Source organism: Anaerococcus porci (genome assembly GCF_034090325.1).
In the GTDB taxonomy this organism is placed as follows: Bacteria; Bacillota; Clostridia; order Tissierellales; family Peptoniphilaceae; genus Anaerococcus; species Anaerococcus porci.
In genome coordinates, this window is sequence record NZ_JAXDSU010000008.1 from 1 (window position 1) to 57,671 (window position 57,671).

At 29.8% G+C, this 57,671-nt stretch carries 57 protein-coding genes, 1 tRNA gene and 2 pseudogenes (1 of these 60 running past the window's edge); 44 read left to right on the plus strand and 16 right to left on the minus strand.

The annotated features are described in order from the left end of the window. Positions 1-364: 364 nt before the first annotated feature. Both SOR60_RS01075 and SOR60_RS01080 read right to left on the minus strand, forming a co-directional pair. Positions 365-441, minus strand: a tRNA-Pro gene (locus SOR60_RS01075). Positions 442-545: 104 nt separating this feature from the next. Further along, the gene (locus tag SOR60_RS01080) at positions 546-1,007 is read right to left on the minus strand and encodes a 2-thiouracil desulfurase family protein (protein ID WP_320594983.1); all 462 of its coding nucleotides are present in this window, start codon (positions 1,005-1,007) and stop codon (positions 546-548) included. A gap of 44 nt (positions 1,008-1,051) precedes the next feature. Here SOR60_RS01080 and SOR60_RS01085 point away from each other — a divergent pair, with 44 nt between their 5' ends. From SOR60_RS01085 to SOR60_RS01135, 11 genes are all read left to right on the plus strand, one after another. Continuing rightward, complete coding sequence (locus SOR60_RS01085) at positions 1,052-1,492, plus strand: ribonuclease domain-containing protein (RefSeq protein ID WP_320594984.1); 441 nt, start codon at positions 1,052-1,054, stop codon at positions 1,490-1,492. Further along, positions 1,493-1,753 carry a barstar family protein gene (locus tag SOR60_RS01090; protein ID WP_154540969.1) on the plus strand — a complete coding sequence of 87 codons (261 nt, stop codon included), beginning with the start codon at positions 1,493-1,495 and terminating at the stop codon, positions 1,751-1,753. It abuts the gene before it with no gap. An 8-nt stretch (positions 1,754-1,761) separates the two neighbouring features. Continuing rightward, positions 1,762-2,112: a GntR family transcriptional regulator gene (locus tag SOR60_RS01095; RefSeq protein ID WP_154540971.1), complete on the plus strand. Its 351-nt coding sequence runs from the start codon at positions 1,762-1,764 to the stop codon at positions 2,110-2,112. Then, entirely contained in the window at positions 2,105-2,803 is a 699-nt protein-coding gene (locus SOR60_RS01100; protein WP_154540973.1) for an ABC transporter ATP-binding protein, read from the plus strand. Before SOR60_RS01095 ends, SOR60_RS01100 begins: the two co-directional genes overlap by 8 nt. Beyond that, a complete protein-coding gene (locus SOR60_RS01105; protein WP_320594985.1) occupies positions 2,800-3,588 on the plus strand; it encodes an ABC transporter permease in 789 nt (262 codons plus the stop codon). Before SOR60_RS01100 ends, SOR60_RS01105 begins: the two co-directional genes overlap by 4 nt. A gap of 37 nt (positions 3,589-3,625) precedes the next feature. Further along, positions 3,626-4,327 carry an ABC transporter permease gene (locus SOR60_RS01110; RefSeq protein ID WP_229771223.1) on the plus strand — a complete coding sequence of 234 codons (702 nt, stop codon included), beginning with the start codon at positions 3,626-3,628 and terminating at the stop codon, positions 4,325-4,327. An 8-nt stretch (positions 4,328-4,335) separates the two neighbouring features. After that, complete coding sequence (locus SOR60_RS01115) at positions 4,336-4,494, plus strand: hypothetical protein (RefSeq protein WP_176270015.1); 159 nt, start codon at positions 4,336-4,338, stop codon at positions 4,492-4,494. A gap of 32 nt (positions 4,495-4,526) precedes the next feature. Next, positions 4,527-5,261 carry an NAD-dependent protein deacylase gene (locus tag SOR60_RS01120; protein WP_320594986.1) on the plus strand — a complete coding sequence of 245 codons (735 nt, stop codon included), beginning with the start codon at positions 4,527-4,529 and terminating at the stop codon, positions 5,259-5,261. A 434-nt stretch (positions 5,262-5,695) separates the two neighbouring features. Beyond that, positions 5,696-6,877, plus strand: coding sequence for a coenzyme F420-0:L-glutamate ligase (locus SOR60_RS01125; RefSeq protein ID WP_154540983.1), 1,182 nt, complete (start codon positions 5,696-5,698; stop codon positions 6,875-6,877). Between the two features lie 56 nt (positions 6,878-6,933). Continuing rightward, positions 6,934-7,902 carry a YitT family protein gene (locus SOR60_RS01130; protein WP_154540985.1) on the plus strand — a complete coding sequence of 323 codons (969 nt, stop codon included), beginning with the start codon at positions 6,934-6,936 and terminating at the stop codon, positions 7,900-7,902. A gap of 8 nt (positions 7,903-7,910) precedes the next feature. Continuing rightward, on the plus strand, positions 7,911-8,762 hold the full coding sequence (locus SOR60_RS01135) for a glycosyltransferase family 8 protein (RefSeq protein ID WP_320594987.1): 852 nt from the start codon (positions 7,911-7,913) through the stop codon (positions 8,760-8,762). 343 nt (positions 8,763-9,105) lie between these two features. Here the strand turns inward: SOR60_RS01135 and SOR60_RS01140 are convergent, their stop codons facing one another. Both SOR60_RS01140 and rd read right to left on the minus strand, forming a co-directional pair. Further along, positions 9,106-9,702 carry a TVP38/TMEM64 family protein gene (locus tag SOR60_RS01140; protein ID WP_154540989.1) on the minus strand — a complete coding sequence of 199 codons (597 nt, stop codon included), beginning with the start codon at positions 9,700-9,702 and terminating at the stop codon, positions 9,106-9,108. A gap of 62 nt (positions 9,703-9,764) precedes the next feature. Further along, positions 9,765-9,923, minus strand: a complete 159-nt coding sequence (gene rd / locus SOR60_RS01145) for a rubredoxin (RefSeq protein WP_154540991.1) — start codon at positions 9,921-9,923, stop codon at positions 9,765-9,767. Positions 9,924-10,054: 131 nt separating this feature from the next. On the opposite strand from rd, the gene SOR60_RS01150 reads away from it, so the two are divergent. The 9 genes from SOR60_RS01150 to SOR60_RS01190 all read left to right on the plus strand — a co-directional run bounded on the left by SOR60_RS01150 (position 10,055) and on the right by SOR60_RS01190 (position 17,250). Then, positions 10,055-10,453: an ATP-binding protein gene (locus SOR60_RS01150; protein WP_154540993.1), complete on the plus strand. Its 399-nt coding sequence runs from the start codon at positions 10,055-10,057 to the stop codon at positions 10,451-10,453. 121 nt (positions 10,454-10,574) lie between these two features. Then, on the plus strand, positions 10,575-12,401 hold the full coding sequence (gene typA, locus SOR60_RS01155; RefSeq protein ID WP_154540995.1) for a translational GTPase TypA: 1,827 nt from the start codon (positions 10,575-10,577) through the stop codon (positions 12,399-12,401). A gap of 6 nt (positions 12,402-12,407) precedes the next feature. Beyond that, positions 12,408-12,857 carry a hypothetical protein gene (locus SOR60_RS01160; protein ID WP_154540997.1) on the plus strand — a complete coding sequence of 150 codons (450 nt, stop codon included), beginning with the start codon at positions 12,408-12,410 and terminating at the stop codon, positions 12,855-12,857. A 14-nt stretch (positions 12,858-12,871) separates the two neighbouring features. Next, entirely contained in the window at positions 12,872-13,510 is a 639-nt protein-coding gene (locus tag SOR60_RS01165) for a redox-sensing transcriptional repressor Rex (RefSeq protein WP_154540999.1), read from the plus strand. Between the two features lie 6 nt (positions 13,511-13,516). Continuing rightward, positions 13,517-15,436: a ribosomal protection-like ABC-F family protein gene (gene abc-f / locus SOR60_RS01170; RefSeq protein ID WP_320594988.1), complete on the plus strand. Its 1,920-nt coding sequence runs from the start codon at positions 13,517-13,519 to the stop codon at positions 15,434-15,436. Between the two features lie 86 nt (positions 15,437-15,522). Then, on the plus strand, positions 15,523-16,062 hold the full coding sequence (gene amaP, locus SOR60_RS01175; protein ID WP_154541003.1) for an alkaline shock response membrane anchor protein AmaP: 540 nt from the start codon (positions 15,523-15,525) through the stop codon (positions 16,060-16,062). A gap of 8 nt (positions 16,063-16,070) precedes the next feature. Next, a complete protein-coding gene (locus tag SOR60_RS01180; protein ID WP_154541005.1) occupies positions 16,071-16,385 on the plus strand; it encodes a hypothetical protein in 315 nt (104 codons plus the stop codon). 13 nt (positions 16,386-16,398) lie between these two features. Further along, positions 16,399-16,848 carry an Asp23/Gls24 family envelope stress response protein gene (locus tag SOR60_RS01185; protein ID WP_154541007.1) on the plus strand — a complete coding sequence of 150 codons (450 nt, stop codon included), beginning with the start codon at positions 16,399-16,401 and terminating at the stop codon, positions 16,846-16,848. Positions 16,849-16,896: 48 nt separating this feature from the next. After that, positions 16,897-17,250 carry a Spx/MgsR family RNA polymerase-binding regulatory protein gene (locus SOR60_RS01190; protein WP_176270034.1) on the plus strand — a complete coding sequence of 118 codons (354 nt, stop codon included), beginning with the start codon at positions 16,897-16,899 and terminating at the stop codon, positions 17,248-17,250. Between the two features lie 78 nt (positions 17,251-17,328). Here SOR60_RS01190 and SOR60_RS01195 read toward each other — a convergent pair whose 3' ends face one another. Continuing rightward, positions 17,329-17,946 (minus strand): thiamine diphosphokinase, encoded by a 618-nt coding sequence (locus SOR60_RS01195; RefSeq protein WP_154541011.1) that lies wholly within the window; start codon positions 17,944-17,946, stop codon positions 17,329-17,331. A gap of 98 nt (positions 17,947-18,044) precedes the next feature. Here SOR60_RS01195 and SOR60_RS01200 point away from each other — a divergent pair, with 98 nt between their 5' ends. The 8 genes from SOR60_RS01200 to SOR60_RS01235 all read left to right on the plus strand — a co-directional run bounded on the left by SOR60_RS01200 (position 18,045) and on the right by SOR60_RS01235 (position 26,930). After that, positions 18,045-19,244, plus strand: a complete 1,200-nt coding sequence (locus SOR60_RS01200; RefSeq protein ID WP_154541013.1) for an AI-2E family transporter — start codon at positions 18,045-18,047, stop codon at positions 19,242-19,244. Further along, entirely contained in the window at positions 19,241-19,807 is a 567-nt protein-coding gene (locus tag SOR60_RS01205; RefSeq protein ID WP_320594989.1) for a hypothetical protein, read from the plus strand. Before SOR60_RS01200 ends, SOR60_RS01205 begins: the two co-directional genes overlap by 4 nt. 263 nt (positions 19,808-20,070) lie before the next feature. Then, a complete protein-coding gene (gene malQ, locus SOR60_RS01210) occupies positions 20,071-21,597 on the plus strand; it encodes a 4-alpha-glucanotransferase (RefSeq protein WP_320594990.1) in 1,527 nt (508 codons plus the stop codon). After that, positions 21,572-23,947 (plus strand): glycogen/starch/alpha-glucan phosphorylase, encoded by a 2,376-nt coding sequence (locus tag SOR60_RS01215; RefSeq protein ID WP_229771224.1) that lies wholly within the window; start codon positions 21,572-21,574, stop codon positions 23,945-23,947. The genes malQ and SOR60_RS01215 overlap by 26 nt, the downstream gene beginning before the upstream one ends. A gap of 25 nt (positions 23,948-23,972) precedes the next feature. Beyond that, positions 23,973-24,767 carry a ZIP family metal transporter gene (locus tag SOR60_RS01220; RefSeq protein ID WP_154541021.1) on the plus strand — a complete coding sequence of 265 codons (795 nt, stop codon included), beginning with the start codon at positions 23,973-23,975 and terminating at the stop codon, positions 24,765-24,767. 337 nt (positions 24,768-25,104) lie between these two features. Beyond that, on the plus strand, positions 25,105-25,473 hold the full coding sequence (locus tag SOR60_RS01225; protein WP_154541023.1) for a GntR family transcriptional regulator: 369 nt from the start codon (positions 25,105-25,107) through the stop codon (positions 25,471-25,473). A gap of 9 nt (positions 25,474-25,482) precedes the next feature. Next, the gene (locus tag SOR60_RS01230; RefSeq protein ID WP_154541025.1) at positions 25,483-26,322 is read left to right on the plus strand and encodes an ABC transporter ATP-binding protein; all 840 of its coding nucleotides are present in this window, start codon (positions 25,483-25,485) and stop codon (positions 26,320-26,322) included. Beyond that, the gene (locus tag SOR60_RS01235) at positions 26,322-26,930 is read left to right on the plus strand and encodes an ABC-2 transporter permease (protein WP_154541027.1); all 609 of its coding nucleotides are present in this window, start codon (positions 26,322-26,324) and stop codon (positions 26,928-26,930) included. Before SOR60_RS01230 ends, SOR60_RS01235 begins: the two co-directional genes overlap by 1 nt. Positions 26,931-27,005: 75 nt before the next feature. On the opposite strand, the pseudogene SOR60_RS01240 reads toward SOR60_RS01235, so the two are convergent. The 8 genes and pseudogenes from SOR60_RS01240 to SOR60_RS01270 form a co-directional block, all read right to left on the minus strand. After that, positions 27,006-28,158, minus strand: a pseudogene (locus tag SOR60_RS01240) (IS256 family transposase). 173 nt (positions 28,159-28,331) lie between these two features. Continuing rightward, positions 28,332-29,768, minus strand: a complete 1,437-nt coding sequence (locus SOR60_RS01245; protein ID WP_320594991.1) for an ABC transporter ATP-binding protein — start codon at positions 29,766-29,768, stop codon at positions 28,332-28,334. Beyond that, positions 29,753-30,487 (minus strand): energy-coupling factor transporter transmembrane component T, encoded by a 735-nt coding sequence (locus SOR60_RS01250; protein WP_320594992.1) that lies wholly within the window; start codon positions 30,485-30,487, stop codon positions 29,753-29,755. The genes SOR60_RS01245 and SOR60_RS01250 overlap by 16 nt, the downstream gene beginning before the upstream one ends. Further along, complete coding sequence (locus SOR60_RS01255; protein ID WP_320594993.1) at positions 30,444-31,034, minus strand: MptD family putative ECF transporter S component; 591 nt, start codon at positions 31,032-31,034, stop codon at positions 30,444-30,446. The genes SOR60_RS01250 and SOR60_RS01255 overlap by 44 nt, the downstream gene beginning before the upstream one ends. Positions 31,035-31,047: 13 nt before the next feature. Further along, positions 31,048-32,778 carry an ABC transporter ATP-binding protein gene (locus tag SOR60_RS01260; RefSeq protein ID WP_320594994.1) on the minus strand — a complete coding sequence of 577 codons (1,731 nt, stop codon included), beginning with the start codon at positions 32,776-32,778 and terminating at the stop codon, positions 31,048-31,050. Next, complete coding sequence (locus SOR60_RS10575) at positions 32,771-33,529, minus strand: ABC transporter ATP-binding protein (RefSeq protein WP_462676500.1); 759 nt, start codon at positions 33,527-33,529, stop codon at positions 32,771-32,773. The genes SOR60_RS01260 and SOR60_RS10575 overlap by 8 nt, the downstream gene beginning before the upstream one ends. Beyond that, complete coding sequence (locus tag SOR60_RS10580; RefSeq protein WP_462676501.1) at positions 33,523-34,503, minus strand: ABC transporter transmembrane domain-containing protein; 981 nt, start codon at positions 34,501-34,503, stop codon at positions 33,523-33,525. Before SOR60_RS10580 ends, SOR60_RS10575 begins: the two co-directional genes overlap by 7 nt. A 55-nt stretch (positions 34,504-34,558) precedes the next feature. After that, positions 34,559-35,185: a TetR/AcrR family transcriptional regulator gene (locus tag SOR60_RS01270; RefSeq protein ID WP_407654213.1), complete on the minus strand. Its 627-nt coding sequence runs from the start codon at positions 35,183-35,185 to the stop codon at positions 34,559-34,561. A gap of 309 nt (positions 35,186-35,494) precedes the next feature. On the opposite strand from SOR60_RS01270, the gene SOR60_RS01275 reads away from it, so the two are divergent. The 3 genes and pseudogenes from SOR60_RS01275 to SOR60_RS01285 all read left to right on the plus strand — a co-directional run. After that, complete coding sequence (locus SOR60_RS01275) at positions 35,495-36,088, plus strand: helix-turn-helix domain-containing protein (protein WP_176269238.1); 594 nt, start codon at positions 35,495-35,497, stop codon at positions 36,086-36,088. A 59-nt stretch (positions 36,089-36,147) separates the two neighbouring features. Then, positions 36,148-36,363: an IS3 family transposase gene (locus SOR60_RS01280; protein ID WP_320594996.1), complete on the plus strand. Its 216-nt coding sequence runs from the start codon at positions 36,148-36,150 to the stop codon at positions 36,361-36,363. 15 nt (positions 36,364-36,378) lie between these two features. Next, a pseudogene (locus SOR60_RS01285) lies at positions 36,379-36,945 on the plus strand (IS3 family transposase); the annotation flags it as partial. Between the two features lie 400 nt (positions 36,946-37,345). Here the strand turns inward: SOR60_RS01285 and SOR60_RS01290 are convergent. Both SOR60_RS01290 and SOR60_RS01295 read right to left on the minus strand, forming a co-directional pair. Next, entirely contained in the window at positions 37,346-39,262 is a 1,917-nt protein-coding gene (locus SOR60_RS01290) for a fructose-1,6-bisphosphatase (protein ID WP_320594997.1), read from the minus strand. A gap of 275 nt (positions 39,263-39,537) precedes the next feature. Continuing rightward, positions 39,538-40,134: a hypothetical protein gene (locus tag SOR60_RS01295; RefSeq protein ID WP_320594998.1), complete on the minus strand. Its 597-nt coding sequence runs from the start codon at positions 40,132-40,134 to the stop codon at positions 39,538-39,540. A 108-nt stretch (positions 40,135-40,242) separates the two neighbouring features. Between SOR60_RS01295 and SOR60_RS01300 the strand changes: the two genes are divergently transcribed. The 9 genes from SOR60_RS01300 to SOR60_RS01340 all read left to right on the plus strand — a co-directional run bounded on the left by SOR60_RS01300 (position 40,243) and on the right by SOR60_RS01340 (position 52,455). Continuing rightward, a complete protein-coding gene (locus SOR60_RS01300) occupies positions 40,243-40,755 on the plus strand; it encodes a nitroreductase family protein (protein WP_320594999.1) in 513 nt (170 codons plus the stop codon). A gap of 264 nt (positions 40,756-41,019) precedes the next feature. Then, positions 41,020-44,745, plus strand: a complete 3,726-nt coding sequence (gene rpoB / locus SOR60_RS01305) for a DNA-directed RNA polymerase subunit beta (protein ID WP_320595000.1) — start codon at positions 41,020-41,022, stop codon at positions 44,743-44,745. Positions 44,746-44,755: 10 nt separating this feature from the next. Then, positions 44,756-48,319, plus strand: a complete 3,564-nt coding sequence (gene rpoC, locus SOR60_RS01310; protein ID WP_154541279.1) for a DNA-directed RNA polymerase subunit beta' — start codon at positions 44,756-44,758, stop codon at positions 48,317-48,319. Positions 48,320-48,615: 296 nt separating this feature from the next. Next, a complete protein-coding gene (locus tag SOR60_RS01315) occupies positions 48,616-49,029 on the plus strand; it encodes a hypothetical protein (RefSeq protein ID WP_176269683.1) in 414 nt (137 codons plus the stop codon). Between the two features lie 44 nt (positions 49,030-49,073). Further along, complete coding sequence (locus SOR60_RS01320) at positions 49,074-49,757, plus strand: hypothetical protein (RefSeq protein WP_320595001.1); 684 nt, start codon at positions 49,074-49,076, stop codon at positions 49,755-49,757. Further along, positions 49,757-50,299 carry a DUF5067 domain-containing protein gene (locus SOR60_RS01325; protein ID WP_154541275.1) on the plus strand — a complete coding sequence of 181 codons (543 nt, stop codon included), beginning with the start codon at positions 49,757-49,759 and terminating at the stop codon, positions 50,297-50,299. The genes SOR60_RS01320 and SOR60_RS01325 overlap by 1 nt, the downstream gene beginning before the upstream one ends. Further along, on the plus strand, positions 50,292-51,092 hold the full coding sequence (locus tag SOR60_RS01330; protein WP_154541273.1) for a hypothetical protein: 801 nt from the start codon (positions 50,292-50,294) through the stop codon (positions 51,090-51,092). Before SOR60_RS01325 ends, SOR60_RS01330 begins: the two co-directional genes overlap by 8 nt. Further along, positions 51,089-51,829, plus strand: coding sequence for a hypothetical protein (locus tag SOR60_RS01335; protein WP_154541271.1), 741 nt, complete (start codon positions 51,089-51,091; stop codon positions 51,827-51,829). The genes SOR60_RS01330 and SOR60_RS01335 overlap by 4 nt, the downstream gene beginning before the upstream one ends. Continuing rightward, entirely contained in the window at positions 51,826-52,455 is a 630-nt protein-coding gene (locus tag SOR60_RS01340) for an ABC transporter ATP-binding protein (RefSeq protein WP_320595002.1), read from the plus strand. Before SOR60_RS01335 ends, SOR60_RS01340 begins: the two co-directional genes overlap by 4 nt. A gap of 420 nt (positions 52,456-52,875) precedes the next feature. Here the strand turns inward: SOR60_RS01340 and SOR60_RS01345 are convergent, their stop codons facing one another. After that, complete coding sequence (locus SOR60_RS01345; protein ID WP_320595003.1) at positions 52,876-53,130, minus strand: transposase; 255 nt, start codon at positions 53,128-53,130, stop codon at positions 52,876-52,878. Positions 53,131-53,492: 362 nt separating this feature from the next. On the opposite strand from SOR60_RS01345, the gene nuoE reads away from it, so the two are divergent. The 4 genes in view from nuoE to fdhF are tightly spaced (at most 9 nt apart) and all read left to right on the plus strand, a layout consistent with a single transcriptional unit that may run on beyond the window. Then, positions 53,493-53,993 (plus strand): NADH-quinone oxidoreductase subunit NuoE, encoded by a 501-nt coding sequence (nuoE, locus tag SOR60_RS01350; protein ID WP_154541265.1) that lies wholly within the window; start codon positions 53,493-53,495, stop codon positions 53,991-53,993. A gap of 9 nt (positions 53,994-54,002) precedes the next feature. After that, the gene (locus SOR60_RS01355) at positions 54,003-55,541 is read left to right on the plus strand and encodes an NADH-ubiquinone oxidoreductase-F iron-sulfur binding region domain-containing protein (RefSeq protein WP_320595004.1); all 1,539 of its coding nucleotides are present in this window, start codon (positions 54,003-54,005) and stop codon (positions 55,539-55,541) included. A 4-nt stretch (positions 55,542-55,545) separates the two neighbouring features. Continuing rightward, positions 55,546-56,496: a 2Fe-2S iron-sulfur cluster-binding protein gene (locus SOR60_RS01360; protein WP_154541261.1), complete on the plus strand. Its 951-nt coding sequence runs from the start codon at positions 55,546-55,548 to the stop codon at positions 56,494-56,496. Between the two features lies 1 nt (position 56,497). Then, on the plus strand, positions 56,498-57,671 hold the start of the coding sequence (fdhF, locus tag SOR60_RS01365; protein ID WP_154541259.1) for a formate dehydrogenase subunit alpha. Its footprint extends 1,523 nt past the window's final position; the window shows 1,174 of its 2,697 coding nt (coding positions 1-1,174); it begins with the start codon at positions 56,498-56,500; its stop codon lies beyond the right edge, outside the window.

A 57,671-nucleotide genomic window follows, 5' to 3' on the forward strand; every position in this document is an offset into this window, starting at 1 on the left:
GATTTAGAAATGAGTTTTTTCATTCATTAACAGATGTTGTAAATAGATTATGTGAAACTATAAATCACCTTACTAAAGAAATGGTTAAAAGTATAACTCATAGAGATTGGATACAATATATGGAATTAAATAGGTATTAGTATTAAGTGTCATAATTGATTATAAAATGCAATATATATAAGTTTTAATTATATAATATTTTAATCAATACAATTAAATTATAAAAAATAATATTGACTAAACTTTAATGTTATTTATTAAAAAGTTATTTAAAAATACATATAAAAAAAGCACCACATGGTGCATTTAAAAGGGAAAATTTACGTATTACAACTAAAAAAGCAAGCGCAAGCTTGCAATAAAATGGTCGGGGTGAAAGGATTCGAACCTTCGGCCTCATGGTCCCAAACCACGCGCGCTACCAAACTGCGCCACACCCCGATGTCCTAACGACAATATATAGTATACAGCCTTTAAATACTTTTGTCAAATCTTTTTTAAAAGTTTTTAACCTTTTGTAAGATTGGCTTGATTTAGGATATAAACTAGGAAAAATTTCCAATAATATAAGAAGAAAACTCATCAATTTCTTTCTCATTGAAAATTATTATACCACATTCTTTTAAAGCTTGGCAAGTTATTCCATCTCCCTTTATAAGTTTTTTTGAAAAAGATCCATCATAGATATAGTCTTTCCCACAAGATGAACTTTTTGCCTTAAGTAGGGCAACTTTCACATTATTTTTTAAAGCTTTTTTCTTAGAAATCTCTGCACCCTTTTTAAAAAATAGAGTCTTATCGACCCCATCTTCATTAATAACTTTTTTATTTTTTATCTCACAAGGCTTTCTTGGAATCTCCATTCCTCCCTCTACTTCAGGGCAGATTCCTATAAAATTAAGGCTAGGGTTGTTTTTTCTTATCTGATTAATTTCCTTTATTTTATTATCATCTCCATCGTACCTACACTTACAGCCCAAAAGGCACTTTGACACTAGAACATTCATTTTAAGCCTCCATTCTGATATAATTATAGCAAAGGAGATGGGAAATGAGAATTAAAAACTTTTTACTTAAATTTTTATTTGCTTTTTCTGTGATATTTCTTTTAACAGGATGTGTAGACTCTTCTACAACAAAGATATCAAATGAAAGTACTATCTCAGAAGATAAGGCCTATTATAAAAAATATGATGTTATAGCTTACTTAAAAGAGTATGAGAAACTTCCTCCAAACTACCTTACGAAAAAAGAAGCCAGAAAGCTTGGTCGGATTCCAAAAGAGGGAAACTTGTGGGAAGTTACCGATAAGGGAGTTATAGGGGGAGATTATTTTGGAAATTTTGAAAAAAATCTTCCTGAAGGAGATTACAAAGAGTGTGATGTAAATTATAATGGTGGAAAGAGAGGTCCTGAAAGACTTGTCTTTGACGAAGACTTTAATATTTATTACACTAATGACCACTATAATAGCTTTAGCAAGGAGAATTAGATGATAATTGTTGATTTTAAAGATATAAGGTCAAAGAAAGATTTTTATGATCTATTAAATGAAAGCTTTGACTTTGAATATGAGGCTAATAATCTTGACGGACTTTTTGACCTTCTTTCTATAGAAGATGAAAGAATTGTTATAAAAAATTATGGAAAAATCTATGAAAGTCTTGGAGATTATGGTGAAAGAGTCATATCATGTTTTATGAAGGCAAGTTTAACTTTTGACCTTGATATAGATTTTTTGAAGTTTAGTTAGGAGTTTTTATGAAAGATAGGTCAGTTAATAATCAAATTAGAGATTTTGTAGCCTTAAATATTATAAGAAACCTTTTAAAAGATGGAGATAAATTTTATGATAAGGACTTTCTTATAAATAAATTTAGGGTAAATCCATCTTATGTTGATAAGTCCTACCAAAGACTTATGGATGAGGACTTGATAGAATCAAGAAGTGACTATTACTATATGACTATAGATGAGAATAAGAAAAATGCTCTCATAATAGAGTTTGCCAATGGGTATTTGAATGAATACTTTGATAAAATGAACTCAATAGGTATTAATAATGAGGGAGCTTTTGACTTTATAAATTTAAGGATGAATTCTAATGGATAATATTTTAGAGATTAAAAATTTAAAAAAATCATATGGAAAGACCAATGTCCTAGATGGTCTTAATTTAAAGCTTGAAAGAGGGAAGATTTTGGGTCTTATGGGTCCCAATGGTTCTGGTAAAACAACTCTTTTAAAGTCTATAATGGGTCTTATAAAACCTGATGATGGAGAGATTATAATAGATGGAAAAAAACAAGGACTTGAAACAAAAAAGATTATTTCTTATCTTCCTGATGCCTACCATCTTTATGATAATCTAACAATAGAAGATACAATAAATCTTTATAAGGATTTTTACGATGATTTCAATATGAGAGTCTGCAAGGACCTTTTAGAATATATGAAAATCCCAAAAGAAGGTTATTCTGATAAGTTATCTAAGGGTATGAAAGAAAGACTTCTTTTGGCACTAACTCTTTCAAGGGATACAAAATTATATATCCTAGATGAGCCGATTGAGGGGGTTGACCCAATTGCCAAGGATATGATTTTAGCATCTATAATAAAAACTGTAGATATAGGTAGAACAATAATTATTACTACACATCAAATAGGAGATTTGGAGAATCTTTTTGATAGGGCAGCCTTTATTCAAAGGGGTCAAATAATCCTTGAAGATGACGCAGAAAACTTAAGGGATAAGTACAAAAAGCAAATGGTTGATTTATATAAGGAAATTTTTGTTATATGATTAGGTATTTAAGATATGAGCTAAAAAGATCAAGTGGATTTCTTTTGTTAGAGATATTTTTAAGTCTTTTATCAGCAAGTTTTATTGGACTTATGGCAAAGTCTGATAGTCTTGGAGTAAATGATAGGCAGTTGGCAATTCTCATTTTGATAATTGCTCAAGGCATTATAATCCTTGCTATTTCATTGATATATTTTGCATCTAGATTTAAAAGGGACATATTTGATAAGTCATCTTATATTACATTTACTATAAATATATCTGTAGGAAAGGTTTTAATGGCGAAGTTTTTGGTAAGTCTAATTGTAGCTTTTATTTCAATCTTTACCTATATATTCTGGCTTTTATTTTCATCTTTTATTTTAAGTATAAAGGAGATAACAATAGCTTTTACTGTAGGTAGAATTTCTACTTTTAGCTTTGTATTGGGACTTTATTATTCTATGGCTTATCTTTTGCTAGTCTTAGGTCTAAGCTTGTCTAGGGTTAAGATATTTAAAAGGTACTATAATTTTGTAACTATAGTTCTTGCCATAGTTTTATTTTCATTAATAATATGGATTTTTAGAAATATATATGTTTTAAGTCCTGTTTGCCTTAATTTAAGAAATTTCTCTCTAGAAAATCTTATCCATATAAATGGAGTTGATATCTCTATGGTATATATGGGTCTTGATGGAAAGATTTTGGGGATAAATGTACGGACATCTCTTTTAAGCCTACTTATAATAACAATTTCATTTTTTATAAATGAGTATTTAATAGAAGAAAGGATAGATTTTTAATATGCGTAAGTACTTAAAATATGACGTGAAATCAAATATGAAATTTTTCCTATCGACTTTTATTTGCTTTGTAATTCTTCTTGTAAGTCTTGTATCTGTAAGGACTATTGGTTCTTTTACAAGTCTTTTGGAAGTTGGTTCTGCTATAAACTCTATTGAGATAATCCTCATAGGGGTCTTTATAATGACTATGATATATTTTGTTATAAATACCTTTTACAAGGACCTTTATACAGATAGGTCGATATTAACTTTTTCTCTTCCTATTTCAGCAAGAGAATTTTTGACAGCAAAACTTTTGGTAATAAATATATTTTTTTATCTTTTGGTATTTTTATCTATATTTTTATTTTATCTATCAGGTAGATTTATGAATATATGGTCTTTAATATCAATTATATTTGCTATGATAATTTTAAATGTATTTAGCCTTTTAATATTTTTGTTTATGCAGATGGATAGGTTCTTATTTAAAAGGAAAAATACAGTGATTATTATAATTTTACTTATAGGCCTTATCTTTGTTGGTGGATTTTTTCTAAATAGGTATTTTTTATTCCTAAGTGATGGAAGTCTAGTAAGAAGTGGAGACAATACTTTGGCCTTTATATCAGCTTATGTAAAAGTAAGTGGAAGGAAGCTTCTAAACATTACAGGTTTTTTATATTACATACTTACAGCTTTAATACTTAGTTTTTTTAATATAAAAATCCTAAAAAATGATTTGGACCTATCTTGAGGAGTCTTATGAATAAAAACATGTATATTGGAATACTTTTGGGTGTGATTGTATCTGTTATTATAAATAATATCTATGATTTTCCATCAAAAGAGATGGTATCTGTAGGATGCGCTGTCATAGGAGCATTTTTAGGGGCGAGTTGTGATAATAATAAAAAACATTAAAGCGGTATAGTTTTATATAGGAAGGGGGATTTATGGAAAATATAAGTGAAGTAAAAAAGATAATTAAAGAATCAAACAATATTGTGTTTTTTGGAGGAGCAGGTGTGTCAACTGCATCAGGGGTTCCTGACTTTAGGTCTGCAACAGGCCTTTACAATAGAAACAATGATTCAGATTACTCTCCTGAGTATATGTTAAGCCATGAGTTTTTTACAAATCATCCTGATGAATTTATGGATTATGTCAAAGAAAATCTGATGATTGAAGGTATAAGGCCTAATGATTGCCATAAGGCTTTGGTAAAACTTGAAAATATCGGTAAACTTAAGGCGGTTATAACACAAAATATAGACTCCCTTCACCAAGAAGCTGGAAGTAAGAATGTAATTGAGCTTCATGGAAACTTGAGAGACTATTACTGTTTAGATTGTGGTAAAAAATTTGACCTTGATTATGTAAAAAGCTTCAATCGTGCTGCAAAGTGTGATGTATGCAGAGGATTAGTTCGTCCTGATATAGTCTTATATGGAGAGAGCTTAAATTCTGATAATTTATCTTATGCAGTAAAACTTATTAGTGAGACTGATGTTTTGATTGTAGGAGGAACAAGTCTTGTAGTTTATCCTGCGGCAGGACTTATTGACTTTTATAGAGGTAATAAGCTCATAGTAATAAATATGGATCCTACTCCAAAAGATAAAAGTGCTGATTTCCTTTTACAAGGAGATATATCAAAAATTATGAAAGAATTAGTGGAGGGTGTTTAATTTTGAAAAAAAGACATGGAATAGATGAACTATCTATAGCTCTTGTATGGCAAGCTATATTATTTTTAGTAATAAATTTTTTCGTCAAGGAGACTTTTCTAAATATATTTGCAAGTATAATATTTATATATGCTATATTTAGAACTTTATCTTTAAATGATTTGCAAAGAAATAGTGAGAATTATATATTTAAACTTAAAATTTTAAATCCAATCCAAAAAAAATATAGATATCTAAAAAGGAAAATGTTTGGGAATTCTGAGTATAAGTATATTAAATGTAAATCATGCAAACAGGAATTACGTATACCTAAGGGAAAAGGCAAAATTATTGTTAAATGTCCTAAATGCAAGACAAAACAGAAGGTAAAATCCTAAAAAAAATTCTTTATTTTTTTAAAAACTTGTTGTATAATACGACAGGAAGGAGAGAGTATGGATAGATTAATAGGAACAGTATCAATGGGTGTGAGAACACCTATCATTAAGACAGGGGATAACTTAGAAGATATAGTATTTGATAGCGTAGTTAATGCTGTTAAATCAAATGATATCAAAATTAATGACAAGGATGTAATCTGTGTAACTGAATCACTTGTAGCAAGAGCTCAAGGAAACTATGCATCTTGTGAACAAATTGCTAAAGACATCAATAATAAGTTTAAGGGAGATGAAATAGCAATCCTATTTCCAATTTTAAGTAGAAATAGGTTCTCAATTATGCTAAAGGCCTTTGCATTAAGTGGTAAAAAATTACACATTTGCTTATCTTACCCACAAGATGAGGTAGGAAACTATATTATGGATAAGCTTGACTTATTTGAAAGTGATGTTAATCCATATTCTGATATTCTAAATGAAGAAGAATTCAGAAAACTTGCTGGAGATTACAAACACGAATTTACTGGAGTTGACTATATTTCTTTATATAAGGAAATGGCAGAAAACTCAGAAGTACACTTTTTTAATAATCCTAAGGATGTTCTTAAATTTACAGAAAGTGTATTAGTTTGTTCAATCCACACAAGGGAATTAACTAAAAAATTACTAAAAAATTCTGGTGCTAAAGAAGTTTACTCACTAGATGAAATAATGACAGAGTCAATTGATGGTTCAGGTTATAATAAAGATTATGGTTTACTTGGTTCAAATCTTTCTACAGAAGATGTTGTAAAACTCTTCCCAAGGAATGGTCAAGCATTTGTAGATGAACTTCAAAAAAGATTTATTAAAGAATTTGGTAAGGAAGTTGAAGTTATGATCTACGGAGATGGTGCTTTCAAAGATCCAGTTGGAAAGATATGGGAACTTGCAGATCCTGTTGTATCTCCAGCATATACAAAAGGACTAGAGGGAACACCAAATGAGCTTAAAATCAAATATATAGCTGATAATGAATTTAAAGACCTTTCAATTGAACAAAGAACTGAAGCTATGAAAGAAAGAATTGCAAATAAATCATCAAACTTAAAAGGTACTGATGAAACTCTAGGAACAACACCTAGACAAATTACAGACCTTTTAGGATCACTTTGCGATCTTACATCTGGTTCAGGTGATAAGGGAACCCCTATTGTTCTTATACAAGGGTATTTTGATAATTATTCAAACAATTAAGGGAAAAAGCCTTCGGGCTTTTTTTTTATAAACTTGGAGGATTAAAAAAATAAAAGATGAATAAGGAAACAAATCCTAAAAAAGACGAGGATATGATAAGGCATATACTTGATAGAAATACTGCCATAAAGCTTTTAAGGAAGGATAGAGTGAAAGACCGTTTTGCTCATAAGCCAATGAGCAGAAAAAAGAAATTTTTCATGATGACCTTTGCAGCAATTTTGATGGCAAATGGCACTCACTTTTTCAAATACCCAAATAACTTTGTAATAGGAGGGGTTGAGGGAGCGTCTATACTTATATCAAATTCCCTGCCAGTAACTCCAGCCTTTACAACCTTGATACTAAATATTTCCTTATTAGTACTTGCTTATTTTATACTAGGTAAGAATTTTGTCTTCAAAACAGGCTATGTATCCATACTAAATTCTCTAACAGCTATAGTCTTAGATAAAATTTTTCCACTTCAATCTACCCTGACAGATAATAAGCTTTTAGAATTATTTTGTGCAGTCTTAATACCAGCCCTTGGTTCATCCATACTTTTCAACCTATCAGCATCAAGTGGTGGAACAGACATAATAGCAATGATAATTAATAAATATCTCAATATGAATATTGGAAAATCCCTACTTATGGGAGATTCTATCCTAACTATCCTATCAATAAAAATATTTGGAATTGAGATAGGGCTCTTATCTTGTCTTGGTTTATTGATGAAAGGAGTTGTAGTAAATGAGTTTATAAGTTCATTTAATACAGCCAAACTTTTTTTGATAATAACAAATAAGCAAGATGAAATTTCAGAATTTATTAGAGATAAGCTAAATAGGTCAGCTACAGTAATTGATGGAAAAGGTCTATATTTTAAAAAAGATCAGTCAATATTTTTGTGTGTTACAAATGATTATGAGGCTGTTTTATTTAGAAGATTTATAAAAGAAATTGACCCCTGCTGCTTTATAACAGTTATAGATACTTCATCTATAATTGGTAAAGGTTGGTATTCAACAGATTTACATTAGGTGATTTTATGAATATATTAATTTCTTGTGATGAGAATTATTTAAGACCGCTCAGGGTTATGCTCGTTTCTTTGTTTGAAAATACAAAGAATAAGTATAATATTTATCTAATTCATAAGAATATAAGTGATAAAAAAATTGAAAAACTTGAAGATTTTGTTGAGAACATAAGTGATAATAAATCAAAATTAATAAGTATTAAAGTTGATGCTTTATTTATGGGGGCAAAAACTACATTTTACTATACAGAAGAGATGTATTATAGGCTTTTAGCCTATAAATACCTACCAGAAAATCTAGGCAAGATTCTCTATCTAGATCCTGATATTCTTGTTCTAAATTCTTTTGAGAAACTTTATAATATTGACTTTAAGGATAATCTTTTTGCAGCAGCAACTCATTCTGCTCCAGCAGTTCAGGGAGCTAATGTTACAAGACTAAGCTTAAGCTCAGGGTATGATGATATTAGTAATTATTTTAACTCTGGAATATTAATGATTAACTTAAATCTTGCAAGAGAAAGCGAAAATTATGAAAGAGAAGTCAAAAAGTACATAGAAGAAAGTAAAAGTTTTGGACTTCTAATGCCAGATCAGGATTTACTAAATGTGGTTTTTAGAAATAATATTATAAGTATAAGCGAGCTAGAATACAATTATGATGCTAGAAAATTTTTATTTTATAAGTTAAAAAATAAAGGTTGGGACTTATCTTATGTTATGGATAATACTAAGTTTTTACACTTTTGCGGAAAAAGAAAACCATGGTTTGATGAGGAATACATAGGTATATTTGCTTCACTTTATAAATACTTTCTGAAAAAGGCAGATAGGATATATAAAAACATAGAGGATATGTAGAAGATAATATATCCTTAAATAATAAAAACTTGATCTGTTAAAAATCTATGTTTTTAACTTCTTACTAAAGAAAAAATATAAGTATAATATATTTTAATTTTATAAGGCTTATTGTATTTAGTTTTAAGCCTTTAGAACATTTCTTATTTTTTAGAAATTTAATATTGTTAAAAGCCATGTCTTATAAGTATTAACCTCATACTCTAACGCTTTTTATGAGTAAAGCTATATTTTAGGATAAAAACTGACCTTCTTAAGTTATTTTTTATTTTAACTTTTGAGGTCAGTGTAAATTTTTTCTTAAATTCAGGGAAATCCACCTACTAATAATTTTTCTAAAATCTTATATCAAAATTTGTCCTAGTTTATAGATTATAATAGAAAGTAAAATTATTTCTATAAACTTACCAAGAAGAATTACTTTAAAATAATCTTTAAAATTAATATCCTTTAATCCCCCAATAAGGGATAGGGCATTATCAGGAGCAAATGGTATTATGCAACTTATTAATAAGATTTTTTTAAAGCGATTTTTACTTTGATATCTAATCCTTTTATATTTTTTTAAATTCTTTTTTGATAAAAATTTCTTGAGAACTCTCTCTCCATATATTCTAGTTATAGAAAAATTTAATACTCCAGTTATAAGAGATGAAATGTAATTTAAAAAAAGTCCCCACAAAGGTCCAAAAAGTGCAAAACCTATAAGAACTATTAGGGTATTTGGAATAAATGGAAGAAGTCCTACTAAAATTTTTAATATTATAAATACAAAGGGAGCTAGGATTGCAAAGTTTCCTATGTAGGTATAGAGTTTTTCTTCGTTTGTTAGAATACCAAGTTTATATAATTTATATAGTCCAAATAGAATGATTAAAGAAATTATTAAGCTTAGGATAAATTTTATTTTTCTTTTATATTTTTTAAAAAATGTTTTCATGATTTTTTACACATATGATTAAAAAAGAACTGTTGCAAAAAGCAACAGCCCTCAAAAATCTTTTATTCTTGTTCTTCAAACATATCTTTACCAACTCCACAAACTGGGCAAACCCAATCTTCTGGAAGGTCTTTAAATTCTGTTCCTGCGTCGATTCCGTTATCAACATCTCCTTCTGCAGGATCATAGATATATCCACAAGCTGTACATACGTATTTCATAATAATCTCCTTTCGTATCTTTATAGACTTATTATACTACAAATTGAAAAAAATCAATAATTTACTTAATTTGTAAAATAATTGATAAAAAAGTAAATTTGGGTATACATATAAAACAAGAGAGGTATATTATGGAAATAATAAGAACTATAATACCTACAGATTTAAAGCTTATAAAAGATTTTAGAGATAAACTTATAAATATCCTTATTGAAAAATCTGTAGAAGATGACTTAATATTTAAAATCAAGCTTATACTAGATGAGCTTATTATAAATTCATACAAACATGGAAATAGATGTCAGTATGATAAAATTATTGATACAATCTTTGTTTTAGATGAAGATTATTGTTTGATAAAGGTTAAAGATGAAGGGGAAGGAATTGACTATTTTATAGAAAATGATGCCTTTACTGACCATGGCAGAGGAATAAAGCTTGTCTATAGCCTAGCTGAAGAGCTTATAATAAGGGATAATATGATAACTGCCTTGGTAAGAAGAGACTCTAGGATGAAATTGTATATATAATACTTGGTATGTTGTAAAATATCAAGTATTTTTTTTGTGAATTATTGATAATCTTATCACATATGATATAATAAATTGATAGCATTAATAGTAGATTAGATTAAGAAAGAAGATGATTTTAATGAAACGTGAAGATATAAGAAATGTGGCGATTATTGCTCATGTAGACCACGGAAAGACAACACTAGTAGATGGTCTTTTAAAGACAAGTGGTATTTTTAGGGAAAACCAAAAGGTAGATGAAAGGGTAATGGACTCAAATTCTATAGAAAAGGAAAGAGGAATTACCATATTATCAAAAAACACAGCCATAAATTATAAGAATACAAAGATTAATATTATTGATACTCCAGGACACGCAGATTTTGGTGGAGAGGTTGAAAGAGTACTTAACATGGCTGAGGCAGTTGTTTTGGTAGTAGATAGTCATGAAGGTCCTATGCCACAAACAAAGTTTGTATTAAGAAAGGCAATAGAGCTTAACCTTCCTGCAATTATTTGTATTAATAAGGTGGATAGGCCTGACCAAAGGGTTGAAGAGGTCATGGATGAAGTTCTAGACTTATTTATCTCTCTTGAAGCTGACGAATCCTACCTTGATTCTCCATTTGTTTTTGCATCAGCAAAACAAGGATGGGCATCCCTTGAATTTGGAGAGGAAAAAGATGATATGACAGATCTTCTAGATACAATTCTAAAATACACTCCAGTCTTTGAGGCGAAAGAAGATAGTCAGTTTAAAGTTCTAGTTTCAACAACAGACTATGATAATTACCTTGGAAGAATTGCAATTGGTAAGGTTGAAAGTGGTAAGATTTCTAAAAATGACTCATGCCTTATTGTAAATTACAATAATCCAGATAGAAGATTAAAGTCAAAGATTGTTACTATCTATGAATTTGAAGGACTTGAAAGAGTTGAAGTAGAAGAGGCGAAATTTGGGTCAATAGTTGCCCTTTCAGGAATGGAAGATATAAATATAGGTGATACTATTTGTACAGAGGCTGATAGCGAAGCTATAGAGTTTACAAAGATATCTGAACCTACTCTTTCTATGACATTTTCTGTAAATAACTCACCTTTTGCAGGTCGTGATGGGGATTATGTAACAAGTAGGCACTTGAGAGATAGGTTATTTAAAGAAAAGGAAACAGATGTTTCACTTAGGGTTGAAACTACAGATTCTACTGAGGCTTTCAAAGTTTCAGGAAGAGGAGAACTTCACTTATCAGTTCTTATTGAAAATTTAAGACGCGAAGGATATGAGTTTCAAGTTTCAAAACCTGAGGTTATGTTTAAAAAGGATGAGAATGGAAAAGTTCTTGAACCCATGGAGATAGCAACCATAGATGTCGATCAAGAGTACACAGGTTCAGTTATAGAAAAGCTAGGACTTCGTAAGGGTGAGCTAATAAATATGGCCCCTAATTCATCAGGTTATACAAGAATGGAATTTAAAATACCTGCAAGGGGTTTAATAGGATATAGGCAAGAGTTCTTAACAGATACTAAGGGAACAGGTATTTTAAATACAGAATTTGACTCATATGAAATATATAAGGGAGATATTGCAAAAAGACAAGCAGGCTCCTTAGTATCATTTGAAACAGGTGTTGCAACAACATATGGTCTTCATGCAGCCCAATCTAGGGGACAACTTTTTGTAAAACCTCAAGATGAAGTATATGAAGGAGAGGTTATAGGTTCTAATGCTAAGGGCATTGATATAGATGTAAATGTATGTAAAAAGAAAAAGCAAACTAACGTTAGGGCATCTGCAGCAGATGATGCACTAGTTTTATCACCTGCTAAGATTATGAGTGTAGAAGAAATGATGGAATTTGTTGAAGAGGATGAACTTATTGAGATAACACCTCACAATCTTAGGATAAGAAAGAAAATTCTTAACAACAACCTAAGATATAAGTCAAAGAAAAATAGCAAGTAGGTAAATATGGGTAAAAGATTTGAAAAAACTTTGTCTTTTTTACTGCTTTTATCTATATTACTGCTACTAATAGGACCAATATTAATAAACTTTATAAACATTAATACAGATTTATATGATAAAGCTTGGAATTTGAGCCTTCTTTTATCTTGGATATTGATGTTTATCTATGGACTATATATATTAATGGAAAAGAACAGCCGTTCTTTTTCCATATTTGTAGCCATAGTTACGGTTTTAGCTTTTATTATTTTAAGTTACCATGCCATAATTGTTGCAGGTAAATATATAGCAGTAATTCCAAAATATATAGCAGTTGAAGAAAGATTAGTAACAATGGGTCAACAAGTTTTTTATACAGCACTTATTGTAGTATACATAGTACACATAATTAATTTAATATTACTAGGTAGATATAAGTCTAATGATGATGGGTTGAACAAGAAAGAACAATAAAATTGGAGGTAAATATGAAAAAAGGTTCAAACGTTTCTTTATCTGTAATTAAAAGATTGCCAAAGTATTATAGGTATTTAGAGGCAATAAATGAAAAGGGAATAGTAAGGGTTTCATCAAAGGAACTTTCACAAATAACAGGACTTACAGCAAGTCAAATTAGGCAAGACTTAAATCATTATGGTTGTTTTGGACAACAAGGTTATGGCTATAATGTACGTGAATTAATGGATGAGCTTGCAAAAATTATAGGGGTAAACAAAGAGTATTCTATGGTAATTATAGGCTTTGGAAATATTGGTCATGCACTTTATAAGTATACAGGATTTAAGTCACTAGATTATAATACCAAGGCTGTATTTGATAAAAACAATGAAGAGTTAGCTAATGAAGAAGTTAAAGTATTATCAACAGATAATCTTAAAGAATACTTAGAAGAAAACAATATAGATATCGGAATAATAACAACACCTAAAGAAGGAGCTCAAGAGATATGCGATATCTTATGTGAAGGAGGAATAAAAGGAATTTGGAATTTTGCTCCTGTTGATTTAAAGACAAAAAATGATGTGGTAATTGAAAATGTTCATCTAGATGAGTCACTCTTTACCCTAACATATTTTATCAACAAGCCAGAAGATTTCACATTTTAGATTATTATGATTGTAGCGTCAGTATCAAATTTAAAGAAATCCTATCCTACAGAAGATATATTTGAAAATGTTTCTTTTACTATAAATAAGGGTGATAAGATAGGATTAATTGGAAATAATGGTTCTGGAAAGTCTACACTATTTAATATACTTACTGGAGAAATATCAAAAGATGATGGCAGTATTCATATACCTAATGATGTAAGAGTTGGCTATTTAAAGCAACAGCTAGGTCTTGACTCAGATAAGAGCATATATGATTACTGCCTCAATGTATTTAAAGACCTTATTGAACTTGAAGAAAAATTAAGAAACTTAGAGCAGGAGATGGGTGAGGAAAAGAATTCTGATAAGCTTAATGACCTTATGAAGGAATATCAAAATGCAAGTGATAAGTTTGAAAAATCAAATGGTTATTCTTATAAGTCAGAAATAAGAGGAACTCTAATTGGCATGGGCTTTAGTGAAGATGACTTTGATAAAAAGATAAGAGAGCTTTCAGGAGGACAAAAGGCAAGAGTTGAGCTTAGCTGTCTTTTGCTTGAAAAACCTGATTTAATTCTTTTGGATGAGCCAACCAACCATCTTGATATAAATGCTATAAATTTTCTAGAAAATTTTGTCAAAAATTTCAAAGGATCTGTAATAGTTATAAGCCATGATAGGTATTTTCTAGATGCAACAGTATCTAAGATATTTCTTCTAGACAATAAAAGTCTTAAGATATATGATGGTGACTATACTTTCTTTATGGACCAAAGAAAAAAGGATTTAAAAGTACAAAATCACCTTTATAAGACCCAACAAAAGGAAATAAAAAGGCAAGAAGAAATTATAGATAGGCTTAAAAACCTTGGAGGTTCTAAGAGAAAAAGGGGCATATCCCAATCAAGGTCAAGGCAAAAGTTTTTAGATAAGATGGATAGGATAGAAAAACCTATGAATAATTCTGAAAGTATAAATATTAAATTTTCTCCAAGAATCCAATCAGGTGTAGATGTACTTAGTGTAAAAGATTTAGAAAAATCTTATGATAAGACAATTTTTGAAAACATATCATTTGATATCTACAGAAATGATAGGGTAGCCATAATAGGTGAAAATGGGGTAGGAAAGACAACTCTATTTAGGATAATTATGGGTATGGAAAAAAAGAATAGTGGAAAGGTAGACATAGGTTCAAGCGTAAATATAGGATATTTTGATCAAGAGCAAAAGTCATTAAATCTTGAAAATAATATCTTCGATGAGATAAGAGGAGCTTATCCTGACCTTACAGATTTTCAGATAAGATCTTACCTTGCAAAGATAATGTTTTATGGAGATGATGTCAAAAAACCTATAAATGAGCTTTCGGGAGGTCAAAGGGCAAGAATCTCTTTGCTTAAATTGATGCTTTCTGATTGTAACTTTATTCTTATGGATGAGCCAACCAACCACTTAGATATAGATTCAAAAGAAGCCTTAGAGGATGCTATTTTAGCCTATGAAGGAACTGTTTTAGTAATTAGTCACGATAGGTATTTTTTAAATAAGATTGCAGTTAAAATACTAGATATGCATAAGGATAATATGAGGGAATATCTGGGAAATTATGACTACTATGTACAAAAAACTAAAGAAGAGGCTATGGTAGATGAGAAGAAGCCTTCAAAAACTAAGACTCAAATAAAAAAGGAAGAAAAAAAGATAAAACTTCAAAGAAATGAAATTAGAAAGATAAAAAAAGAAATAGAAAAGCTTGAAAAAGAGACAAACTCTATTGATGCAAAGATTCATAAACTAACTGAAGATAGCTTAAAAGATGGTTTTTTTGATAATCAAGAAAATGTTATAAAGACTTTTGATACCATAAAAAACCTAGAAGATAAAAAGCAAAGACTTCAAAATAAATGGCTTGAACTTTCTTTAGAGCTTGAAGATTAAGATAACAGAGATAAAAAATCGAAAAAAAATAGCAAAGTTTTGTTTTAAATTAATTCCTATGGGTAAAATAATATTGAGGAGGAGTTATGGGAGCTTTTAAAAAATTTTTATGGTCTCTAATGACAATAGCATTGATAATACTCTCAGCAATACTTGCAAGTGTTGCTCTAGTTGATGATAAGTTGAGATATGATATGTTATCATATTTAGATTTACAAAATTACAGATATATACTTTTAGGCGTAGCTATAGTGGTATTATTTTTTGCTATCATTCTTCTTATAGACATTATTGCAAATCAAAATGATAAGAGAGAATATTTAGTAGAAGATAATGATGGAGATATTTTTATCACAAAAAATTCATTAGATTCTACAGTAAATTCGGCAGTACGTCAATTTGAAGGTGCAGAACTTACGGATTCAAAAGTAAAAATCATAAAGGGAGAGACTGTTGAAGCTAATATTAAATGTAATATTTTTGGAAACAGAGATTTCGAAGATTTAGGTAGAAAGATTCAAGCTGAAGTTGAAAGAGGACTTAAAGAGCTTACAGGATTACAATCATCCAATGCTCACGTTCAATTAAATAAGGCCGAAAAGAGTAAAGAAAGAGAAATCAGGTAGGTGGCTTGATGGAAAATAAAGATAAAGTTTTGCAAGAAAAAAACAAAGAAAAACAAATTACTGCCTACGATGTTGAGATGAGAAAACTTGACATAAGAGAGAAAAAAGAAGAAGAAGCTAAAAAGTTCAAACAAGAAAATAAATATAAGTTGATTTTCTTGGTTTTGGGTATATTAACCATAGCTTCTTTATTTGACTATGGATTCTTCAGAACCCTGGGTATATGGATAGTATTAAGCTTTTGTTATATTCTAGGTGGATGGTTTGATAAAGATTCAAAAGTAGTAGGATTTGTAGTAAAGCTAATAAGAAAATTTCAATAAATAGGAGGATAATATGACAGAAAGAAATATTAACAAGGATTATGAAAAAGGATTAGAAAAAGACGAAGAAATTAGAGAAGAAGTTTCAAAATTAACTTTTGCTGACAAGGTTGTTGCTAAAATCTCTAAAATTGCCGTAAATAGAATCGATGGTATCCTTGAAATGAAAGGAAGTTTCTTTGATTCTGTATCATCTGTATTCACTTCATCTAATGAACAAGACACAAGAGGTGTTGATGTAGAAGTTGGACAAAAAGAAGCTAAGGTAAATATGCAAATTATCTTAGAATATGGAAAAAGTGCTCCAAGAATTTTCGAACAAATCAAAAAAGTTGTAAGAGATAATGTAAAAGAAATGACAGGCCTTGATGTTGTAACAGTAAATGTAGACGTAGTTGATGTTATGACAAGAGAGGAATATAGAGCAAAAAATTCTGACGAAGACGAAAGAGAAAGAAGATAAATTCAAAAAAGTGAGGTCAGCTTAGGCTGGCCTTTTTTGTAAGGAGAAATAATGACTTTATTTATTGGATATAAAAATTGTTCTACATGTAAGGATGTTAAGAAATTTCTTGATGAAAAGAACATAGAATATAAGTTTCAAGATGTAAAGGAAGATAAGCCAGAATATGAGCAAATAAAGAGCCTTTATGAAAAAAGTAAGCTTGATATAAAGAAATTTTTTAATACATCTGGCAAAATTTATAGGGACCTTAACTTGAAAGATAGGCTTTCTGATATGGATGAAGAAGAAAAATTAAATCTTCTCGCATCAGATGGTATGCTTTTAAAAAGACCAATAATTGAAAATGGTAATGATGTAATCATAGGAAGAAAAAACATTAAAGAATATTTTGAAAAGTAAATTAGTTAAAAAAACTTACTCCAAAAAGACAGATGGAAAATCAGACTTTTGGAGTAAGTTTTTATATAGCAAGTTTTATTAGATGAATGCTGATTTTCTTTCATAAATTACAAGAAGCATCCCATTAGAAAACTTGATTTCAAATGGTTTATTTAAAGTTTCATTAGAAACTCCAAGGCTTTGATAAGATTTAAGATTGTAATTGTTAAGCTCATATTTTAAATTCTTAAGAGATAGATCTTTTATATCATCTTCGAGAGCAAAGACTGATACATAAAAATCATCTATATATTCTTCTTCCTTAAAATCTTTATTTATTATAAAGGCAAGCTTGTTCTTGCTTTTTAAACTTATATTTATACCTTTTTTCTTAAATTCAAAAAGAATTTTAATATTTGCAATAGTATGAGATAGCCTTCCACCAAGGCCACCATAAACTATTATATTTTTATAGTTCTTTTTTATAGCAATTTCTAGGGCGGCGTAAAGGTCTGTCACATCTTTTTCGGGTTTCAGAACAATCTTATCAGGATAATTTGGTTCAACAGATGAGTCAAAGTCTCCAATTATAAGATTAGCTTTTAGAGCGTTCAAATATGTGTATCCTCTATCAACCCCTATTACATAATCATTTTTTTCAATTTTATCAAAAAATCCATCATAGTCTCCACCAGCAAATATAAAGCACTTTTTCATATATCACCTCTATTTCATTATAACATGTATAATAATAGAATAAAGTAAATAAGATGGTAAAATATAGGTAAAAGAAAAAAGGAGGTCTATTTTAATAAATGAGAAAATTAGACGAAAAAAACTCGCAATTATTAAGAGTAATCCTAATTTCCATATTGGTATTTTTTGGTTTTTGGTACATAAATAATGTAACTAATGCCATAGCTATTTTTATAGCTGTAATACAACCATTTATAATAGGATTTATGATTGCTTTTTTAATTAATCTACCTATGAATTTTTTTGAAAATAAGGTGTTTTCAAAGATATTTAAAACAGATAAAACAAAAAAACTAATTCCGATTTTTTCTCTTATCTTATCATGGATATTAGTAATATTGGGAATAAGCTTATTCTTAAATGTTCTTATACCTAGAATATCTGCTTCAATTTCAGCCTTGATTGATAAGTTTCCGGTATTTTTAAACCAAATAATTGATTTTTTAAATAGTTATGAAATAACCAAAAGATTTGCAAGTGATGCCCAACAATTTATAAATCAAATAAACCGGGACAGTACAGTTGTTCAAATAAGAGATTATTTCTTAGGTGAAGCTGGAAATATATTTGATAAAACTACAAGCATAATAAACTCAGTATCATCAACAGTGATTACAGTTATAACTGCAGTAATCTTTTCTATATTTGTCCTTATAAATAAAAAGGATCTTAAGATATTTGGAAATAGGATAATTTATTCTATATTATCAAAAGATAAAGCAAACTATCTTAATAGAGTATTTTCTCTATCATATTCAAGCTTTGCATCATATATAAATTCTAAGGCTCTATCAAGTTTTATACTAGGAGTATTAGTATTTATAGGCATGCTAATCTTAAATATCCCATTTGCTGCTATGGCTGCAATTTTAGTTGGAGTTTCAGACTTTATTCCTTATGTAGGACCAGTTATAGCCACAGTTACATCAATGATTCTAATCTTTATAGAATCTCCATTTAAATCTTTGGTATTTTTAATTTTTGTTCTTGTTATTCAACAAGTTCAAGAATCAATAATTTATCCTACCATAGCTGGGAAGTCTATAGGTCTTCCTTCAATTTGGGTAATTGTATCAATTACTATAGGAGCAAGTTTATTTGGTATAGTTGGAATGATAGTATCAATACCTATAGCATCAATCATATTTACTCTAATGAATGAGAAGATGGATAAGAGTTTAGAAAAAAAGAATATAAGTGATAAGGAAATAGAAATAATAAGTGAAACTGTCCATTATAAAAGAGAAGTGGAAGAATGAGATTGAAAAAATCCCTACCAGGAGAATTCGTTCCAGTAAATGATGGCAATAAAACTCTTTTTGGTGGCTATCAAAATATGTTAGGAAAACTTGGAGTATCTAAATTTTATAGGGATAGATCCTGTGTTGTTACAGCTTTTACTAATGTCTATCTCTACCTATTTAGACCAGATGAGAAATTTTCATTCGAAGACTATAATCACTATCATTATTGGTTTTTCAAGATCTTAAGACCTAAAATTTACGGGATTCCTACAGCAAGAATCCTAGATTTCAAGTTAAATAGGTTGAGAAAATCTTACTATCTAAGGCTTAAATCACATATCTTAGAAGATATCCCAATTAAAAGAAAATCAATAGATGAGATAAGTTCATTTATAAATTATGCCATAAGTCATGATCTTCCCCTTATATTTTTTAACTGGCTTAGCCCTAAAATTAAATTTCTGGCTCACCATGGAGTGACTATTACTGAGATTATAAAAAAAGATGATGATTATGTTTTAACTATATCATCTTGGGGAAGACTTTACAGATTGAGTCTAAAAGAGTTTTTAAGCTAGCCTCGTACCTATACTGGCTTCATATATTTTGAAAAAGAAAATATAAGCTAAAGAGGCTGTTGCAAAATTATGAATTTATAAATTTACATCTTACAAGTTATTCATAGAAAATTTGAAAATAGTCTGTCTATTCATGGAGGCTAAATTGTCTTAGAGTAGCTTGTAATGATTTTGAAACGATTAATTCATTTTGCAACAGCCTCTTTTTAAGAATTATTTTTTATTAGAATGGGTAAATAACTGATAAAAGGTGAGAGGTTATTATGAAAAAAAATAAAAGATTTAAAAGGTCAAATGGAATAATCATGCCGATATTTTCCTTGCCATCAGATTATGGAATAGGAACTTTTGGGAAGGAAGCCTACAAATTTATCGACTTTTTAGCAAAAGCTTCTATAGGGTATTGGCAAATTTTACCCCTTGGACCTACAAGCTATGGGGATAGTCCTTACCAGTCTTTTTCATCTTTTGCAGGAAATCCATACTTTATAGACCTAGACTTATTAAGTGAGGATGGCCTTATAGAAAAGGATGACTATAGTAAATTAAACTTTGGAGAATATGAGGAATCTATTGATTATTCAATTCTTTATAATATAAGGTTTAGGATACTAAAAAAGGCTTATGAAAACATAGATAATAACTTAAAAGAAAAAATAGAAGAATTTAAAAAAGAGGAAGAAGAGTGGCTTAAGGACTATTGTCTATTTATGGCTATCAAAAAAGATCAATTGGATATATCTTGGATAGACTTTGACAAAGACTTAAGGGATAGAAATCCTAAAGCCTTAAAAGATTTTACTAAAAAACATATAGATGATATTAATTTTTATGCATTTATTCAATATGAATTTTTTAAGCAATGGAAAAATCTTAAGGCTTATGCAAATAGAAAACATATAAAAATTATAGGAGATTTACCTATTTATCTTGCTCTAGATAGCGCAGATGCTTGGGCAAATACCAAAATTTTAAAACTTGATAAGGATGAAAAAAAACCAGACTTTGTAGCTGCAGTACCACCAGATGCCTACTCAGAAGATGGCCAACTTTGGGGAAATCCAATCTATAATTGGGAAAGCTTAGAAGAGGATGGTTTTAAATTTTGGATGGATAGGATAAGAATAAATTTAAGGCTTTATGATATACTAAGACTTGACCATTTTAGAGGATTTGAATCCTACTATGAGGTGCCAGCTACAGACGAAAATGCTAAGTATGGAAAGTGGAAAAAGGCTAAGGGAGATGAGTTTTTTAAAAAAATTAAAGAAGAATTCAAGGATACAGAATTTATAGCAGAAGACTTAGGTTTTATTACAAAAGAAGTAGAAGATTTGAAAAATAAGGTAGGTTTTCCTGGAATGAAGGTAATCCAATTTGCCTTTGGTGAGGATTTTACATCAGAATATCTTCCACATAATTATGAGAGAAATTCCATAGTCTATGCATCAACTCATGATTCAGACACTCTAAAGGGATGGTTTGATAATCTTGATGAAAAAACAAAAGAAATGGTAGTAGATTATTTTGATATAAAAGAAGATGAAAGCGTAAATTTTAAAATTATAAGAGCACTTATGGCAAGTGTTTCAGATATAGCAATATTTCAAATTCAAGATTTACTAGAGCTTGGCAATGAAGCAAGGATTAATAAGCCTGGCATTTTGGGCGAAAATTGGCAATGGAGGCTAAAAAAAGATATATTGGATGAAGAATTGTCTGAAAAGATAAAAAGTCTTGCAAAATTATATGAAAGAGGAAATTATGAAAATAAAATTAAACAAGAATAAATTTATGGAAGATTATATTGAAAATCTTCAAAGGATAACGCTTAAAAATTTTGAGGATACTTCGGATAAGGATAAGTACTTTGCCTTATGTGATACAATCATGGAAAGAATAAACCAAGAATGGAGAGATTGTAAAAATAAGACTAAAAAAACAAAAAAGGCTTACTATTTTTCAGCTGAATTTTTAGTTGGAAGATCTTTAGGAAATAATTTGATAAATCTTGGAATCTATGATGAAGTTAAAGAATTATTAGATGAAATTGATATAGATTTTGAATCAATAGAAAACTTTGAAGATGATGCTGCCTTAGGAAATGGTGGTCTTGGAAGACTTGCGGCTTGTTTTATGGACTCTGCGGCAAGCCAAAAAATTGACATGTATGGCTATGGTGTAAGATATAGGGAAGGACTTTTTAAGCAAAAAATTGAAAATGGATTCCAAGTTGAAGAGGGAGACCATTGGATAAAAGATGGAGATGGTTGGTCAATAAGGGTTGAATCAGATTCAAAAATAGTTAAATTTAGAGATCAAACAGTAAAGGCAGTTCCATATGATATGCCAATGCTAGGTTTTGAAAATGGTCAAGTAAATACTCTTAGACTTTGGCAATCTGAGCCATTTGAAGAGTTTGACTTCTCCTATTTTAATAACTTCCAATATGATAAGGCGGTAGAAGAAAAAAATAGGGCTGAAGATATAACAAGGGTACTTTATCCAAATGATATTCAAAGAGAAGGAAAAGTATTAAGATTAAAACAACAATACTTCTTTTGCTCAGCATCAATCCAAGATTTGGTAGAAAAGTATAAAAAATATTTTGAAAATGATCTACAATTTGAAAACTTTCCAAAATATCATGTAATTCAATTAAATGACACCCACCCAATTGTAGCAATTCCTGAGCTAATAAGGGTCTTAGTTGACGAAAATGGTATAGACTTTGATAGGGCCGTAGAGATTACTAAAAAGACATTTGCTTTTACTAACCATACAGTATTGCAAGAAGCTCTTGAAACATGGCCAAAGGATATTATGCTTGAAGTATGTCCAAGATGCTTTGATATAATTGAGAAGATAAATGACAAGCTTGTAGAAGATTTCAAAGCAAAGGGATTATCAGAAGAGGCTATAGATCCTTATAGGATAATAAGATATGATCAAATAAGAATGGCAAATCTTGCCATAGTTATGTCTATATCCGTAAATGGAGTAGCAAAACTCCACACAAAAATCCTAAAAGATGATACTTTCAACCATTGGTATAAGATTATGCCTGAAAAGTTTAATAACAAAACAAATGGTATAACACCAAGAAGATGGTTAGTTTATTCAAATATAAGACTATCAAATTTTATAACAGATAAACTTGGTTCAGATGATTGGAAATATGATTTAAATAAGCTAAAAGAGCTTGAAAAATATCTAGAAGATGACAAGGTGCTAGAAGAGATAAATCAAATTAAATATGAAAATAAAAAGGATCTTGCAAGATATATCCTAGAACAAGAAAACATAGTTATAAATCCAGATTCTATATTTGATATTCAAATAAAAAGAATACATGAGTACAAAAGACAACACTTAAATATCCTTCATATAATAAACTTATACCATAGGATTAAGAAAAATCCTGATATGAACTTTTATCCAACAACATTCATACTAGGAGGAAAGGCAGCCCCAGGATATTTCAGAGCTAAGGCCATAATAAAGCTTGCCAATGAAGTTGCAAGGGTTATAAATAAAGACCCAGATGTTAATAAAAAGTTAAAAGTTGTATTTATAGAAAATTATAGAGTATCCTATGGTGAAAAACTCTTCCCAGCAGCAGATATATCTGAACAAATATCAACAGCAGGAAAAGAAGCGTCAGGAACAGGTAATATGAAATTTATGCTAAATGGTGCCTTAACTCTTGGAACCTATGATGGAGCAAATATTGAAATATTCGAAAAAGCAGGAGTTGAAAATAACTACATATTTGGAGCCAAAGTAGAAGAATTAAACTCTATTAGAGATTCATATAGCCCTAAAGAATACTATCACAAAAATTCTGACATAAAAGATGCAGTAGACTCCTTGGTATCAGGAGAATTAAATGATGATAATTCCTATATGTTCCTTGATATATATAATTCTTTAATAAATCCTCAAGGTGGAGAGAAAGCAGACTCATATTTCTTACTAAAAGACTTTGAAGACTACAAAAAAGTCCATGAAAAGATAAATGAAGAATATAGTGATAGGAAAACTTGGGCTAGAAAAGCTCTTAAAAATATAGCAAATGCAGGCTATTTCTCATCTGATAGGACAATCCTTGAATATGCTAAAGATATCTGGAAAATCTAAGAAACCAAAGAAAAAAGAATAAAAAATGAATAAAAACATAATAATAGGTGTACTAATACCATTCCTAGGTACAAGCTTAGGGGCGGCCATGGTATATCTTATGAAAAATGAGTTAAGTAACAAAGTCCAAAAATCCCTAGCAGGTTTTGCAGCAGGAGTAATGGTCGCTGCAAGTATATGGTCTTTAATAATACCAGGAATGGACATGGTAGAAAATCAAATGGGAAGAATGGCATGGATTCCTGCAGTTATAGGATTTGCAGTAGGTATTGCCTTTCTATTATTTTTAGACAATGTAATACCCCACCAACATGTAGATAGTAATGTGCCAGAAGGCCCTAAAAGTAGTTCAATGCGAAAAACAACCATGATGGTTCTTGCAGTAATAATCCACAATATACCAGAAGGAATGGCAGTAGGAGTATCTTTTGCTGGAGTATTGGCAGGAGAGACAAATATTGCTATGGCATCTGCTATAGTACTATCAATAGGCATAGCAATCCAAAATTTCCCAGAAGGGGCTATAATATCAATGCCTTTAAAAAGCCAAGGAATAGGAAAGCACAAGGCCTTTGGAATGGGAGTATTTTCAGGAGCAGTAGAGCCTATGGCTGCCATAATCACTATACTTTTGTCTCAAATAATGATACCAATTTTACCATATTTGTTAAGCTTTGCTGCTGGTGCTATGCTTTATGTAGTAGTAGAGGAACTAATACCAGAAGCAACAGGAGAAGGGAAAGACCATACAAACCTCGGAACAATCTGGTTTTCAGTAGGTTTTTCGGTAATGATGATTTTGGATGTTATGTTAGGATAAAAGTGAGAAATCACTTTTACTAAGCATGTCGCGATTAATAGAAAGAATATATTAAAAAATTTAAAATATGGAATCAACTTAAACTCAAAGTTATGCTGTGTGGTGAATACAAAGTATTAATTAAAATTTAGAATACTTACAATATAAAATTAGGTAAAATGTAAGTTTACTAAGTTTTTTTGCAAATATGAAACATAAATAATCAATTAAATAAAAATATATTTAACGCCAAAAACCGGACTGATTAAATTTAGTTCGGTTTTTTCATTTTAAAATATTGACTTTTATAATTTCTGAGTATAATGTATATATATAGTATATACTAAAGGTGGCCAAAATGAATATAATTATTTCAAACAAAATCGATAAGCCAATTTATGAGCAAATAAAAGATCAAATAAAAGCCTTGATTATAGGTGGAAAACTCAAAGAAGATGCAGCTTTACCAGGGATGAGGTCTTTGGCAAGTGATCTTAAGGTATCACTTATAACTACAAAAAGAGCCTACAATGACCTTGAGGCTGAAGGTTTTATATATACAGTTCCTGCCAAGGGATCTTTTGTAAAAAGCTTAAATAAGGATTTTATCTATGAAGATAGTCTTAAGAAAATAGAAAAAAGCTTTGAAGATGCAATGAATGTGGCTAAATCTATAAACTTATCCAAAGATGACTTAATAGAAATTTTGGATAATCTCTACAATTAGGAGGACACTATGACTTATGCAATAGAAATTAAAAATTTAAACAAATCCTACAAAAACTTTTCCTTAAAATCTATTAATCTAAGACTAGAAGAAGGAATTGTTATGGGACTTATTGGAGAAAATGGAGCAGGAAAGACAACACTTATTAGGTCAATTTTAGGTTTCACATCTTACAAAGGAGATATTAAAATCTTTGGTAAAGGTATGAATAAAGGCTTAAAGGAAGATATAGGCGTAGTAATTGGAGATAAGTTTTTTACTGAAAAATTAAAACTCAAAAAAATTGATGAAGTAATGAACTCTTTCTATAAAAATTGGGATTCAAACTATTTCTTTGATTTATGTAAAAAACTTGAAATTCCAGATAAATCTTTTAAGAAACTATCTGCAGGTAATAAGGTTAAATTGAAGATTGCAACTGCCTTAAGCCATAAGCCCAGACTTCTCATCCTAGATGAACCTACATCAGGGCTTGATCCTATTGTTCGTGCTGAGATTTTGGATATATTTTTTGACTATATAAGAAATGATGGCGTATCAATCTTATTTTCAACCCATATAACAAGTGATTTAGAAAAGATAGCTGATTGTATAGCCTACATTTCCAATGGAAAACTCGTATTTAAAGACTATAAAGATGACATAGGATTTAAATATGGAATATTAAAGACAAGCGAGGATGAGATAGGCTTATATGACGACAAATATTTTATAAAAAAGAGAGTAGGAAAATACAATATAGATGTGTTGATAAAAGATAAAAGTGAATTTAAAGAACTTTATCCTAATTCTGTGGTTGAAAAACCAAGCATAGAGGATATTATGTTAATGCTTAAAAGGGGTATCTAATGAAAAAAATAATCAAGGTTGACTTATATGAAAATTTACTTCCAATTATAGTATATTTTATATTTTCAATCCTCTTATCTTTAAGTTTAAAATTTTTAAACCCAAATACATCAATAAGGTCAAATCTTTTTGGTCTTATTTCGGGACTTTCAATAGTTATTTTTGCGACAGTTTGCCTAAATAATATTATAAATAACTCTTACAAAGACCTATTGAAATATCCTATATCAAGGTCAGATATAGCAAATTATAAGTTTGTAGAGTTTATAGGATTTGTTATTATATTTACTTTCATAGGTATAATAACATATTATCTTTCAGAAGGTCATGTGGAAATTTTAAAAATTATAGCAATCTATCTATTAGGGGCTTCATATTTTTCTCTTACTCTTCCGCTTATGTTTTTGTTTTCTGATAAGAATATTGCATATGTATTTTTAATTATATTTGTTTTAGGAACTATTGGTGGATTTATCCTAGCCTTTATTTCAAAAAATATTATAAAAATGGTCCTAAATAATGAAATTATACTTATTGTATTAGCTTTACTAGTATATTTTATCTCATATCTTGCTACAAGATTTATATTATCAAAAAAAGAGTTTTAAAATTATTTGAGGTTAGCGAAAGTTTTGCTAAGTCAAGTCCAAAATATTGTGTAAATTATCCTAGTCCAATATTTACTATTTCATTCTAATATACAATTTAGAAGATGTTATCCAATCCTCATTGATATCAATGAGGATTGCTCCTATTAGTCTAATAGCCGATTCTTGATTTGGAAATATTCTAATCACTTTTTCACATCTTCTATTCTAAGCAATTGGTTGATTTAAGTCTACTATTAATTACGTCTGTAGATAGATATACAAAGGAATCTTCAAAGCCTTCATCTAAGGTGTCTAAAGAATTTTGAATTTTCTTTTCGTTCTCATATTTTGAGAATATTTCTTCTTTCATTTTTCTTGCTAAGTTTATATCTTGGATTTTAAATAGTGCTTTGATATCAGTTCTAAATTCTTATGTGTTTTTCTTTGGTGCTTTTGATAGGATATTTCTTAAGAAATGTACCTGATATCTTTGCCATATTACATTTACGAATGTTTCTTTTATTGCTTTTACTAGAGCTTTGTGAGTATCTGATATTACCATTTTAAGTCCAGATAGTCCTCTCGCTTTTAAATATTCAAAGAAGTTTGACCATGAATTTTCACTTTCACTAGAACTTAGGTCTAAGCCTATGATTTCTCTATTTCCTTTTTCAGTTGTTCCTATTGCAATATGACAAGCTTTTGATACTACACGATTGTTTTCCCTTACTTTTATGTAGACTACATCTACGATTAAATAAGGGTATTTCACTGAACTTAAGTCACTATTTCTCCATAGCTTTACTTCTTCGTCAAGCTCTTTAGTTAAAGATGATACAAAGGATTTAGAATATGTTTTACCACACATATTTTCTATTACCTTGGATACTTTTCTTGTTGAGACTCCTTGGACATACATTTCTAGCATCGTTGTGAGTAGAGCTTTTTCGTTTCTCTGATATCTTTCAAAAACTTCTGTTGAGAATTTACCATCTCTTGTTCTAGGTACCCTTAAAGTTAAGGTTCCTATTTTTGTTGTATAGTCACGTTCATAGTAGCCATTACGATAGGTAATTCTATTAGGATCCCTTTGATAGGCTGTATTTTCTAAGTATTCATCTCTTTCTTTTTCCATAAGCTCATTAAATACTTTGGTTAGAATAGTTCTTGCCATATCGTTTTTAACTTCAGCATTGATTAAATTTTGAATATCTTCTGTGTTTAATGTAAAATGTAATTGGGTCATTTGTTCCTCCTAGTTGGTTTTTGTCGTTAAAAACACTGTACTAGTTTAGGTTTCAAATGACCTTTTCTTTTTACACAATTATACGGACTCTATCTATTCCTACATAATTAATATATATTAATTTCTTGTTTTAAAATTTAGTTATGTTTTATTATTAGTATACTCACAATTAGTTACTTGCTTTTTAAAAACTTGAATATTTTATATTCGTTCCCTTTTACACTGATTTTTTTGTTTAATTGTCGATCCAAAAGCAACACAGAATTACAAATTTTAAAAATCAATTCCATATCGTGACTAATTAAGATAATAGATTGCTTTTCAGATATCAAATTTAATAACTCTGCCATTATGTTCATACTTATATAATCTAATCCTGAGCTAGGTTCATCTAAAATTATGACTTTTCTTTTAGATATTAATGCTTCAATTACAGCTAGTCTTTGTTTCTGCCCTTCAGACAATTTTTGGGGATGAGATGTTCTATTTTCCCATAAATTAATTGTTTTAAGATAATTTCTAGCTAAATCTTTAACTTCATTATCATCTAAATCAATTCCTGCTAATAAATCATTTTCTACTGTATCTAAAAATAACTGTGAATCAACATCTTGAAAAACAAAATAAGAATTTTTTAATCGTTCTTTTTCTTTATATCCATATGTTATATTTTTAGTTCCTCCTAATAAGCCAGACAAATTTTTTGCTAACGTTGTTTTACCTACTCCATTAGCTCCAATTACTCCCATTATTTCTTTTTCAAATAATTTAAATGAAATATTTTTTATTAATATCTTAGAATTTTGAAGAATATTAATATTATTTATGGAAAAAAGTTCTTTACCATTAATTGGTTTCTTTTCTGACTTTAAAATATCTTCATCTATAGTTCTTAGTCCTAAATTGCGACACATATTTGATGTTAATTCACCATTTGTGTAAACTGACTTAATCGTCCCTTGATTCATTAATACCAAGTGATCAAATAAATCTTTTAAGTAATAAATTCTATGGTCTGCTACAACAATTGTTTTTCCTAAATTTTTGAGAATACAAAAAATTTCCTTTAAGTTTTCAATACTTTTATAATCTAAACTAGATGATGGTTCATCAAAAAATATCAAGTCTGTATCATAAACTAGAGTACAAGCTATTGCAACTTTTTGCCTTTCTCCTCCCGATAAATCGAAAATAGATTTATATCTCAAATGCTTGATTTCTAATAAATCTAATACTTCGTTAACTCTTTTTATTAACTCATGACTAGGCATACCTAAATTTTCACCAACTAATGCAATCTCATCTTCGACTATTGTACAAAAGAATTGATCTTTTGGATTTTGAAAAACATTTCCAATATATTTTGCTAATTCCCCTTTTTTATATTCTGTTAATGGTTTGCCTTTAAGCTTAATATCACCTTTTAAGTTACCCTCATAGAACTCTGGTATTAATCCGTTCATTAATCTTATTAATGTTGATTTGCCACACCCAGAACTGCCAGTAAGTAATAGTAGTTCTCCCTTCTTTATACTAAGTTTAATATCTTTTAATATAATTTTTTCATCGTAAGAAAATGATTCTATTTCAAGGTCTAAAATATTTTCCACATAGTACCCCCAATCAAAATAATTCCAAAGAGCAAAAGAATATAATCATACATATTGAGATTAATATCATGAAAAATTGATTTTTCACCATCATACTCAATTCCCTTTGTCAATATTGAGCAGGTTAAAGTATCGCTAATATGTATACATTTGTATAGGAGCGGTACAAAATACAATTCGAATGCCTTTATAGGATGAAATATGCTTACTTTAAAGCCTCTAATTTTTAATCCTTCTTTAATTTCACCAAGTCTTATTTTTATTTCTGGAAGCAATCTAAACAAAAGTGCCACAGCAATATTTAAGTTTCCTTTTATCCCCATGCTTCTTAATACTGCGATAAGGTAAGATGTGCTATAAAAAGATATAATCTTAGCCAAAATAAATATAGGTGAAAGTCTTAATCCTATTTTTAGCATTGAGTATATAGACCCTACAAAAATTCCACCAGAAATGTATTCTAAGCCTCTTGACAAAAAATATATAGTAGCTATGCCTATTAAAAAATTAAGTGCAGACTTTATAGATGTGCTAGCTAAGCACAAAAAACTTACAATTAAACATATATAATATACATTTGTAGATCCTATTAATAAAATTATTGAAAAAATGAGAATTAGCCCAAATATTGTTTTTGGGTTAATTCTAACATTTTTTTTGGTTTCTTTATTCACTTTACAGATTGCTTTTCTTGGTTTTACTTGCGAAAAATTTTTCATAAATGTAATTCCCAAAGCTGGCTCCAATTAGAGATGCTATCACTGAAATCAAAGCACATATGCCTATATTAATTGGTGTATAGAAATTTTTTAAAAATGAAATATATTCAGGTGTCATCATTTTTACTATGGCAGGATTAGTTCCAAAGAAATAAGTTATAACCATAGCATGAAATGAATAAATGAACATACCAACTCCATAAGCATAACCAGCTCTTTTATTTGCTGCCCTATAATTTATTTCTCTTCCCATAACAAGTTCAGCTAATATGCCTGCTACTATATTAATAATAAGGATTGGCCACATTCCCATCAATAAAGTATAGTACACACCAATTAGAAAGAAATAAACAAAAGCAACTCCTCTTTTACCTACTGATCTAGATAATATTACAAATACTGGTGCTCCAATAATAGTTGCAAAAGCACATGATATATACAAACTTGGTACAACTCCCAACATTCCTGTAGCATAACCTAATCCCATTGTTAAAACAAATCCTATAATTGAAAATACTATAATTTTTACCACATCTTTTAATTTCATTTTATAATCCTCCTTACAATTTCCAATTTTCTGTTTCTTCTCTTATTTTTATAAAGTCGGAATACAATCCCTCTTTTTCTATCAATTGTTCATGATTTCCTTTCTCTATAATCTCCCCTCTATCTAATACAATAATTTGATCAGCATTTTGTACAGTTTTTAATCTATGAGCTATCATAATTACGGTTTTTTCTTTCATTAAGGCATCAATTGCTTTTTGCAATTTGTCCTCATTTTCTGGATCAACATTTGCAGTTGCTTCATCTAAAATTACAATTTGTGCGTTTTTTAACATTGCCCTGGCAAGAGAAATCCTTTGTTTTTCACCACCGGACAAATTAGCTCCTCCTTCACCAACCATAGTCTGATAAGCATCTGGCAATTTCATTATGAAATCATGACAGGAAGCTTTCTTCGCTGCTTCTATAACCTCATCAAGACTAGCGTTTTGATTACCAAATTTAATATTGTTTTCTATGGTATCTTCGAATAAATACACCTTTTGAAATACCATAGAAATTTTATTCATTAAAGACTCTAAACTATAATCCTTAATATTTCTTCCTCCTAGCAAAATTTGACCAGAGTTGACATCCCAAAATCTAGCAATTAAATTACATAGCGTCGTCTTTCCAGACCCAGATGGTCCAATAATTGCTGTCGTCGTATTTTCCTTAATCAACAAACTTAAATCCTTTATAATTTTCTTATTTCCATAAGAAAAATTGACCTTTTTAAATTCAATATTCATATGCTCTGTTTCAATATTTTCTCCATGTATATCAAGTTGTGGCATTTTATTTAGCTCCTCAACTTGATCTATTGATGAACTTACTACTCTTAAAACAGCCATTGATGACCCGGCTGATTCAATTTGTGCAAATACCATAAAGGAGATAATAATAGACATTAATGTATTAACTAAATTCATTGAATTGTTAAAATAAAGATATACAGCCGAAAATCCTATTGTAATAGAACCTATGCGAAGCACTAATTCCTGTGCCATATTATATGGTGTAAAAGACTTTTCTATATTTAAATTAGCTCCTTTATTTTCTCTAATAGCATTTTGAACCTTTTTGTCTCCCTTTCCAGTTAAATTGAAAGACTTTATGATATGCATACCTTTGATCTGCTCTAAAATAGTTTCAACTAATTTTGTTTGGGAAATTTGTCGTTTAGGAGCTACCTGAGCAGATTTTCTTTCCATCAACGATGTAACATATAGATATAAAAGACTTGTCAAAATAACAACTATCCCTATTCTTTTGTCATAAATTAATATAATTAGTGTGAATACAATAGAATTTAAAAATCCACTCATCATATTAATAAGAACAATTGGAATTGTATTTTCAATATCTGACATAATTGTAGTCATAATACCTACAACTTGCCCTTCGCTATTCTCATTAAAATATCCCATAGGTACGCTTTTAACTTTTTTGCCTATTTCTATTCGCTTGTCAGCTGTCATATGATAGGAAGCGTGTGTCTGTTTTAATTGAGAAAAATAATTTGTAACAGCTCTTCCTAATATACTTACTATTAAAAATATTAATGCCAAAAGTCCTGGTTTTAGAGAATTGTTTTTTTCGACAATTCCTAAAAGGACAAAGTATACTGCACCTATCTGAAACATATGAAAAATAGCATATACAAAAGAAATTACTAGTGACTTATTAATATTATTTTTTTCTTGTCCTGCAAAGTTCCAAATTTTTTTTAATGCACTAATCATATTCAATCACCTCTTTTGCTCCAATATGTGCCAGCCACATATCTTTATATAAACCACTTTTTTCTAAAAGCTCTTCGTGCCTTCCTTGCCTATCTAATTTTCCGTCTTTAATAACAAAGATTTGATCAGAATCTTTAATTGTAGATAGTCTATGAGCAATTACAATAACAGTTTTTCCATCTAATAGTTTAGATATTGCTTTTTGTACCAATCTTTCATTCTCGGGATCGATATACGCTGTTGCCTCGTCTAAAATTACAATTGGTGCATTTTTTAACATAGCTCTAGCAATTGCAATTCTCTGTCTTTCACCACCAGATAAGTGACCTCCACCACTGCCAACTTTCGTATCATATCCCTTTTCCAAATTTATAATAAATTCATGACATCCTGATTCTCTTGCAACTTTCTCAACTTCTTCATCACTTGCACCTAATTTCCCCATTCGAATGTTTTCTCTTATAGATTCATCAAATAAGAAATTGTCTTGAGATACATAAGCTATAGAATTATAAATTTGTTTAAGAGGAATATTTTTATATTCCACGTTCCCAAGTTTTATTTCTCCTTGACTTGGATCATAATAAGCTCCAATGAGTTTAGAAAGTGTTGATTTGCCACCGCCAGAAGGGCCTACAAAAGCACTAAAACTGCCTTTTTTCAAATACATACTAATGCCTTTAATTACTTCATCTTCATTATTATAAGAAAATCTCAAATCATTAAGTTCTATATCTAAGTTCTTTAACATAACTTCCTTTGAGGCGTAATCTTGTTCTTCTTCTCCACTGAATCTAAAATAGTTCCTACTCTTGCTAAGCTATCTACGAAATTCATTGCTTCTGTTAAAAGACCCGAAATGCTAAAGGCTAAAATTATGACCATTAAAAATGTTTCTGATTGCAAATTTCCATTTTTAAAAAATATCCAACCTACAGGTAACACTGCAAGTAAAGTAGTTGGCATAACAGATTTTGACATAGACATTAAAAATTGTACATCTTTCATCCATTTACAATAATAATTTGCATTTGCCTTTATTTTTTCAGAAAACTTTCGATACTGTTCATCTCCTTGATTGAAAGCTTTTATCACTTCGATTCCCTCAATGTACTCTACAATAGAAGAGTTCATCTCTCCTCCAACTTGAACAGCTCCAGCAAATTGCTTTGGATACCCTTTCATAATTTTCTTCATAAAAATCATACCTATTGGAAAAGATACAAGCGATAATAGTGCAATTCTCCAGTCAAGGATAAATAAATAAATTAAAATAAGTATTGGTCCGATTATATTGGCAGTAAGTTCAGGTATTAAGTGGGCAACAGGTCTTTCTAAACTTTCTACCTGGTCAACTATTAATTGTTTTATTTTTCCACTTGGTGTATCTACAACTTTTCCAAGAGATAACTTAGGCAACTTATTTAATATCTTTAATCTAATCTCCTCTAACAAACTATAAGCAGACTTATGTGATTTTGATAAGGCTATATTATAGAAAATAACTTTGATTAAATAACCTATAAACCCTATCAAAAACCACTTAATATAAAAATCAATTTTTCTTACATCGTCTATTAAAGCAGCGATAATTTTTCCAGCAGAAATAAAGGGTATAATTCCACCAACAATTCCAATAATTGCAAACAAAATGGCGATTTGTAATTCCTTATGCTCATTTTTTGCTAAATTCCATAATCTATTTAATGGACTTTCTTTTTTCATAATAACCCTCCTTTTAAAGATAACTTAGTTATCTATTGTTTAAAAAAATTTGAGGTTATAAACCTCGTATTTTTTTCCAGCCATCATTGAAGAAACTAGATATAATTTTTGTATTGTGGATGGCTTGTCCTTTAGAGATAGAATGAACAACTAACTGAGCAAGAGCGTACATATAAGCATGATTAATAAGATGCAAACCCTCATCTGTAATTACACTCTCATAACCGTCCTTATAAATCATATTTAATATTTTCTTATGGTTTTTATCTTCAAGTTCAATTATTTTCTCAATAAAATTTTCATATTTAGTCCCATAAGAAGAAAATATTAACAATTGAAAACTTTCTTTATTATCATAAAAGAATGATACTGAACGGATTGAGGCCTCGTCTTTTAATTCTAAGATTTCCAATATTACTTTTTTGCTAATTGGTCTATCTGAATTATACTTAATAAAACTCTTGTCTTCGTATTTTTTATACAAATTAAAAATATCATATGCAAGTTGTCCTACCATTGACTCAAATAATTCTTCTTTATTAGAAAAATATTTATAAAAAGCTCCAGTTGTTACACCTGCATCTTTACAAATTCTTCTTAAATTTGCATTCTCAAATCCTATTTCTAAAAACTGTTTCTTCCCACTTTTTATAATTTTTTCTTTCGTATTTAATATTTTCAAACTAACCACCATCCATTAGCATAATTAATCCAGATAACTAAGTTATCTAAATTAATTATACTTTTTATATTCAAAAAAATCAATACTAATTATCATTTCAGTATTTAAATAACTCTAAGGCTAAATTTTTTCGCTGTTCCATTTCTTAACTAGTAAAGCTAGCACTTCAACATGGCTCGAGAAGTTAATATAAGTAACATACTTTTGTAGATATTCGCATCCATATAAACTGAATAATTTAACGATGACAAATTGAACTGACCCCCAAAAGTTAGACCTAAAAACTAACTTAAGGAGGTCAGTTTTTAAATGGCAAAATATAGTACAGAATTCAAAATGAAAGTAGTAAAAGAATATTTAGGATCAAATATCTCATATAAATCTTTATCAGAAAAATATAAACTTTCTCATCAGGAAATAGTAAAAAGACGGGTAAATGCATACAAGTCGCTAGGCTATGAAGGACTAAAAGTAAAAAGAAAAAATACACAATATACTTTGGAATTTAAGTTAAAAGTAGTAAACTTGTATTTAACAGGAGAAATGTCCTATCAAAGCCTAGCAAATGAATTAAAGATAAACAACCCATCAATAATAGCAAGATGGGTAATAGACTTTAGAGAAAAAGGCATAGAAGGACTGAAATCTAAAAAGAGAGGAAGACCTTCAAAAATGTCAAAATCCCCAAATAAATCAAAATACACTAAAATAGAAACATCAGCAAACATAACTAATTTAGAAAATGAATCATTAACACAAGCACAACTAAAAGAAAAAATAAAGAAATTAGAAGAAAAAAACTATTGGCTCCAACTAGAAAATGATGCAATAAAAAAAAAGATAGAATTGTCTCAAATGACAGATACAGAAATAAGACAATTGCTGAAACAATTGAAGTCTTAAGAAGTGAATACAAACTAAAAGACTTGTTAAAATACTTTAATATTGCCAAATCAACATACATGTATTGGCAAAAACGCTTAAATATACCAAATAAAGATATAGAGATAGAAAAGAAAATACTTAAGATAAGAAAAGACAATCCAAACTATGGCTACAGAAGAATAACAGCCATGTTAAAAAGAGCAGGACTGATAATAAACAAAAAGAAAGTACAAAGATTAGTTCAAAAGTTAAAACTTCAAGTAAAAAGCTATTCACGAAAATCTAGAAAATAATCATCCTACAAAGGACAGGTAGGAAAAATATCAGACAACAAAATAAAAAGAAACTTCAAAGTAGAAAAACCATACACAAAAATAACAACAGACACAACAGAATTTAAGTATTTAGAAAAAGATAAAACAGGAACATACCAAATAAAGAAACTCTATCTAAACCCATACCTAGATATGTACAACAGTGAAATATTAAGCTATGAAATATCAAAACAACCAACAATAGAACCAATCCTAAAAGCTTTAGATAAAGCCATAAAAATAACTAACAAAAGTAAAGAAAAAAGAATATTCCACTCAGATCAAGGCTGGGCATATCAAACAAATCAGTACACATCTAGGTTAGAAGCTAACGGTATCACCCAATCTATGTCCAGAAAAGGCAACTGCTTAGACAACTCGCCAATGGAAAACTTCTTTGGAATACTAAAACAAGAAATATATTACGGAAGAAAATTCTACTCATACGAACACTTAAAACAAACAATAGAAGATTTCATAAAATATTACAACGAAGAAAGAATAAAAGAAAAATTAGGATACTTATCACCAATAGAATATAGAAAGAAGAATGCAGCATAAAAAATTTCTACCCCTAGGGGTAGGATTTGACCTAATACCAGAGCTAGTCTAGTTCTAACTCTGATATTAGGTCCAACTTTGTGGGGTCAGCTTATTTTTTCTAACAACAGTTTTTTATTAATTTATTTTTTAAATCTATGATAAAAAGCTTGAGTTTATTTAGAAACTAGCTTCATAATAATCCTATTTTGAAAAACTTAACTTTATTATAATAAGATTTAATGAAAATTTTACAGCAAGGCTTAATTCTTACATGGTAATTTTATTATCAATATTATTGGAAAACATCATAAGTGTGTTTGTTACTTAAGCTTAATAAGATAGGTATATTTATAAAAATCTTCCTTTTTAGTTTTATTCTAAATAAGGAGATTTGAGATATTTATAATAATTTATTTGCCTAAATTTTTGTCCTATCAAATATTTCTAGAAGTTCTTCAAGAACTAGAATTCTTTCTCTGATTTTTTCACCTTCATCTGTATCTTTTATAAGCATTCTAGGAATTAATTTTTCGGTTTCATAAATTTTTGGGGTATAGGAGCCCATATTATCCCTTATATTTTTATAAGATACATGTTCTGCAAGTGCTATGTGGTGAGAGTTATACATTAGAGTATAGCCAGCTATGCCTGTCTTTTTTTGGTAAGGCTTTGATATTCCACCATCTATTACATAAAGCTTACCATTTGCTCTTACAGGTTTTTTGCCTTCCTTTACTTTTACTGGAACGTGACCATTTATAATTCTTCTTCTTTGGTCTTTTAAATTAAATTCATCAAGAATCATATTACAAATATCTTCTTTTTTATTTAAATCATAATATGGATTCATCTCTTCTTTTTTAAGTTCTTTATCATCAACTAAAAGATTTTCAAAGTAAGAATATTGACTTTTACCAAATAAAGGGGATTTTTTGCCACATACTAGATACCAAACTATGTCTTTTGCATATTGTTTTTCTTCAGATTCTGGTAAGAAATAGGCATCTCTTGCAAGCTTATCAAATAAATCCATCAACTCTTTTCCCTTATAGGCTTTTCCTTTGATTTTTATTTCTTGGAAAGAACCGTCAGGATTTAAAGGTATGCAACCATGGAAAAGAAGAGAGCCGTTAGATATTTTATACATAGAACCATTGTTATACATAAACTTAATGTGTTCATTTAGGAGGATATTTTTGGAGAACTCTTTTTGCAATATGTCTATTATGAATTTTTCTTCTAAGCTGAGCTTGAGAGGATCTTTTTTATCTATAGTAGGAAAGTTTTTATCTAAAAGTTCTACACCCTTGTAGGTCATTTTAGTGAAATCAATGTGTTTTAAGAAATTTCTATCATCCATATGAAATTCAGGATTTCTTTCTAAAAGTTTACCATCAAGCTTAAATCTTATGACACTCATAGCCTTATACATCTTGGCTGCTACATCCTTATTTACTTTATCATAGATATTTTCTTCAAATATTCTTGGCATAAATCTCTCACATGGGTCATCTCTATAAGTTTTCATAGAAAACTCATAAAGTGGTCTGAGATTTATTCCATAACCTTCTTCAACAAAATCAAAGTTATTATATGAGATTGCATTGCAAAGACATGCTGCTACCAAGGCCTTGTTTCCAGAACATGCTCCCATCCAAGCTATATCATGGTTTCCCCATTGTATGTCTACATTAGGAAAAGTTAAAAGTTCATCCATAATAATATTAGGTTCAGGCCCCCTGTCGTAAATATCTCCAACTATATGAAGGCTATCTACAGAAACTCTTTGGATTAGTGATGATAATACTATTATAAAATCATCAGCAGCCTTATATTTTATTATATTTTCAATTATTTTTTCATAGTATAATTTCTTATTAAATTCAGAATCATTAGTATATAAAAGTTCATCTATAATTTCCTTATAATTTGTAGGAAACTTATTTTTAACTGTATCTTTTGGATACTTTGTTGATACAAACCTAAAAAGATTAACTAACCTATGAATATTAATTGTGTACCAATCATCATCTATCAAATTTTCTTCTTTAAGTCTAACAAGTTCTCTTTCTGGATTATAGATAAGGTTTGCAAGATCATCTTGGTCCTTTTTTACTAGGGTATCTCCAAAGTATTGGCTAGTCTTATCTCTTATATTTCCACCAGCAGATCTTAGAAGGTGAATAAAGGCCTTGGCTTCGCCATGAAGATCCGAGAAAAAATACTCAGTTCCCTTTGGTAGGTAAAGTTTTGCCTTAAGACCTATAATTTCATCGACTAAGTGGGTTTTTGTTGGGTAATTTTCTTTAAGTAGATTTAAATACTTTTCATTCATATGAATACCTTTCCTTAATATTTTTTACTATTCAAAAAAGGGACTGTTGCAAAACCATGAATTTCTATCATTCCATCATTACAAATTACTCATAGACAATTTGAGAATAGCCTACCAGCTCATGAAGGCCAAATTGTCGTGGAGGAGCTTGTAATGATGGAATAACGATTAATTCATTCTGCAACAGCCCCCTCTTGCTTCCTTTTTTGTTAATTTGACATCTTTTAGTTAACAACTATATATTAAAAACTTAAGTACTTTTTTAATTTTATATACTAAGATATTTCGCTTTCATCTTTAATATTTATTGTGTTTTTTGATGTTATTACTTCTTCATTTTTTTCTTCTGAATCTTTTTTAATTGTGTTATTATCAATAATTTCTACTTCTTTATTATCTATATTTTCTTTATCCTCATTGTCAATCTTAGAATTGTATAAATCACCTTCATTTTCATAATATTCAATACTTTTTTCATGAAGTCCAAGCATAGATCCTATAATAAGGAAGATATTGAAAATATAAGAGATTATGAATATCCTATCTCTAAAAAATACATGTCCAATAACACTGGTAAATAAGAGGAAGAATCCAGCAAACATATTAGATGGGAAATGTTTCTTATCTTTTATTGAAGAAAATATCCTATTTGTTAAAAGACTTATTAGGATAAATAAGCAAAATAGCAATATAAAAAAGATGGGTTTTATAAGGCTTAGAGAAATATTTGAAAATCCTAATAAATCAAATATGGAAAATATGTACTTTCTATCAACAAATAATGAAAAAAGAGTAGAAAGTATTAGACCTATACTAATCAATAAATAGTAAAATCCAGATATCCTCAATAAAATATTACTTAGTTTTTTCATCCTTACCTCCTTTTGCATTAATTATACCACAAAAAGCATGTACTTAATCTTTATTTTTATTTGAGTTATTTTATCGTATAATTATATAATATAAAGAAAGGAGTTTTTATGGATTTTGATAAAGTAATAGACAAGAGATGTTCAACTAGATTATTTACAGATGAAATAATTGATAGAAAAGATTTAGAGGCCATTGTAAATGCGGGAACTAAGGCGCCAGTTGGTAAGGGACTTTATGCAAATATGGCTATTACAGTAATTACAAATAAAGAATACATAGGTGAGATTTTAGAAGAAGCTAGGGAAGTAGCTAATAATTATAAGGCAAACCCTATTTATTCTGCACCATATCTTATAATTGTATCAGCCAAAAAAGGTCATGAAACTAGGCTTGAAGATACAGCCTGTATAATAGAGAATATGAGTCTTAAGGCAACTGATCTTGATATAGGCTCATGCTATATAAGAGGAATGTTTGAAAAATTTGATAATAAGGCAAGATTTATTAAAAAATTAGGAGTAAAAGAGGATTTTTATCCTGTCCATGGTCTTATTCTCGGAAAAACTAATGAAGAAATAAAGGGAAAGAAGCATCATATAGACGTAAATTATATAGATTAGTTTAGAAATTTGTTTGACAACGCTCTAAAATACAATATAATATAAAAAATTATTAAAAAGGTTTTATAAGTTTAAGAAAATCTCCTGGATTATTTGACATGTGCTAGCATGGAGTGATATAATAAGCAATTGCTAGAATTCTAATTTAGCGAGATTTTTTTATTTATGTAAGGAGGGCTTTTTTCTTTTTTCAAAGCTTTAAATTTACATAAAAAAGTCTAGTTAAGCAGTCGGCTTAAGAGTATTATGAAGGAGTAATTTATAGTGCAATATCATAAAGAGTTATTTGGTAAAACTGAACGTGTTAGCTTTTCTAAATTTCCTCAAGTTCTTGATTTGCCAAACTTATTAAAGGTCCAAAAGGACTCTTATAAGTGGTTTATTGAAGAGGGCTTAGGAGAAATTTTAGAAGATATTTCCCCAATCGAAGATTATAATGGCAATTTAATACTTGAATTTGTTGGATATGATTTTGACGATGAGACAAAGTATACAGTTGAAGAGTCAAAATATAAGGATACAACTTATTCTAGAGACCTTAAGGTAAGAGCTAGGCTTATCAATAAGGAAACCGAAGAAGTTAAGGAACAAGAAGTATTTATGGGGGATTTCCCTATGATGACAGACTCAGCTACTTTTGTAATAAATGGTGCAGAAAGAGTTATAGTAAGTCAGCTTGTTAGGTCTCCTGGAGTATATTATGCATCAGAGCTTGATAAATCAGGAAACAATATGTACTCTTCAACAGTTATTCCTAATAGGGGAGCATGGATTGAGTTTGATACAGACGCATCCCACACTGTAAATGTTAGATTAGATCGTACAAGAAAACTCCCAGCAACAACTCTTGTTCGTGCGCTATTATTTGATACAGATGAAGAAATAATAGAAGCCTTGGGAGATACAGAACACTTAAGAAATACACTCGAAAAAGAAAATTCAGAGTCAAGTGAGGAAGCCTTAATTGAAATTTATAAAAAATTAAAGCCAGGGGATCCTGCTAGTCTTGAGTCTGCTCAAAATTTAATAAATAATCTTTTATTTGATGATAGAAGATATGATCTTGCTAAAGTAGGTAGGTACAAATACAACAAGAAGCTTGCACTAAATGAAAGGCTAATAGACCAAGTAGCTGCAAGTGACGTTATAGATGATGAAACAGGTGAACTTTTTGTTAAGGCAGGAGAAAGAATTGATAGACAAACTGCTTTAGATATTGAGGCAAGTGGTATAAATGTTGTTGATATCATTGTCAAACAAGAAAATGGTGAAGATAAAGAGCTAAGGATTTGTGGAAACCATTTTGTTTATCTTGATTCATTTGAAGAATTAAAAGATGTTGACCTATCTAATGTAGAATTATCAGAAAAAGTTTATTATCCAGTAATGAGAGAAATTTTAGATAATAACGAAGATAAAAAAGACATCTTAAATGAAATTGAAAAGAGAAAGAAAGAATTATGTCCTAAAAATATAGTTAAAAGTGATATTCTTGCTGCTGTAAATTATCAATTTAACCTATTTGAAGGTATTGGTAATGTTGATGATATAGACCATCTAGGCAATAGAAGAGTAAGAGGAGTAGGTGAGCTTTTACAAAATCAATTTAGAATAGGTCTTGCACGTATGGAAAGAGTTGTTAGAGAAAGAATGACAACTCAAGATCCAGATCTTGCAACACCACAAGGACTTATAAATATTAAACCTGTAACAGCAGTTATAAAGGAATTCTTTGGTTCAAGTCAGCTTTCACAATTTATGGATCAAACAAATCCAATGAGTGAGCTTACACATAAAAGAAGACTTTCAGCTTTAGGACCAGGTGGACTTTCAAGAGATAGGGCAGGAGTTGAAGTAAGAGATGTACATGATTCCCACTATGGAAGAATATGTCCAATAGAAACTCCAGAAGGACCAAATATAGGACTTATAACTTCCCTTACAACTTATGCAAGAATTAACAAATATGGTTTTATAGAAACTCCTTATAGAAAAGTCGGAAAAGATGGTTATGTAACAGATCAAATAGATTACCTAACAGCTGATGTTGAAGATAATTACATCATAGCTCAAGCTAATGAGCCACTAGATGATGAGGGAAGATTCATTAACGATCGTGTATCAGGTCGTGGTATAAATGGTGAGAATGATATTTATCCAAGAGAAACAATAGAATATATGGATGTTTCTCCACAACAGATTGTATCAGTAGGAGCAAGTTTAATACCATTTTTGGAAAATGATGACTCTACTCGTGCTCTAATGGGTGCTAACATGCAAAGACAAGCAGTTCCTTTAATAAAGACACAAGCACCAATAGTTGCAACAGGTATAGAACATAGGGCTGCAAAAGACTCAGGCGTTTGTGTAGTAAGTAAAAATGCTGGTGAAGTAGTATATGTTGGAGATGAAAAAATCAGGGTTAAAAGAGACTCTGATGGAGAAATAGATTATTATAGACTTCTTAAATTTAGACGTGCTAACCAAGGTACAACTATTAACCAAAGGCCAATAGTTAAACTTGGAGAGCATGTAGAAGAAAATGAAATCCTTGCTGATGGACCATCTACAGAAAATGGTGAGCTTGCCTTAGGTAAGAATATTCTTATAGCTTTTACAACATGGGAAGGATATAACTACGAGGATGCTATGCTTTTAAATGAAGAGCTAGTAATGGATGATGTCCTAACATCAGTTCACATAGAAGAGCATGAATGTGAAGCACGTGAGACAAAACTTGGCGCTGAAGAGATCACAAAAGACATTCCAAATGTTGGTGATGACATGAAGAAAAACCTTGATGAAAATGGGGTTATTAGGATAGGTGCCGAAGTTAAAAGTGGAGATATACTTGTAGGTAAGGTATCTCCAAAAGGAGAGACAGAACTTTCACCTGAAGAAAGACTTTTAAGAGCAATCTTTGGAGAGAAAGCTCGTGAAGTTCGTGATACTTCACTAATAGTCCCTCATGGAGAAAATGGTATTGTAGTTGATGTAAAAGAATACAACAAAAAAGATGGAGATGAACTTTCACCAGGAGTAAATAAGGTAATAAGAGTTTATGTAGCAACCAAAAGAAAGATTATGGTTGGTGATAAGATGTGTGGTAGACACGGTAACAAGGGTGTTGTTTCAAGGATTATGCCAAGAGAAGATATGCCTTTCTTACCAGATGGTACGCCTATCCAAATCTGCTTAAATCCACTAGGTATCCCATCACGTATGAATATAGGACAAGTTTTGGAAGTTCATATGGGTCTTGCTGCAAGAACTATGGGATGGAAGATAGCAACTCCTGTATTCGATGGAGCTATGGATACAGAAATAGAGGAAGTATTAGAAGAAGCACAAAAGATTGCTCCATATGTAAACAAAACAGGGAAAATTAGACTTCGTGATGGAAGAACAGGTGAAGAATTTGAAAATCCAGTAACAGTTGGAGTTATGTATATGCTTAAACTTCACCACATGGTAGAAGAAAAAATCCACGCAAGAAGTATAGGACCATATTCACTAGTAACCCAACAACCTCTAGGTGGTAAGGCACAATTTGGTGGACAAAGATTTGGAGAGATGGAAGTATGGGCTTTAGAGGCATACGGAGCAAGTCATACCCTCCAAGAAATTCTTACAGTAAAATCAGATGATGTTACAGGAAGAGTTAAGACATATGAAGCAATTGTCAAAGGAGAAAATGTTCCAGAACCAGGTACACCTGAATCATTTAAGGTGCTTGTAAAAGAACTCCAATCTCTAGCTTTGGATGTTGAGCTTTTAGATGAAAATGGAGAAGTAATAGAAATTAAAGAAAATATAGATGAGCAAGATAAGTTCTCACAAGTGGAAAAGATTGATGCTGCAAAGATTAGAAATCAATCTAAAAAACTTGCAGGACTTGCTTCAAAGGCAAAATCTGAAAATGATGAGGAAGTATCAGAAACTGAGACTAAAGATGCCAAAGATTCTACAAGTCAAGGTTTAACAGAGTAAGGGGGGTTTTTTGTCAGAATTACAAGAATTTGGTGCTATGAGGATGAAAATAGCATCTCCTGAAAAAATTAGATCATGGTCTCATGGTGAGGTTAAAAAGCCAGAAACTATCAATTATAGAACACTAAAACCTGAAAAAGATGGCCTGTTCTGCGAGAAGATTTTTGGACCTACAAAAGACTATGAATGCTCTTGTGGTAAGTACAAGAGAATAAGATACAAGGGCGTTGTTTGTGAAAAATGTGGCGTTGAAGTAACAAAATCTAAGGTAAGACGTGAAAGAATGGGACATATAGAACTTGCTGCCCCAGTAAGCCATATTTGGTTTTTCAAGGGAATACCTTCAAAAATGGGTCTTTTACTTGATATGAGCCCAAGAGTTCTAGAAAAGATTCTTTACTTTGCATCATATGTAGTAATCAATCCTGGTGAAACTGAATATTATGAAAAACAAGAATTATCAGAAGCTGAATACTCAGAAGCTCTTGATAATTATCCAGATGATACAGAATTTCAAGCTGAAATGGGAGCAGATGCTGTTAAGAAACTTCTAGCTAAGATGGATCTTAAAAAAGAATATGATTCCTTATTGAAAGAACTTGAAGATGCTAAGGGACAAAAGAAAATAAGAATATCAAGAAGACTTGAAGTGGTAGATGCCTTTCTAACAAGTGGTAACAAACCAGAATGGATGATTCTTGATGTGCTTCCAGTCATGCCACCAGAGCTAAGACCAATGGTCCAACTTGAAGGTGGAAGATTTGCAACAAGTGACTTAAATGACCTTTACAGAAGAGTTATAAATAGAAATAATCGTCTAAAAAGACTACTTGATATTGGAGCTCCAGAAATAATTGTAAGAAATGAAAAGAGAATGCTTCAAGAAGCAGTTGATGCTCTAATAGACAATGGTAGAAGAGGTCGTGCTGTAACAGGAGCTTCAAATAGAAATATGAAGTCTCTATCTGATTTACTTAAGGGTAAAAGTGGTAGATTTAGACAAAATCTTCTTGGTAAAAGGGTTGACTATTCAGGTAGATCTGTAATAGTAGTAGGACCAAATCTTAAATTTAACCAATGTGGCCTACCTCAAGAGATGGCTCTTGAATTATTTAAGCCATTTATTATGAATAAGGTTGTAGAAAATGAAATGGCTCACAATCTTAAATCTGCAAAGAAAATGGTGGAGAAGAAGGATCCAAGAGTTTATGAAATCTTAGAAGAAGTTATAAAAGATCATCCAGTACTTCTAAATCGTGCCCCTACACTCCACAGGCTTGGTATCCAAGCATTTGAACCAGTACTTGTAGAAGGTAAGGCAATTAAGCTTCATCCACTTGCTTGTCCTGCTTTTAATGCGGACTTTGACGGTGACCAAATGGCTATTCATTTACCTTTATCAAATGAGGCACAAATAGAAGCAAGACTTTTAATGATGTCTACAAATAATATCCTAGGTCTTAAAGATGGTAAGGCGATTACAACACCATCCCAAGATATGGTACTTGGAGCGTATTACCTAACAACAATAAAGGAAGGCGCAAAGGGAGAGGGAATGACCTTTGCAGACATTTCAGAGATGAAAAAAGCCTTACTTAACCACAATGTAACCCTACAAACAAAAGTTGGAGTTAGGATAAAAAAAGATAAAAATGACCCAGGAAAGATTGTAAATTCATCAGTAGGTAGATTTATCTATAATGAAGGAATTCCACAAGATTTAGGTTATGTAAATAGAAAAGAAGATCCTTATTCTCTTGAAATTGATCAAGTTACCTCATCAGGTGTGTTAAAAGATATAGTAGATCGTTGCTTTAGAAAGCATGGAAATATAAAGACTGCATCAGTTCTTGACTACATTAAGTCTACAGGGTATAAGTATTCAACCCTATCAGGACTTACAGTTTCAATGTCAGACGTTACAATTCCTCATCAAAAATGGGATATAGTATCAAAGGCTGATCAAGAAGTTGATAAGTATGAAAAACTTTATAGACGTGGTTTTATAACAGACAATGAAAGATACGAAAAAGTTATAGACATATGGAGAGAGGCAACAGATGACGTTACAGCTGCCCTTCTAGATGAACTTAAATCTGATAACAACATTAAGATATTTGCTGACTCTGGTGCCCGTGGTTCTACAAACCAAATCAGACAGTTAGGCGGTATGCGTGGTCTTATGTCAAGGGCTGATGGTAAGATTATAGAAATTCCTATAAAGGCTAACTTTAGGGAAGGTCTTTCAGTACAAGAGTACTTTATCTCAACCCATGGTTCACGTAAGGGACTTACAGATACAGCCTTAAGAACTGCAGACTCAGGTTACTTAACCAGAAGAATGGTAGACATATCTCAAGATGTTATAGTTACAGAAGAAGACTGTGGTACAGATGGATATGTAGTGGCTCATGAGTTTAAAGATGGTAATGAGCTTATAGAAAACCTATATACAAGAATAGTAGGACGTACATCTTTTGAGGAGATAAAAGATAGCGAAGGCGAAACAATTGTAGCTAAAAATCAAATTATTGATGAAGAAAGAGCAGAAAAAATTGTAGCTGAAGGTATCAAAGAAGTTAAATTACGTTCAGTACTAGAATGTAAGTCAAAACATGGAGTATGTGAAAAATGCTATGGTAGAAATTTAGCAACAGGTAAGAAAGTGAATATAGGTGAAGCTGTAGGAATTATAGCTGCCCAATCAATTGGTGAGCCTGGTACACAACTTACAATGAGAACATTCCACTCTGGAGGTATAGCAGGTGTTGGAATTACTCAAGGTCTTCCAAGAGTTGAAGAGTTATTTGAAGCAAGAAAACCAAAGGGACTTGCATTCATAGCTGAAAACTCAGGTACAGTATCACTTATTAAAAACGAAAAGAAAACAGATGTAGAAATACTTTCAGAAGATGGTTATTCTAAAAAATACAATATACCATATGGTGCAAGACTTCTAGTTGGAGAAGGAGACGTTGTAGAAAAGGGACAACAACTTACAGAAGGTTCTCTTGATCCACATGATGTACTAAAAGTATTAGGCAAAATCGGTGTTCAAGACTACATCACTAAAGAAGTACAAAAAGTATATAGGCTTCAAGGTGTAGAAATTGATGATAGACATATAGAAGTAATAACTAAGCAAATGCTTAAAAAAGTAAAAATAGAAGAAGCAGGAGATACAGACTTCTTGCCAGGTTCATTACAAGAGATAAGAGATGTTCGTATTGTAAATGAAGAGATGGAAAAAGAAGGCAAGAAAAAAGCTGAATACAGCCAAGAGCTTCTAGGAATAACCAAAGCATCACTTGCAACAGAATCATGGTTATCAGCAGCATCCTTCCAAGAAACAACAAGAGTTCTTACAGATGCTTCAATCAAGGGCAAGGTTGATGACTTGAAGGGACTAAAAGAAAATATAATCATAGGAAAGTTGATACCAGCAGGTACAGGTATGAAAGTTTACAATGACTTTGATATAGACTATGAAAATAAGGATTTAGAAGATGCTCAAATAGCTTTGAATATAGAAGAAGTAAAAAAAGCAGAGGCTGAAACTGAACAAAATCAATAATTAATAAAAATACTATGGACTAGTAATTTGCTCCATAGTATTTTTATTTTGTATTCTTTAGACCTAAATAATAAAATACTTGCTATTGATTGTTAAATAAAAATTTAAAAGAATAAAGGAGAAATAATGAGTATAAAATATATATGTGCATATATCAATACATAGTATATATTTAATTAACACATTAAATATATACATTTAATTGACACGAAAAATAAATAATGATATCTTTAATCTAAGAAAGGATTCATACATGAACTGACTAATATAAGAAATAGATTAAAGGAGAAAATCTTATGAAAAAAATTAAAAATTTATTTTCGATTTTTATGATAACGTTTTTGTTTCTTATGATGGGGACTTCTTTGGCAGCAAATACTGGCGACACATCTTGGTCTTTTAATTTTGGAAGGACAAATTTTAATCTTTATACTCCTTCTAGGGAAAAACAAGATGCATCTCCTATATACTTTTATGTAAATAATATAAGTGGGGATACTTTAAAAGCAAGGGCCTTAGCTGGAAATAAACAAGTTACATCTTATGCACCTGTATATTATATAAATAAGGGAGGAAAGTACTGTATTTCTAGCAATATACATGAAGATGGTTACAGAACAGCCCTAGTGCATGGATCTAAATATAGTACATTTTCTACACTATCAGCATCTGGATTATGGTCTCCTGATTCTTGGTCCTGTGGTTGGTAAAATTTAAGTTAATACTAAGTCAGTTCATGTATTAATATATTTTTATGAAAAAGAAATTTACTTTTATATTAATTTTAATAGTGATTATATTTTCATCATGTAGTAATGATGACTATCAGAATGAAAAAAACCAAAATATAGAAAAAAGTTTATCTAATATGGACAAAGAGGATGCTGAGCTTTTAGAAAATATCTATAAAGCAAATCCCAAACAAGCTTTATATTACAAAACTTATTATGAAGATGGAAGTTTATTATCAGAAAACATGAATGTAAATTGGGATGATAAAAATATTTCTTATATGAAAAATTATTATAATCCTAATAAACCAATTGAAATAGTTTATCTTTTTAAAGGAAATAAAGCCTTATATATAAATATAATAGAAAATAAATTTTATAGAGGGAAAATTTCTGATGATTCTGATTTTGTAAAGGGTTTGAGTCGCAAGTACCCTGATATTTCAAATTTATATGATAATTTAATGGATAATAATATAAGTTCTATAAAAAAAGAAGATGATGGGATAAGAATTGATTTGTCTGATGGAACTTATAGGATTTATAATAGTGATTTTATAATGACAAAAGCAAGCACTATTAGTGAAGGTGCACAAAATACCATAATTTTAGATAGAAAAGATTCTAATTTGGATAAATTATATGAAGATTATGAAAATATGATATCTTCAATGCAAGAAGTTGAAAGCTTGGAGGATATAAAATAATGAAAAAGAAGATTCTTATATCTTTAGGTTTTATAGTTTTAATTTTTTCATATATTTTTCTTTATCAAAGGGCTAATGCAGGATATCCAAGCAAGTCTAAGATAGAGGAATATTCTTACAAAGATAATATTGATTTAGGAGATATTGAAGTAAAAATATATAATAGAAAGATAGAAAATTTTGGAGGTAGGAAAGCTCTTCGTGTAGATATTGAATATATGAATCAAAAAAATGATATGAATATAGTACAATTAGGATATGCATTTAGTTTATATCAGGATTTTTCTTCATGTATAGTTCAGAATATAAGAGAATCTGAAAAGCAAGAACTTATATTCGAACCGACTTATAATTTAAAAGATTTAAACATAAAAAAGGGAGAGAAGAAAAGGTATGCTTTTTATTACTGGATAGAAGATAAGGGTGATTATAAGAATGCCTTATTAATAAGTATCAATACTTACTTAGATCAATATAAAAAAGAATATAAAAAAGGAAATCTATACTATAAGACAATTGACCTAGGAGATGTTTATGATTAAAGAAAGTTTTTATAGATTTTTTAAAAGAAAAAGGTTTTTCTTTACTATTTTCATAATAATTTTAATAAATTTAGTGGATATTTTACCTAGAAGAAAAGCTATAATTTTTAATGATAAGCTTATAGTACAATCATCTTTTCTTGAAAATATTATGATAAATGGTTCTCTTGGTAACGCTATTATCATGTTTGTTTTTTTATCTTTTATTTTAGCAAGTTTACCTATGGCAGATTCCTTTGTTGAAGATAGGGAAAGTGGTATATACAAGACATATATGCTTAAAATAACAGATAAGGAATATACAGTCAAAAAATTTTTGATAAATTTTGTATATGCAGGTTTAAGTGTTAGCCTAGTTTTACTTATAAATATTGCAGTATGGCTTTTACTAAGACCAAGCCTACCTATAACTTACTATAATACTACATTCAACAATGATTTATTTTTGATAAAGCTCATAGTAAAGAGTCCTTTGCTTTTTTATTTAGCTAGTATATTTATAGATTTTATTATAGGAGGAATTATAGGCTCTTTTGCTATGTTCTTAAATGATATATTTAAGTCTAAATATCTTGGAATAGGCGGTGTTTTTATACTTGATATAATATTGGATTTACTAATGTCCATATTGAGAAGTAGGTTCGAGATTTTTAACAACTTTTTGAGTTTGAGCTCTTTTCTTAATGGGGTAATAATAAAACATAGTTTTTCAAGTTTTATATATCCTTTGCTTTTATTTTTAATATCTTGCCTTTACTTTTTAATTTTTAAGAAAAATAAGGAAATAATATGAGTGGATTTTTTAGAGAAATAGACTTGCTTTTAAAAAAAAGCAAAAAAATTATGATTTTTATGGGAATTTATCTAATTTTATTAATTCTTATAACATTTGGGGCTTTTAATGAAACTCCACCTATAGAAGTTTTTATTGAGCAGGCATTTAAAGATAATGGAAATTTTATTGATTTCAATAATTTCATACTTCCAATTTCATTTTTTGTAATACATTTTGTACCAGTCTTTGGAATATCTGAAATATTTTACAAGGATCACATAGAATTCGGAACTTATATAATGCCTAAATTTAAAAGCAAAAGACAATATTTTCTTGGGAAAATTTTAGGAGCAAGTATATTCAATGTATTTATTGGCTTGTTGTTTTTTTCAATAATTTTATTATATCTTTCTTTACAAGGTAAAAATGATCTATATCTTATGAAAGGTTTTGTGAGAGTTGCTATTTTCTATATATTAGAAAATATTTTATTTACTAATATGATTTTTATGATAGCCTTATTTACAAAATATTTATTTGCATTGTCTGTATTTATAATAAATCTCCTTATTGCAATCCTATCTAACGTAAGATTTATCCTAGGGCAAGGATCACTTATTATGAAGCAAGATTTTTATGGAGGAGAATTCGACTTGAAAGTAAATTTGCTGTTTATCTTAATTTACTTTATAATTATTATTTTATTATTATATTTTTTGCCAAAATATTATGATTACTATGGGAGGGAAGAATGATAAAAGTTACTAAAGCTTTTAAAAAGATTGGATCAAATCAAGTATTAAGTGAAATAAATCTAGAACTTGAATCAGCAAAAGTATATGGTTTTCAAGGGGAGAATGGTTCAGGAAAAACAATGTTATTTAGGGCGATTTGTGGTTTTATTAGACTAGATAGTGGTTGTATAGAAATTGATGATTTAATAATTGATGGAAATGCGATTTATAATGATATAGGATTGCTTTTAGAAAATCCGTCCTTTATAGATGAACTTTCAGGTTTTAACAATTTAGCAATGATAGCATCAATAAGAAAAATTGCCGACAAAAATAGAATAATAGAAGTCTTGGATAAAGTTGGTTTAAAACATGCTATGAATAAAAATTATAAGACTTATTCACTTGGGATGAAACAAAGATTAGGACTTGCAAATGTAATATTAGAAGATCCAAAGATATTAATATTTGATGAACCAACTATAGCTTTAGACCAAAAAGGAGTGGATTCTTTAATAGATATAATAAAAGAAGAAAAAGAAAAAGGAAAAACAATATTAGTATCTTCTCATGAAAAAAATATAATAGAAGAGCTTTGTGATAAGATTTTTTTTATGGAAAATGGTATCTTAAGTGAAATTAGTTAAGAAATTTTAATTGTTTAAAGTTTTATATAAATTGTGAAATACTAGATGGATAATTTTTGTATTAGCCCTAGATTATTGAAGTAAATATGAAAATTGTTAAAAAATATAAATTAATAATAGCAATACATGATATATTGTTTTTTATAATTTCAATGTTATTAAAGGTTGTAAAGTCCAAAATCTTGCATAAAATTACTAGTCCAATATCTACTATTTCATTCTAATATATAATTTATAAGATATAATCCAATCCTCATTGATATAAATGAGGATTTCGCCTATTAGTTTAATATCTGATTCTTCATTAGCGAATATTTTTATTGCTTTTTCAAGTCTTCTAATTTCTTTAGTCTTTCTAAAGAAATTATCAATTCAAGTCTATTATTAATCATATCATTTATCAATTATGAAAAAAACATCTTATCTATAATTTTCTCTTGACTTTATATAAACTAATTCTACAAGTAAATATGGATACTTCATTATACTTAGGTCATTATTTCTCCATAGCTTAACCTCTTTTTCAAGATATTTAGCTAGTGATGATACAAATAATTTAGAATATGTTATTGTACATATATTCTCTATTACTTTAGATGCTTTCCTAGTAGATACTCTTTGGATGTACATTTCTAATATAGTAATAGCAGTGTTTTTTAATTTTTCTGGTATCATTCAAAGACTTTTGTGGAGAATTTTCCATATAATTTCAACTTACGAGTTAATTAAAATTTGAATATCTTCCTGATTAATTGAAAAATGTAATTGAGTCATTTGATACCTCCTAGTTTATTTTTTTAGTTAAAAACATTGTACTAGTTAAGCTTTCAAATGACATTTTCTTTTGACACAATTATATGGACTTTATCTATATTGCTTTGACATAGATGGGAAAATGTTTTACAATTATAAATAAATTAATATATATATGCTAAAATAATAATTAAAGATGTGTATTTTTAGCTTTATATTTTGAAGTTAAGAGTTTTATATTTTTTATTTTAAAAGCTTTAAGTTTTAGCTAAAAAGAGGATTATATGAAAACAATTAAGGGAAATTTTATATTTGATAAAGAAGAAAATAAAGAAAAGATTGATGAATTTAAGAAATTTATTGAAAAAAATAAGGACAGAAAAGGACCATTGATGCCAATTTTGCAAGAAGGTCAAAATGTTTTTGGATATTTGCCAGAAGAAATATTAAAGCTTATTTCAAGTAAACTAAATATTCCTTTGGCTGAGATTTATGGAGTGGCTACCTTTTATTCGCAATTTACATTTATACCTAAGGGAAAAACAGATATACATATATGCCTTGGAACTGCTTGTTATGTAAAGGGTGGGGCAGATATTTTAGAGGAGTTTGAAAAAAGACTTAATATAAAAAAAGGGGAGACAACAGAAGATAGAAAATTCTCAATATCTGAAACAAGGTGTTTAGGAGATTGTGGGAAGGCTCCTGTTGTTGAGATTAATGGTAAGCAGCTTGCTCACTTTACTAAAGAAGATGTTAAAAAAGTTTTGGAAAAATATAAGTAGGCGATAAAAATGATTGATTTAGAATATCTTATAAATATAAAAGAAAATACAGAAATAAGTCATCCAGAAAATTTAGATAAAAAAGATGATATTCAAGTTAAAATAGCCTTAAGAAATTTAGGAGTTATAGATCCTAAAAATATTGATGAGTACATAGCAAGAGATGGTTATTTTGCCCTTTATAAGGTGCTAAAAGAGATGAGTCAACAAGAAGTTATTGATATTATAAAGGATTCAAAGCTTAGAGGCAGGGGTGGAGCAGGTTTTCCAACGGGTCGCAAGTGGCAAACTGCCTTTGATTATGATGTTGATAAAAAATATATTATTTGTAATGCCGATGAGGGAGACCCTGGTGCCTATATGGATAGGTCCATACTTGAGTATGATCCACATTCAGTAATAGAGGCTATGATTATAGCAGGATATGCAATTGGTAGTGATGAAGGATTTATATACGTAAGGGCAGAATATCCAAAAGCTGTTAAAAGTCTTAATTATGCTATAAAAGAGGCTAGTGAGAAGGGCTTTTTAGGTGAAAATATTATGGATTCTGGATTTAATTTTACTATAGAACTTAGGTTAGGTTCAGGAGCTTTTGTATGTGGGGAATCAACTGCTCTTATGGAGTCGATAGAAGGTAAAAGAGGGATGCCAAGGGTTAAGATTCACAGAACAGCTTTTAAGGGCTTGTGGCAAAAACCTACCGTAATTAATAATGTTGAAACCTTAGCAAATGTTTGCCAAATTATTTTAAATGGCTCGGACTGGTACAGAAGTATTGGTACAGAAAAATCTCCAGGAACCAAGGTATTTTCTTTAGTAGGAGATGTAAAAAAAAGTGGCCTAATAGAGGTAAGTATGGGAACTAGCCTAAGAGAGATTATATATGATTTAGGCGGAGGAATAGAAAATGATAAAAAGCTTAAAGCTGTACAAACTGGAGGCCCATCTGGAGGCTGCATACCAGCTAAATTCCTAGACAAGTCGGTTGACTATGAGACGCTTAAAGAACTAGATTCCATAATGGGCTCTGGCGGAATGGTGGTTATGGATGAGGATACCTGTATGGTTGATATAGCAAGATTTTTTTTGGAATTTACATGTGATGAATCTTGTGGTAAATGTGTCCCTTGTCGAGAAGGCACTAAAAGAATTCTAGAAATACTCGAAAGAATAGTTAATGGTGATGGAAGAAGTGAAGATATAGACAAATTAATGGAACTTTGTGAATTAACTACAGAAACTTCTCTTTGTGGCTTGGGTAAATCAGCAGCTTTTCCTGTAATTTCAACGTTGAAATATTTTAAAAATGAATACATTGATCATATAAAAAATAAACATTGTACTGCTGGTATATGTAAGAATCTTATACATTTTAGTATAAAAAATAATTGTGTAGGATGTGGTACTTGTAAGAGAAATTGTCCGGTTTCATGTATTAGTGGAAGTAAAAAAGAAATTCATAAAATAGATCAAGAAAAGTGTATTAAGTGTGGTACTTGTCTAGATGTATGTCCAATCAAGCCAAAAGCTGTAGCTAAAGGGTGATTTTATGTGTTATGTAAGTATCAAAATAGATGGTAAAGAAATAAAAGCTCAAAAAGATAGCTTTGTTTTGGATGTTGCTAGAGAAAATGGCATTGAAATTCCAAGTTTGTGTTATGACCCAAGTCTTGAAAAGTTTGGTGGTTGTAGACTTTGTATAGTTGAAATTACAAATAATGGTTGGACAAAGATCGACACTTCATGTTCAACGAAAGTTAAAGATGGTATGGAGATTAAGACAAGTAGTAAAAATTTAATCAAGAAAAGAAAGGGCATTTTACAACTTTTATTAGATTCACATCCAAATGATTGCCTAACTTGTCAAAAGGCAGGGGAGTGTTTGCTTCAAAAATATGCTTATGATTATGATGTTAATTTTAGGGACATTGATGGAGAAAAAAGAGAAAAATTTTATGACTTATCTAGTCCTTATATAATGAAGGATAATGCTAAATGTATTCTTTGTGGGAAGTGTGTATCAATTTGTGGACAAATAGAAGATAGGTCTATCTTATCTTTCGCAAATAGAGGATATGATACATATATTGCTTGTGATTTGGGAGAAGATTTTGCTCATTCATATTGTATATCTTGCAATAGGTGTGTTTCTATATGTCCAGTAGGAGCCTTAACAGATAAGAGGATATTAGGAAAAGTTAGAAGTTTTGATTCTGATAAAAAGACTGTTAAGTGTAAAGTTTGTGAGTTTGGATGTGATTTTGAAATTTATTCAAAAAATGGAAATAATATTGCGGTTATTGCCAAAAAACCAAGTGACGGAAGACCACTATGCCTTAAGGGAAGAATGATGACAGAACTTTTATACTTAGATAATCCTGATACACCTTATATAAAGACAAGTGGAGAATTTATTGAAAGTGATTGGATAACAGTAACAGGATTTAAAAATGTCTTTAAGAAAATTTCAAAATTAGAAAAGAAAAATGAAGGAGAATAATATGAGAGTCTATATAAACGATATAGAATACGAAATAGATAGGCCAATGACTATTCTTAACTTCTGTAAAAAACAAGGAATTGATATCCCAAGCCTATGTTATGATAAAAGAGTTTTACCAAATGGAGCTTGTAGGCTTTGTATTGTTGAAATAGAAGGCTACAAAAATCCTGTCACTTCTTGTTCGGAGAAATTGAAAGATGGAATGAAAATTTATACCCATAGTGAAAAGATAAAATCATTAAGAAGACAAATTCTAGATTTGCTATTTTCAAACCATCCAAATGATTGTTTAAATTGTGATAAGTCAGGTAAGTGTAAATTACAAGATTATTGCTATGAGTATGGAATAGTAAGTGCAACTTTTAAAAATAAAGAAAGTAATTTACCCATAGATAGGACAAACAAATTTTTCACCTATGACCCAAATAAGTGTGTAAAATGTGGTATATGCGTAAGTATTTGCAATAATCTTCAAAATAGTCAAGCCATTAGTTTTACAGGTAGGGGATTTGATTTAATTGTAGAAACGCCATTTAATAAGGGATTTGGAAATAGCGATTGTGTATCTTGTGGAAATTGCGTTTCAGCATGTCCTGTGGGAGCCTTAAATCCTAAAAAGAAATATATAGAGGATAAATTTAGGTATTGGGAAGTTAAAAGGACTCAAACTACTTGCTCATATTGTGGAGTAGGATGCCAGATGAATTTACTTAGTAAGGACAATCGTATAGTAGAAATTGAACCTATAAATACCATACCAAATGATGGATTATTATGTGTAAAAGGTAAATTTGCATATAGATTTATAAATCATACAGATAGACTTACTAAGCCACTTATAAAAAGAAATGGTAAATTTGTTCAAGCTAGCTGGCAAGAAGCCTATAGGCTTATAAAAGAAAAATACTCTAAAATTATGAAAGAAAATGGACCAGATGCTTTCGGAGGTTTTTCATCAGCAAGGTGTACTAATGAAGAAAATTACCTCTTTCAGAAATTTGTAAGAACAGTTTTTAAAACAAATAACGTTGACCACTGTGCAAGACTTTGCCATGCATCTACAGTCGCAGGACTTGCTAATACATTAGGCAGTGGAGCTATGACAAACTCAATAGAAGAGATAGATGGAACTGATGCTTTTATGATAATAGGAACAAATACAACTGAAAATC

What these genes read in the sequence shown, in the direction of transcription:
- SOR60_RS01080 (WP_320594983.1), bottom strand. Translation starts at nt 1,007, where the DNA reads ATGAATGTTCTAGTGTCAAAGTGCCTTTTGGGCTGTAAGTGTAGGTAC.
- SOR60_RS01085 (WP_320594984.1), top strand. Translation starts at nt 1,052, where the DNA reads ATGAGAATTAAAAACTTTTTACTTAAATTTTTATTTGCTTTTTCTGTG.
- SOR60_RS01090 (WP_154540969.1), top strand. Translation starts at nt 1,493, where the DNA reads ATGATAATTGTTGATTTTAAAGATATAAGGTCAAAGAAAGATTTTTAT.
- SOR60_RS01095 (WP_154540971.1), top strand. Translation starts at nt 1,762, where the DNA reads ATGAAAGATAGGTCAGTTAATAATCAAATTAGAGATTTTGTAGCCTTA.
- SOR60_RS01100 (WP_154540973.1), top strand. Translation starts at nt 2,105, where the DNA reads ATGGATAATATTTTAGAGATTAAAAATTTAAAAAAATCATATGGAAAG.
- SOR60_RS01105 (WP_320594985.1), top strand. Translation starts at nt 2,800, where the DNA reads ATGATTAGGTATTTAAGATATGAGCTAAAAAGATCAAGTGGATTTCTT.
- SOR60_RS01110 (WP_229771223.1), top strand. Translation starts at nt 3,626, where the DNA reads ATGAAATTTTTCCTATCGACTTTTATTTGCTTTGTAATTCTTCTTGTA.
- SOR60_RS01115 (WP_176270015.1), top strand. Translation starts at nt 4,336, where the DNA reads ATGAATAAAAACATGTATATTGGAATACTTTTGGGTGTGATTGTATCT.
- SOR60_RS01120 (WP_320594986.1), top strand. Translation starts at nt 4,527, where the DNA reads ATGGAAAATATAAGTGAAGTAAAAAAGATAATTAAAGAATCAAACAAT.
- SOR60_RS01125 (WP_154540983.1), top strand. Translation starts at nt 5,696, where the DNA reads ATGGATAGATTAATAGGAACAGTATCAATGGGTGTGAGAACACCTATC.
- SOR60_RS01130 (WP_154540985.1), top strand. Translation starts at nt 6,934, where the DNA reads ATGAATAAGGAAACAAATCCTAAAAAAGACGAGGATATGATAAGGCAT.
- SOR60_RS01135 (WP_320594987.1), top strand. Translation starts at nt 7,911, where the DNA reads ATGAATATATTAATTTCTTGTGATGAGAATTATTTAAGACCGCTCAGG.
- SOR60_RS01140 (WP_154540989.1), bottom strand. Translation starts at nt 9,702, where the DNA reads ATGAAAACATTTTTTAAAAAATATAAAAGAAAAATAAAATTTATCCTA.
- rd (WP_154540991.1), bottom strand. Translation starts at nt 9,923, where the DNA reads ATGAAATACGTATGTACAGCTTGTGGATATATCTATGATCCTGCAGAA.
- SOR60_RS01150 (WP_154540993.1), top strand. Translation starts at nt 10,055, where the DNA reads ATGGAAATAATAAGAACTATAATACCTACAGATTTAAAGCTTATAAAA.
- typA (WP_154540995.1), top strand. Translation starts at nt 10,575, where the DNA reads ATGAAACGTGAAGATATAAGAAATGTGGCGATTATTGCTCATGTAGAC.
- SOR60_RS01160 (WP_154540997.1), top strand. Translation starts at nt 12,408, where the DNA reads ATGGGTAAAAGATTTGAAAAAACTTTGTCTTTTTTACTGCTTTTATCT.
- SOR60_RS01165 (WP_154540999.1), top strand. Translation starts at nt 12,872, where the DNA reads ATGAAAAAAGGTTCAAACGTTTCTTTATCTGTAATTAAAAGATTGCCA.
- abc-f (WP_320594988.1), top strand. Translation starts at nt 13,517, where the DNA reads ATGATTGTAGCGTCAGTATCAAATTTAAAGAAATCCTATCCTACAGAA.
- amaP (WP_154541003.1), top strand. Translation starts at nt 15,523, where the DNA reads ATGGGAGCTTTTAAAAAATTTTTATGGTCTCTAATGACAATAGCATTG.
- SOR60_RS01180 (WP_154541005.1), top strand. Translation starts at nt 16,071, where the DNA reads ATGGAAAATAAAGATAAAGTTTTGCAAGAAAAAAACAAAGAAAAACAA.
- SOR60_RS01185 (WP_154541007.1), top strand. Translation starts at nt 16,399, where the DNA reads ATGACAGAAAGAAATATTAACAAGGATTATGAAAAAGGATTAGAAAAA.
- SOR60_RS01195 (WP_154541011.1), bottom strand. Translation starts at nt 17,946, where the DNA reads ATGAAAAAGTGCTTTATATTTGCTGGTGGAGACTATGATGGATTTTTT.
- SOR60_RS01200 (WP_154541013.1), top strand. Translation starts at nt 18,045, where the DNA reads ATGAGAAAATTAGACGAAAAAAACTCGCAATTATTAAGAGTAATCCTA.
- SOR60_RS01205 (WP_320594989.1), top strand. Translation starts at nt 19,241, where the DNA reads ATGAGATTGAAAAAATCCCTACCAGGAGAATTCGTTCCAGTAAATGAT.
- malQ (WP_320594990.1), top strand. Translation starts at nt 20,071, where the DNA reads ATGAAAAAAAATAAAAGATTTAAAAGGTCAAATGGAATAATCATGCCG.
- SOR60_RS01215 (WP_229771224.1), top strand. Translation starts at nt 21,572, where the DNA reads ATGAAAATAAAATTAAACAAGAATAAATTTATGGAAGATTATATTGAA.
- SOR60_RS01220 (WP_154541021.1), top strand. Translation starts at nt 23,973, where the DNA reads ATGAATAAAAACATAATAATAGGTGTACTAATACCATTCCTAGGTACA.
- SOR60_RS01225 (WP_154541023.1), top strand. Translation starts at nt 25,105, where the DNA reads ATGAATATAATTATTTCAAACAAAATCGATAAGCCAATTTATGAGCAA.
- SOR60_RS01230 (WP_154541025.1), top strand. Translation starts at nt 25,483, where the DNA reads ATGACTTATGCAATAGAAATTAAAAATTTAAACAAATCCTACAAAAAC.
- SOR60_RS01235 (WP_154541027.1), top strand. Translation starts at nt 26,322, where the DNA reads ATGAAAAAAATAATCAAGGTTGACTTATATGAAAATTTACTTCCAATT.
- SOR60_RS01250 (WP_320594992.1), bottom strand. Translation starts at nt 30,487, where the DNA reads ATGAAAAATTTTTCGCAAGTAAAACCAAGAAAAGCAATCTGTAAAGTG.
- SOR60_RS01255 (WP_320594993.1), bottom strand. Translation starts at nt 31,034, where the DNA reads ATGAAATTAAAAGATGTGGTAAAAATTATAGTATTTTCAATTATAGGA.
- SOR60_RS01260 (WP_320594994.1), bottom strand. Translation starts at nt 32,778, where the DNA reads ATGATTAGTGCATTAAAAAAAATTTGGAACTTTGCAGGACAAGAAAAA.
- SOR60_RS10575 (WP_462676500.1), bottom strand. Translation starts at nt 33,529, where the DNA reads ATGTTAAAGAACTTAGATATAGAACTTAATGATTTGAGATTTTCTTAT.
- SOR60_RS10580 (WP_462676501.1), bottom strand. Translation starts at nt 34,503, where the DNA reads ATGAAAAAAGAAAGTCCATTAAATAGATTATGGAATTTAGCAAAAAAT.
- SOR60_RS01275 (WP_176269238.1), top strand. Translation starts at nt 35,495, where the DNA reads ATGGCAAAATATAGTACAGAATTCAAAATGAAAGTAGTAAAAGAATAT.
- SOR60_RS01280 (WP_320594996.1), top strand. Translation starts at nt 36,148, where the DNA reads ATGTATTGGCAAAAACGCTTAAATATACCAAATAAAGATATAGAGATA.
- SOR60_RS01290 (WP_320594997.1), bottom strand. Translation starts at nt 39,262, where the DNA reads ATGAATGAAAAGTATTTAAATCTACTTAAAGAAAATTACCCAACAAAA.
- SOR60_RS01295 (WP_320594998.1), bottom strand. Translation starts at nt 40,134, where the DNA reads ATGAAAAAACTAAGTAATATTTTATTGAGGATATCTGGATTTTACTAT.
- SOR60_RS01300 (WP_320594999.1), top strand. Translation starts at nt 40,243, where the DNA reads ATGGATTTTGATAAAGTAATAGACAAGAGATGTTCAACTAGATTATTT.
- SOR60_RS01315 (WP_176269683.1), top strand. Translation starts at nt 48,616, where the DNA reads ATGAAAAAAATTAAAAATTTATTTTCGATTTTTATGATAACGTTTTTG.
- SOR60_RS01320 (WP_320595001.1), top strand. Translation starts at nt 49,074, where the DNA reads ATGAAAAAGAAATTTACTTTTATATTAATTTTAATAGTGATTATATTT.
- SOR60_RS01325 (WP_154541275.1), top strand. Translation starts at nt 49,757, where the DNA reads ATGAAAAAGAAGATTCTTATATCTTTAGGTTTTATAGTTTTAATTTTT.
- SOR60_RS01330 (WP_154541273.1), top strand. Translation starts at nt 50,292, where the DNA reads ATGATTAAAGAAAGTTTTTATAGATTTTTTAAAAGAAAAAGGTTTTTC.
- SOR60_RS01335 (WP_154541271.1), top strand. Translation starts at nt 51,089, where the DNA reads ATGAGTGGATTTTTTAGAGAAATAGACTTGCTTTTAAAAAAAAGCAAA.
- SOR60_RS01340 (WP_320595002.1), top strand. Translation starts at nt 51,826, where the DNA reads ATGATAAAAGTTACTAAAGCTTTTAAAAAGATTGGATCAAATCAAGTA.
- SOR60_RS01345 (WP_320595003.1), bottom strand. Translation starts at nt 53,130, where the DNA reads ATGATACCAGAAAAATTAAAAAACACTGCTATTACTATATTAGAAATG.
- nuoE (WP_154541265.1), top strand. Translation starts at nt 53,493, where the DNA reads ATGAAAACAATTAAGGGAAATTTTATATTTGATAAAGAAGAAAATAAA.
- SOR60_RS01355 (WP_320595004.1), top strand. Translation starts at nt 54,003, where the DNA reads ATGATTGATTTAGAATATCTTATAAATATAAAAGAAAATACAGAAATA.
- SOR60_RS01360 (WP_154541261.1), top strand. Translation starts at nt 55,546, where the DNA reads ATGTGTTATGTAAGTATCAAAATAGATGGTAAAGAAATAAAAGCTCAA.